This window comes from Amycolatopsis sp. NPDC005961 (genome assembly GCF_040629235.1).
Lineage (GTDB): Bacteria > Actinomycetota > Actinomycetes > Mycobacteriales > Pseudonocardiaceae > Amycolatopsis > Amycolatopsis camponoti.
Genome location: NZ_JBEXVF010000024.1, coordinates 1 through 48,767, shown reverse-complemented (window position 1 = coordinate 48,767; position 48,767 = coordinate 1). Strand labels below are relative to the sequence as shown.

At 71.1% G+C, this 48,767-nt stretch carries 44 protein-coding genes; 33 read left to right on the top strand and 11 right to left on the bottom strand.

Annotated features, from left to right (window positions below; all coding sequences use genetic code 11):
* Nucleotides 1–1,006: 1,006 nt before the first annotated feature.
* A complete protein-coding gene (locus ABZ342_RS22500; protein ID WP_155547796.1) occupies nt 1,007–1,462 on the bottom strand; it encodes a GreA/GreB family elongation factor in 456 nt (151 codons plus the stop codon).
* Nucleotides 1,463–1,585: 123 nt separating this feature from the next.
* Between ABZ342_RS22500 and ABZ342_RS22495 the strand changes: the two genes are divergently transcribed.
* The 6 genes from ABZ342_RS22495 (at nt 1,586) to ABZ342_RS22470 (ending at nt 7,726) form a co-directional block, all read left to right on the top strand.
* The gene (locus tag ABZ342_RS22495; protein ID WP_155547795.1) at nt 1,586–2,173 is read left to right on the top strand and encodes a TetR family transcriptional regulator; all 588 of its coding nucleotides are present in this window, start codon (nt 1,586–1,588) and stop codon (nt 2,171–2,173) included.
* A 106-nt stretch (nt 2,174–2,279) separates the two neighbouring features.
* Complete coding sequence (locus tag ABZ342_RS22490; protein WP_360476307.1) at nt 2,280–3,485, top strand: M14 family metallopeptidase; 1,206 nt, start codon at nt 2,280–2,282, stop codon at nt 3,483–3,485.
* Nucleotides 3,486–3,513: 28 nt separating this feature from the next.
* Nucleotides 3,514–4,032, top strand: coding sequence for a gamma carbonic anhydrase family protein (locus tag ABZ342_RS22485; protein ID WP_360476131.1), 519 nt, complete (start codon nt 3,514–3,516; stop codon nt 4,030–4,032).
* 33 nt (nt 4,033–4,065) lie between these two features.
* A complete protein-coding gene (gene rplK, locus ABZ342_RS22480) occupies nt 4,066–4,488 on the top strand; it encodes a 50S ribosomal protein L11 (protein WP_360476128.1) in 423 nt (140 codons plus the stop codon).
* A 132-nt stretch (nt 4,489–4,620) separates the two neighbouring features.
* Nucleotides 4,621–5,889, top strand: a complete 1,269-nt coding sequence (gene glyA, locus ABZ342_RS22475) for a serine hydroxymethyltransferase (protein ID WP_360476125.1) — start codon at nt 4,621–4,623, stop codon at nt 5,887–5,889.
* 181 nt (nt 5,890–6,070) lie between these two features.
* Nucleotides 6,071–7,726 (top strand): MDR family MFS transporter, encoded by a 1,656-nt coding sequence (locus tag ABZ342_RS22470; RefSeq protein ID WP_360476122.1) that lies wholly within the window; start codon nt 6,071–6,073, stop codon nt 7,724–7,726.
* A 53-nt stretch (nt 7,727–7,779) separates the two neighbouring features.
* Here the strand turns inward: ABZ342_RS22470 and ABZ342_RS22465 are convergent, their stop codons facing one another.
* Nucleotides 7,780–8,298 (bottom strand): inorganic diphosphatase, encoded by a 519-nt coding sequence (locus ABZ342_RS22465; protein ID WP_360476119.1) that lies wholly within the window; start codon nt 8,296–8,298, stop codon nt 7,780–7,782.
* A 176-nt stretch (nt 8,299–8,474) separates the two neighbouring features.
* On the opposite strand from ABZ342_RS22465, the gene dacB reads away from it, so the two are divergent.
* The 13 genes from dacB (at nt 8,475) to folK (ending at nt 22,201) form a co-directional block, all read left to right on the top strand.
* The gene (dacB, locus tag ABZ342_RS22460) at nt 8,475–10,844 is read left to right on the top strand and encodes a D-alanyl-D-alanine carboxypeptidase/D-alanyl-D-alanine-endopeptidase (RefSeq protein ID WP_360476116.1); all 2,370 of its coding nucleotides are present in this window, start codon (nt 8,475–8,477) and stop codon (nt 10,842–10,844) included.
* A gap of 129 nt (nt 10,845–10,973) precedes the next feature.
* The gene (locus ABZ342_RS22455) at nt 10,974–11,984 is read left to right on the top strand and encodes a zinc-dependent metalloprotease (RefSeq protein ID WP_360476304.1); all 1,011 of its coding nucleotides are present in this window, start codon (nt 10,974–10,976) and stop codon (nt 11,982–11,984) included.
* Entirely contained in the window at nt 11,981–12,940 is a 960-nt protein-coding gene (gene tilS, locus ABZ342_RS22450; RefSeq protein WP_360476113.1) for a tRNA lysidine(34) synthetase TilS, read from the top strand. The genes ABZ342_RS22455 and tilS overlap by 4 nt, the downstream gene beginning before the upstream one ends.
* 3 nt (nt 12,941–12,943) lie before the next feature.
* Entirely contained in the window at nt 12,944–13,495 is a 552-nt protein-coding gene (gene hpt, locus ABZ342_RS22445; protein ID WP_155547788.1) for a hypoxanthine phosphoribosyltransferase, read from the top strand.
* A gap of 209 nt (nt 13,496–13,704) precedes the next feature.
* The gene (locus ABZ342_RS22440) at nt 13,705–14,070 is read left to right on the top strand and encodes a hypothetical protein (protein ID WP_155547787.1); all 366 of its coding nucleotides are present in this window, start codon (nt 13,705–13,707) and stop codon (nt 14,068–14,070) included.
* 22 nt (nt 14,071–14,092) lie between these two features.
* Nucleotides 14,093–15,523, top strand: coding sequence for a hypothetical protein (locus ABZ342_RS22435; protein ID WP_360476109.1), 1,431 nt, complete (start codon nt 14,093–14,095; stop codon nt 15,521–15,523).
* A 61-nt stretch (nt 15,524–15,584) separates the two neighbouring features.
* Nucleotides 15,585–16,376, top strand: coding sequence for an ESX secretion-associated protein EspG (locus tag ABZ342_RS22430; protein ID WP_360476106.1), 792 nt, complete (start codon nt 15,585–15,587; stop codon nt 16,374–16,376).
* A 131-nt stretch (nt 16,377–16,507) separates the two neighbouring features.
* On the top strand, nt 16,508–17,323 hold the full coding sequence (locus ABZ342_RS22425) for an ESX secretion-associated protein EspG (RefSeq protein WP_360476103.1): 816 nt from the start codon (nt 16,508–16,510) through the stop codon (nt 17,321–17,323).
* A 204-nt stretch (nt 17,324–17,527) separates the two neighbouring features.
* The gene (gene ftsH, locus ABZ342_RS22420) at nt 17,528–19,936 is read left to right on the top strand and encodes an ATP-dependent zinc metalloprotease FtsH (protein ID WP_155547783.1); all 2,409 of its coding nucleotides are present in this window, start codon (nt 17,528–17,530) and stop codon (nt 19,934–19,936) included.
* Nucleotides 19,914–20,519: a GTP cyclohydrolase I FolE gene (folE, locus tag ABZ342_RS22415; protein WP_360476100.1), complete on the top strand. Its 606-nt coding sequence runs from the start codon at nt 19,914–19,916 to the stop codon at nt 20,517–20,519. Before ftsH ends, folE begins: the two co-directional genes overlap by 23 nt.
* Before the next feature lie 35 nt (nt 20,520–20,554).
* Nucleotides 20,555–21,361 (top strand): dihydropteroate synthase, encoded by an 807-nt coding sequence (gene folP, locus ABZ342_RS22410; RefSeq protein WP_360476301.1) that lies wholly within the window; start codon nt 20,555–20,557, stop codon nt 21,359–21,361.
* Nucleotides 21,354–21,713 carry a dihydroneopterin aldolase gene (gene folB / locus ABZ342_RS22405; RefSeq protein ID WP_360476097.1) on the top strand — a complete coding sequence of 120 codons (360 nt, stop codon included), beginning with the start codon at nt 21,354–21,356 and terminating at the stop codon, nt 21,711–21,713. The genes folP and folB overlap by 8 nt, the downstream gene beginning before the upstream one ends.
* Entirely contained in the window at nt 21,710–22,201 is a 492-nt protein-coding gene (gene folK / locus ABZ342_RS22400) for a 2-amino-4-hydroxy-6-hydroxymethyldihydropteridine diphosphokinase (protein ID WP_360476095.1), read from the top strand. Before folB ends, folK begins: the two co-directional genes overlap by 4 nt.
* A 77-nt stretch (nt 22,202–22,278) precedes the next feature.
* On the opposite strand, the gene ABZ342_RS22395 is transcribed toward folK, so the two are convergent.
* The gene (locus ABZ342_RS22395; protein ID WP_360476093.1) at nt 22,279–23,214 is read right to left on the bottom strand and encodes a MerR family transcriptional regulator; all 936 of its coding nucleotides are present in this window, start codon (nt 23,212–23,214) and stop codon (nt 22,279–22,281) included.
* 83 nt (nt 23,215–23,297) lie between these two features.
* Here ABZ342_RS22395 and ABZ342_RS22390 point away from each other — a divergent pair, with 83 nt between their 5' ends.
* The 7 genes from ABZ342_RS22390 (at nt 23,298) to ABZ342_RS22360 (ending at nt 30,667) form a co-directional block, all read left to right on the top strand.
* Nucleotides 23,298–23,759: a DUF3180 domain-containing protein gene (locus tag ABZ342_RS22390; RefSeq protein ID WP_360476090.1), complete on the top strand. Its 462-nt coding sequence runs from the start codon at nt 23,298–23,300 to the stop codon at nt 23,757–23,759.
* A gap of 69 nt (nt 23,760–23,828) precedes the next feature.
* A complete protein-coding gene (locus ABZ342_RS22385; protein WP_360476087.1) occupies nt 23,829–26,174 on the top strand; it encodes a DUF6779 domain-containing protein in 2,346 nt (781 codons plus the stop codon).
* A gap of 142 nt (nt 26,175–26,316) precedes the next feature.
* Nucleotides 26,317–27,420, top strand: coding sequence for a PrsW family intramembrane metalloprotease (locus ABZ342_RS22380; protein ID WP_155549319.1), 1,104 nt, complete (start codon nt 26,317–26,319; stop codon nt 27,418–27,420).
* A 144-nt stretch (nt 27,421–27,564) separates the two neighbouring features.
* Entirely contained in the window at nt 27,565–28,470 is a 906-nt protein-coding gene (locus tag ABZ342_RS22375; protein WP_360476084.1) for a DUF2520 domain-containing protein, read from the top strand.
* Nucleotides 28,467–29,378, top strand: a complete 912-nt coding sequence (gene panC / locus ABZ342_RS22370) for a pantoate--beta-alanine ligase (protein WP_360476081.1) — start codon at nt 28,467–28,469, stop codon at nt 29,376–29,378. Before ABZ342_RS22375 ends, panC begins: the two co-directional genes overlap by 4 nt.
* A gap of 9 nt (nt 29,379–29,387) precedes the next feature.
* A complete protein-coding gene (gene panD, locus ABZ342_RS22365) occupies nt 29,388–29,885 on the top strand; it encodes an aspartate 1-decarboxylase (RefSeq protein WP_155547774.1) in 498 nt (165 codons plus the stop codon).
* A gap of 5 nt (nt 29,886–29,890) precedes the next feature.
* Nucleotides 29,891–30,667, top strand: a complete 777-nt coding sequence (locus tag ABZ342_RS22360) for a type III pantothenate kinase (protein ID WP_360476078.1) — start codon at nt 29,891–29,893, stop codon at nt 30,665–30,667.
* A gap of 3 nt (nt 30,668–30,670) precedes the next feature.
* Here the strand turns inward: ABZ342_RS22360 and ABZ342_RS22355 are convergent, their stop codons facing one another.
* Nucleotides 30,671–31,072 (bottom strand): DUF6640 family protein, encoded by a 402-nt coding sequence (locus ABZ342_RS22355; RefSeq protein WP_360476075.1) that lies wholly within the window; start codon nt 31,070–31,072, stop codon nt 30,671–30,673.
* Nucleotides 31,073–31,130: 58 nt separating this feature from the next.
* Nucleotides 31,131–31,883: a class I SAM-dependent methyltransferase gene (locus tag ABZ342_RS22350; RefSeq protein WP_360476072.1), complete on the bottom strand. Its 753-nt coding sequence runs from the start codon at nt 31,881–31,883 to the stop codon at nt 31,131–31,133.
* Between the two features lie 176 nt (nt 31,884–32,059).
* On the opposite strand from ABZ342_RS22350, the gene lysS reads away from it, so the two are divergent.
* Together lysS and ABZ342_RS22340 are read left to right on the top strand one after the other, a co-directional pair.
* Nucleotides 32,060–33,571, top strand: coding sequence for a lysine--tRNA ligase (lysS, locus tag ABZ342_RS22345; RefSeq protein ID WP_360476069.1), 1,512 nt, complete (start codon nt 32,060–32,062; stop codon nt 33,569–33,571).
* A gap of 135 nt (nt 33,572–33,706) precedes the next feature.
* The gene (locus ABZ342_RS22340; protein ID WP_155547769.1) at nt 33,707–34,057 is read left to right on the top strand and encodes an Lsr2 family protein; all 351 of its coding nucleotides are present in this window, start codon (nt 33,707–33,709) and stop codon (nt 34,055–34,057) included.
* A 109-nt stretch (nt 34,058–34,166) separates the two neighbouring features.
* On the opposite strand, the gene ABZ342_RS22335 is transcribed toward ABZ342_RS22340, so the two are convergent.
* Nucleotides 34,167–35,000: a helix-turn-helix domain-containing protein gene (locus ABZ342_RS22335; RefSeq protein ID WP_360476066.1), complete on the bottom strand. Its 834-nt coding sequence runs from the start codon at nt 34,998–35,000 to the stop codon at nt 34,167–34,169.
* 65 nt (nt 35,001–35,065) lie between these two features.
* On the opposite strand from ABZ342_RS22335, the gene ABZ342_RS22330 reads away from it, so the two are divergent.
* Entirely contained in the window at nt 35,066–35,629 is a 564-nt protein-coding gene (locus ABZ342_RS22330) for a TIGR03086 family metal-binding protein (RefSeq protein ID WP_360476063.1), read from the top strand.
* Between the two features lie 458 nt (nt 35,630–36,087).
* Here ABZ342_RS22330 and ABZ342_RS22325 read toward each other — a convergent pair whose 3' ends face one another.
* On the bottom strand, nt 36,088–36,855 hold the full coding sequence (locus ABZ342_RS22325) for a (2Fe-2S)-binding protein (RefSeq protein WP_360476060.1): 768 nt from the start codon (nt 36,853–36,855) through the stop codon (nt 36,088–36,090).
* Nucleotides 36,856–37,199: 344 nt separating this feature from the next.
* Between ABZ342_RS22325 and ABZ342_RS22320 the strand changes: the two genes are divergently transcribed.
* Together ABZ342_RS22320 and ABZ342_RS22315 are read left to right on the top strand one after the other, a co-directional pair.
* On the top strand, nt 37,200–39,758 hold the full coding sequence (locus ABZ342_RS22320) for an ATP-dependent Clp protease ATP-binding subunit (protein WP_360476057.1): 2,559 nt from the start codon (nt 37,200–37,202) through the stop codon (nt 39,756–39,758).
* Between the two features lie 131 nt (nt 39,759–39,889).
* On the top strand, nt 39,890–41,602 hold the full coding sequence (locus ABZ342_RS22315; RefSeq protein ID WP_360476054.1) for an Hsp70 family protein: 1,713 nt from the start codon (nt 39,890–39,892) through the stop codon (nt 41,600–41,602).
* A gap of 4 nt (nt 41,603–41,606) precedes the next feature.
* On the opposite strand, the gene ABZ342_RS22310 is transcribed toward ABZ342_RS22315, so the two are convergent.
* The gene (locus tag ABZ342_RS22310; RefSeq protein ID WP_360476051.1) at nt 41,607–42,065 is read right to left on the bottom strand and encodes a YbaB/EbfC family nucleoid-associated protein; all 459 of its coding nucleotides are present in this window, start codon (nt 42,063–42,065) and stop codon (nt 41,607–41,609) included.
* A 134-nt stretch (nt 42,066–42,199) separates the two neighbouring features.
* Here ABZ342_RS22310 and ABZ342_RS22305 point away from each other — a divergent pair, with 134 nt between their 5' ends.
* Nucleotides 42,200–42,862, top strand: a complete 663-nt coding sequence (locus tag ABZ342_RS22305) for a hypothetical protein (RefSeq protein ID WP_360476048.1) — start codon at nt 42,200–42,202, stop codon at nt 42,860–42,862.
* Here ABZ342_RS22305 and ABZ342_RS22300 read toward each other — a convergent pair.
* From ABZ342_RS22300 to ABZ342_RS22290, 3 genes are all read right to left on the bottom strand, one after another.
* Nucleotides 42,859–43,272, bottom strand: a complete 414-nt coding sequence (locus tag ABZ342_RS22300) for a hypothetical protein (protein ID WP_360476045.1) — start codon at nt 43,270–43,272, stop codon at nt 42,859–42,861. The genes ABZ342_RS22305 and ABZ342_RS22300 overlap by 4 nt on opposite strands.
* Entirely contained in the window at nt 43,269–43,907 is a 639-nt protein-coding gene (gene pcp, locus ABZ342_RS22295; RefSeq protein WP_360476042.1) for a pyroglutamyl-peptidase I, read from the bottom strand. Before pcp ends, ABZ342_RS22300 begins: the two co-directional genes overlap by 4 nt.
* A gap of 65 nt (nt 43,908–43,972) precedes the next feature.
* Nucleotides 43,973–45,403 (bottom strand): M1 family metallopeptidase, encoded by a 1,431-nt coding sequence (locus ABZ342_RS22290; RefSeq protein WP_360476039.1) that lies wholly within the window; start codon nt 45,401–45,403, stop codon nt 43,973–43,975.
* Nucleotides 45,404–45,564: 161 nt separating this feature from the next.
* On the opposite strand from ABZ342_RS22290, the gene ABZ342_RS22285 reads away from it, so the two are divergent.
* Entirely contained in the window at nt 45,565–48,741 is a 3,177-nt protein-coding gene (locus ABZ342_RS22285) for a BTAD domain-containing putative transcriptional regulator (protein WP_360476036.1), read from the top strand.
* Nucleotides 48,742–48,767 lie beyond the last annotated feature (26 nt).

Genomic DNA, 48,767 nt, shown 5'->3' with positions numbered 1-48,767 from the left:
TGGTTGGCGAGGGCAACATGTGCCGGTGTTGTGACGTTGTCCATGGCACATGTGGTGGTTTTGGAGGGTTTTTGGGGTGGGCGGGCGAACTCCCAACTCTGCCCTGTGCTCCGCCTGGTGTGCATTGACGACTACGCGAGTGACCGCCGGGCACTCGCCTTCATTGAGATGTGCGCACTCTCGATTGGCCCGCCGACTACGGGTCCGGCGCTGCTGGGCTGTTCCAGTTCGAGCTTGCCGCGGGGCGGGCGGCTATCACGCCGCCCAGCTCGCGGCGTGCCTGTAAGGCGACTGGAAGCGGCCTGAGGCGGGCGACTTGCTGCTTGGCTTAAGGGCCGGTCTGAACGATGGTTGCCACCGTCGACGGCCCACAACGCCGGGCGTCGAAGGCGAGTGACGCTCGTGGGGTGTCGACACTGTCACACCTGTCATTCTGTCACTCCGGAGGCTCTGACCTGGGGCTTTAGGTGTGACAGGTGGGTGACTCCGTTGGTAGGCGGTGGTTTTCCACTCTACTACTATGTCTCTCTAGTAGCTGAGCAGCGAAAAGAGGCTGAAACATCGGTTGGTAGAGAGCGTCTCCGCCAACCGATGTTCCAGCCTCTTTGGGCCGCGGTGGGTGTCTAACTGGGTGACAATCCGGGTGACTAACCTCGGACGTTCGTGGACGACCAGGGACCGAGGACATGCAGGTCGGAGCCTTGCGACCAAGGTCATCAAGTGACGAATTCCGCTCGTAATGAATAGGTCAGGGGTTCGATTCCCCTAGGCGGCTCGACAAGGTACTAGGCCCCTGCCCCCAAAGGGCGGGGGCCTTTTTCCTTGCCTCGCGTGTCTTGTGGGGCTTCGCCCCACACCCCGTCCGGGGCTCCGCCCCGGCCCCCGTCGTGGTTGCCTTCTCGTGTCGGCCGGCGGAACTTTATTCTTGGGAACCACCCTTACGGGTCAAATCCGCACAGCGAAGGCCGCCTCCCAGGGAGACGGCCTTCGCTGCGGGGCTGGGGTCCTACTTCGGCGGGGTTACCTTCAGCACCGTCGCCTTGGCGTCGCCGCGGGGGGTTCGGTAGGTGATCTCGTCGCCCGCCTTGCGGCCTACCAGGGCCAGGCCCAGGGGGCTGTCGGATGTGATCGCGTCCGCGTCTTCGCCTGGGACCGTCACCACCTGGAACGTCTCTTCGTCGCCGTCCGAGAAGCGGAGGGTCACCGTTGTGCCGTCGGGGAGCTGGGCGTTGCCGTAGCCGCCGTGCTCCATCTTGGCGGCCAGGTCCGCGATCTGGCGGTCCAGCCGCGCTGCCGACTCCGCGCGGTCGATCACGTCCGCCTGGTCCGCCGCGTCCCCCGTGCGCTCCTGCTCGCCGGGTTGCGGCGCGAGCGCGGCCCGCTGCGCGCGCAAGTTCGCGATTTCCTTCTCCAGCTGGCTGCGCGCGGCCGAGCTGAGCCCCTTGTCCCCTGAGATCACCATGCCGGGCATTGTCCGCCGCGCGGACCGGGGTGGCCAATCCGGTTTTTCACCCGAAGGTCATCCGCGGGACGTCTGCCCTAGGATTCGGGGCTGCCGTCCAGGAAGAAGGTAACGAGAATCACCGTGAGCGCAGTCCCCGGTCGCAGCGAGCGGCTCTCTCCCAACCAGCTGGCCAAGCAGGAACAGATCGTCGAAGCCGCGCGGATCGTCCTCGCCCGCGACGGCCTCGCCGGGTGCACCGTGCGGGCCATCGCCGACGCCGGACCGCTCACCAAGAGCGCGATCCACTACTACTTCGCCGACATCGACGTCCTCATCGACCGCGCCATGGCCGCGCACATCACCGCCTTCGCCGCGGGGCTGCGCGAGGTCGCCGCGAAGCACGACGAGCCCCGCGAGCGCCTCTTCGCCGTCCTCGAGGAGTACCTGAGCGTCTTCGCCGCCAACCCCAACGCGGCGTTCCTCTGGTTCGAGTACTGGATCGCGGCCGGCCGCGCGCAGCACCCGCAGGCCATCGACGCCATGCTCACCTCGCTGACCGAGCTGCTGGCCGAGCTGCTCGCCCCGCTGGACGTCGACGACCCGCGGGCGCGGGCCCGCGCGCTGCTGTCGTACCTGCTGGGCACCGTCGTCCAGCAGCGGGTGCGCCCGCGGCCGTTCGCCACCCTGCGTGCCGACATCGAGGCGCTCTGCTTCGCCAACTACGGCTAGAAACGCCCTTTAGATCCGTAGACGTACGGATTGCGCACTACGTCCGGCTCCGGCCACGCTCGGGGAACCCCCGAGAGCAGGAGACGTGATGCGCCCACGAACGTGCCTGGCGGCGGCCGCGGCCGCCCTCTTGATGCTCACCACCGGCGGCGTGGCCGTCGCCCAGCCCGACGCCGGCCCGCAGGTGTACGAGGTGACCGGCACCGGCACGGCCCAGCTGCGCACCGAGGTCGCCCGGACCGGTGCCGACATCCTCGACAGCACGAACGGCACGACGACGGTCATCGCCAACCCGGGCGAAGCCGCCCAGCTGCGCGCGCTCGGCTTCGGCGTCCGGGCGCTCGGTGCGGTCGACCGGCCGCGGGGCACCGCGACCGTCGAGGACTTCCCGGCCGGCTACACCGGCTACCACACCTACGCCGAAACGCAGACCGAGCTGCAGAAGGCCGTCGCGAACTACCCGTCGCTGACGAAGCTCGGCAGCGCCGGCACCTCGTACGAAGGCCGCGCGCTTTCGCTGATCAAGATCTCCGACAACGCCGCGACCGACGAGAACGAGCCCGAAGTGCTGTTCACCTGCAACCAGCACGCGCGCGAGCACCTCACCACCGAGATGTGCCTGCGCATCGTGCAGCGGCTGACCAGCGGGTACGCCACCGATCCGGCGATCAAGCGGCTCGTCGACAGCACGGAGATCTGGGTGGTTACGAGCGTCAACCCGGACGGCTCCGAGTACGACATCTCCGGCGGCACGTTCCACAGCTGGCGCAAGAACCGCCAGGGTCCCGGCACCGACACCAACCGCAACTGGGGCTACAAGTGGGGCTGCTGCGGCGGCTCGTCGGGCTCGACGTCCAGCGAGACCTACCGCGGCACGGCGGCGTTCTCCGCGCCCGAGACCCGGGCCGTCTCGAACTGGGTGAACTCGCGCGTGGTCGGCGGCGTCCAGCAGATCAAGACGCACATCGACTTCCACACCTACTCCGAGCTGGTGCTCTGGCCGTTCGGCTACACCTACGACCGGACCGCGCCCGGGCTCACCGCCGCCGAGGCGACGAAGTTCGAGACGCTCGGCCAGCAGATGGCGGCGACCAACGGCTACACGCCGCAGCAGTCCAGCGACCTCTACATCACCGACGGCAGCGTCAACGACTGGATGTGGGCGACGCACAAGATCTGGAGCTTCACCTTCGAGATGTACCCGAAGGGCAGCAGCCCGGGCTTCTACCCGCGGGACACCCAGATCGTGCCGCAGACCACGCGCAACGACAAAGCTGTCGACATCCTGATCAACGCGGCGATCACGGGCTGAGTCCCCGGGGGCGGTTTAGGGTGCGGGCATGCCTCTGTTCTCGTTCGAAGGGCTCAGCCCGCAGGTCCACCCGGACGCCTGGATCGCCCCCACCGCCACCCTCATCGGCGACGTCGTCGTCGAAAAGGACGCCTCGATCTGGTTCGGCGCGGTGATCCGGGCCGACTTCGGCCGGATCATCATCCGAGAGGGCGCCAACATCCAGGACAACTCGGTGATCCACGTCAACGACGGCGTCTGCGAAGTCGGCAAGAACGTCACCGTGGGCCACCAGTGCCTGGTGCACGACTGCACGATCGAGGAGCAGGCGCTGATCGGCAACGGCTCGACGGTGCTCGACAAGGCGAAGATCGGCGCGCGGGCGCTGGTCGCGGCCGGCGCGACGGTCACCCCGGCGACGGAGGTCCCGCCGGAGGTCATCGCGATGGGCAGCCCGGCGAAGAAGTTCGTCCCGCTGACCGACTCGGCGCGCATGTGGGTCGAGCACAACGCGGCGATCTACCAGGAGCTGGCGCGCCGGCACCGGGCGGGCACAAAGCCGGTTTGACCCTCCAGTAGCTGGAGACTCTAGCTTCGGGGCATGGCTCCGAAGAAACTCACCCACCAGGTCACCCTCGAGCTCACCGCGGGCAACGCCCCGGTCGTCGACCTCGGCAAGATGCTGGGGCAGACCGGGGTCAACCTCGTCGAGATCAAGAAGGCCTACGACGCGTCGACGGCCGCCCAGCGCGGCGACATCGTGCCGGTGGTCGTCTCGGTGTTCGAAGACCGCTCGTTCACGCTGCGGCTCAAGACGCCGCCGACGTCGTTCCTCATCAAGAAGGCCTTGGGGGACAAGGGTTCCTCCCGCCCTGGGCACGAGGTCGCGGGCAAGATCACGACGCAGCAGCTGCGCGAGATCGCCGAGCGGAAGCTGCCGGACCTGAACACATCCGACGTCGAGAGGGCGATGCGCACGATCGCGGGCACCGCCCGGTCCATGGGCGTCGCGGTAGTGGACTGAGGTGCGTGGGCACGGACTAGGCTCTTACGCGCAGCAGCGACTGGCGCCATCGAGGTGGAGCACCACCGGGAAGCGACGACGAGGCCGGCACCGCGCGCCTGGGTGAAGGCCACTCCAGAGCCGGAGTACGCCATGACACACCAGCCGAAACTGAACGCACTCGCCGCCGCCGACCCCGCCATCGCCGGGCTCGTGGAGGACGAGGCGAAGCGCCAGCACGACAAGATCCGCCTGATCGCCTCGGAGAACTACGTCTCGCAGGCCGTGCTCGAAGCGACCGGCACCGTGCTCACCAACAAGTACTCCGAGGGGTACGCGGGCAAGCGCTACTACGAGGGCCAGCAGTTCATCGACCAGATCGAGCAACTGGCCATCGAGCGGGCGAAGGCCGTGTTCGGCGCCGACCACGCGAACGTCCAGCCGTATTCCGGTTCTCCGGCGAACCTGGCCGTGTACTTGGCTTTCGCGCAGCCGGGCGACACCGTGCTCGGCATGGCGCTGCCGGACGGCGGCCACCTCACGCACGGCTGGAGCGTCTCCGCGACCGGCAAGTGGTTCACCCCGGTCCGCTACGGCGTCGCCAAGGAGACCGGCCGCGTCGACCTCGACCAGGTGCGCGACCTCGCGCGCCGGCACCGGCCGAAGCTGATCTTCGCCGGCGGCACGGCGATCCCGCGCACGATCGACTTCCCGGCGTTCGCCGAGATCGCCGCCGAGGTGGACGCGGTGCTCGTCGCCGACATCGCGCACATCGCCGGGCTCGTCGCGGGCGGCGCGCACCCGTCGCCGGTCGGGCACGCGCAGGTCATCACGACGACGACGCACAAGACCCTCCGCGGCCCGCGCGGCGCGATGATCCTGTCCGACGCCGACCACGCGAAGGCCGTGGACAAGGCGGTGTTCCCGGGTCTGCAGGGCGGTCCGCACAACCACACGACGGCCGCGATCGCCGTCGCGCTCGGGGAAGCGCAGCGCCCGGACTTCAGCGAGTACGCGCACACGATCGTCGCGAACGCCCGCGCGCTGGCCGACGCGCTGCTCGCCTGCGGTTACGACCTGGTGTCCGGCGGCACGGACAACCACCTGCTGCTGATCGACCTGACGAACAAGGGGGTGGCGGGCAAGCCGGCCGCGCAGGCCCTGGACCGCGCCGGGATCGAGCTGAACTACAACACGGTGCCGTTCGACCCGCGCAAGCCGTTCGACCCGTCCGGCATCCGGCTCGGCACGTCCGCGATCACGACCCGCGGTCTGCGCCCGCAGCACCAGGTGCAGGTGGCGGAGTGGATCGACCGGACGATCACCGCGGCGGCCGCTTCCGACGAGTCCTCGCTGGACACGATCGCGGCCGAGATCCGCGAGTTCCTGGCGCCGTTCCCGATCCCGGGCTACTCCGCCTGACGCTCGTTCGCCCGAAGGCCACCTCCGAGCCGCGGAGGTGGCCTTCGGCGCGTCCGTGGGCTGGAGACGCGGCTCACAGAAAACTTGGTTGCATCATGCAAGCTTCAGCGGAATACTTGACCGAGGCAAGTAGTTGAGAGGTACAAGCAACTACGGCGAAGGCTTACCTAGGGAGACCACCATGAGCGACACCACCACGGCGGAAGGAGCGGCCGCTACGAACGGCAAACTGTCCCACCGCCAGATCCTGACCGTCCTGTCCGGGCTGATGCTCGGCATGTTCCTCGCCGCGCTCGACCAGACGATCGTCTCGTCGTCGATGCGCACCATCGCCGACGAACTGCACGGCCTGTCCCTGCAGGCGTGGGCGACCACCGCCTACCTGATCACCGCGACGCTCTCGACGCCGCTGTACGGCAAGTTGTCCGACCTCTACGGCCGCAAGCCCATGTACCTGACGGCGATCTCGCTGTTCCTGGTCGGCTCGCTGGCGAGCGGCATGGCCACGTCGATGTACGAGCTCGCCGCGTTCCGCGCCTTCCAGGGCCTCGGCGCCGGTGGCCTGATGTCGCTGGCTCTCGCGATCATCACCGACATCACCGCGCCCCGTGAGCGCAGCAAGTACCAGGGCTACTTCATGGCCGTCTTCGGTGTGTCGAGCGTCCTGGGCCCGGTCGTCGGCGGCTTCTTCGCCGGGGTCGACTCCTTCGCGGGCATCACCGGCTGGCGCTGGGTCTTCCTGGTCAACGTCCCGATCGCGCTGGCCGCGCTGGTCGTCGTCACCAAGGTGCTGAACCTCCCGCACACCCGCGTGGACCAGAAGGTCGACTACTGGGGTGCCGTCGCGCTGGCCACCGGCCTGGTGCCGCTGCTGATCGTCGCCGAGCAGGGCCGCGAGTGGGGCTGGGGATCCGCCGCCTCGATCGCCATGTACGTCGTCGGCGGGCTGGGCGTGGCCGCGTTCGTCTGGATCGAACGCCGCATGGGCGACGCCGCCCTGCTGCCGCTGCGCCTGTTCAAGCGCCCGGTGTTCCGGATGGCCACGCTGGTCACCGTCGTGCAGGGCGCCGGGATGTTCGGCGCGATGATGTCGCTGCCGCTGTACCTGCAGATCGTCAAGGGTGCGACGCCCACCCAGGCCGGCCTGCAGATGCTCCCGCTGACGCTGGGCATCATGGTCGCCAGCCTGACCAGCGGCCGCCTGATCTCCAGGACCGGGCGCTACAAGATGTTCGCGGTGGCCGGGATCGGCCTGATGGCGGCGGCGCTGTTCGCGCTGTCCACGATCACCGTCGACAGCTCGCTGGCCCTGGTCATGGTGATCGCCTTCGTGATCGGCCTCGGCCTCGGCGCCTCGATGCAGACGCTGGTGCTGGCCGCGACCAACGACGTCCGCCCGCAGGACATCGGCGTCGCCACCTCGGCGGCGACGTTCTTCCGGCAGATCGGCGGCACGGCGGGCACCGCGGTGTTCCTGTCGATCCTGTTCGGCACGGTCGGCGACCGGATCGCGAACGCCATCCGCTCGGCGATGACCACGCCGGCCTACGTGTCGGCGCTGGCGCAGCACCCGGAGTTCGCGAAGCAGATGCAGAGCGGCCTGGACGTCAACGACACGTCGTTCCTGTCCACGCTCGACCCGACGCTGGCCCGGCCGATCCTGCAGGGCTTCGCCGAGTCGATGAGCACGGTGTTCCTGGTCGGCGGGATCGTGCTGACCGTCGGGTTCGCCCTGGTGTGGTTCCTCAAGGAGAAGCCGCTCTCGGACAAGTCGGCGATGGAGCAGCGCGCGGACGCCGAGGCGGAGGCGGCTCCGGCCCTCGCCCTCGCGCACTGACCGCGTGAAAACGGCCCCTCGGGAGATCCCGGGGGGCCTTTTTCACGTGCGGGCTAGTGGGCCGCGCCGCCGTTGGCCGCTTCCTTGGCCAGGCGGTCGGTCTCACGCTCGTACGAGCGGCCGATCTCGGCCTCGGCCTCGGTGCGGCCGACCCAGGACGAGCCTTCGACGCTCTTGCCCGGCTCGAGGTCCTTGTAGACCTCGAAGAAGTGCTGGATCTCCAGCCGGTGGAACTCGTTCATGTGGTGGATGTCGCGCAGGTGCTCGAGGCGCGGGTCGTTCGACGGGACGGCGATGACCTTGTCGTCCGGGCCCTTTTCGTCGGTCATCCGGAACATGCCGATCGCGCGGCAGCGGATCAGGCAGCCCGGGAACGTGGGCTCCTGGACGAGCACCATCACGTCCAGGGGGTCGCCGTCCTGGCCGAGGGTGTCGTCGATGAAGCCGTAGTCGGCCGGGTACTGCGTGGCCGTGAACAGGGTCCGGTCCAGCTTGATGCGGCCGGTCTTGTGGTCGACCTCGTACTTGTTGCGCTCCCCTTTGGGGATTTCGATCGTGACGTCGAACTCCACGGCGTCCTCGCTGCTTCTTTATAGATCTCGGCGTGCCCGCACGTCGCGGGCGGCAACCTTAATGACTGTCTTGGCGTCTCCTAGTGTGGACTACGCCGCGGCGCGGGGTCGCATCGATGTCGGCCACGCGGCATGTGAGCTTGGCCCCTTCCGGGGCAGGTGAGAAGGAGTGGTGGGTGCCGGAAAACGACCAGCCGATGTGGCCTTCGTCGGACGAAGACCGCTCGTCGTCGGGCGCGCGGAAGACCACTCCGATGTCCCTGCCCGATCCGCCGGAGAGCGCTTCGGAAGAGCGGGGCGTGCCCAACGTCACAGGCAGTGAGGCGCCGAAGGGATCGTGGTTCGCGCCGAACGTCGAGCCCGAGCCGATCCCGGGGCTGAACGCGCCCGCCGAGGAGCCGCCGCCGCCCCCGCCGCCCCCGGTCAAGCAGGACCTGGCCGACCGGCTCGGCTCGCGCGAGCCGAAGCAGAAGCCGGCCGAGCCCGCGCCCGTACCTGAGCCCGACCCGGCGCCGGAGCCGGCGCAGGTCGCGGAGAGCACGCAGTACATCGAGGTGAAGAAGTCCGAGCCGGTCGCCGAAAGCACCCAGTACATCGCGGCGAAACCGGACACCCAGAGCACGCAGCAGATGGAGCCGCAGAAGGCGCCGTGGGTGCCCGTCGAGCGCAACGTCTGGCCCGGTGAGCAGCAGGATCGTCACGACGAGCCCGAGGCAGGCAAGTCCGAAGCGCAGCCGTGGCGGGAGGAGCTGCAGCTGTGGCGCGAGGAGCAGCAGCGCCGCGAAGAGCAGCTGAAGCGCTCGGAGCCCCAGCGCCGTGAGGAGCCCCCGCAGCAGCGCGCCGACGGGCCCTGGGCGCAGCGCCTCGACGTGCCGGACGACCGCGTCGCCGAACCGGACGTCCGCCGTCCGGGGCTGCCGCCGGAGCCGCCGCGCGGGGTCGTCCCGCCGGCGTCCGCCGGGTCGCTGGCCCGGCCGATGCGGATCGAGCCGGACGGGCAGCGGTTCGACGCCGAGGCGACCGTCGGGATCGAGCGGCCCACCCAGTTCCCCGGGGCCTTCCAGCAGCAGCCGCAACCGCGCGTCGAGCCGCCCGCGGCGCCGCCGCCCCCGGCCGAGCCTGCTGCCTCGTCCGCGGAGGAGCCGCCGAAGAAGAAGCGGCGCAAGGGCAAGATCATCGCGCTCGTCGCCGTCGTCCTTCTGCTGCTGGCCGGCGGTGGGGTCGCCGCCGCGATGCCGAAGGTGTCGAACCGTCTCAGCCTGCCGTGGGCGCCGAACGCGCCGAAGGGTGACAGCCCGGATCCCGCCGCCGCCACGCGCCAGCTGCAGGGGCCGGCCACGTCCGGGCAGGCGCCGACCGCGAACGGCGTCAAGTCCGTGCTGACCGGGCCGGCCGGCAACAGCGCGCTCGGCCAGCTCAACGGCAGCGTCGTCGACCCGGTGAGCGGCACCACGCTGTGGGACCACAGCGCGGCGTCGGCGGTGACCCCCGCGTCGACGACGAAGGTGCTGACCACCGCGGCCGCGCTGCTCGCACTGGACCCGACCACGCGGCTGTCGACGAAGATCGTCCAGGGCGCCGACCCGGGCACCGTGATCCTGGTCGGCGGCGGCGACGTCACGCTCACCTCGCTGCCGCTGGGCACCGAGTCGCCGTTGTACCCGGGCGCCGCGCACGTCGACGACCTCGTCGCGCAGGTGAAGAAGGCCAACCCGAACGTCAAGAAGGTGCAGGTCGACCTGAGCCTCTTCAAGGGCGCGACGACCGCGCCGGGCTGGGCCGCGGGTGACGCGCCCTCGACGTTCGCCACGCAGATCGGGTCCGTGATGGCCGACGCCGGCCGGCTGGACCCGAAGAACAACACCTCCATGCGCGTGGCCAACGCGGGCAGCGCGCTGGCGTCGACGATCGCATCGAAGCTCAGCGCGTCGGGCGGCGGCCAGGCGGCCGCGCCGAAGGACGCGAAGGTGCTCGCCGAGGTCAAGTCGGCGCCGCTGACCGAGCTGGTCTCCGACACGATGGAGCTGTCCGACGACGTCCTCGCCGAGGCCCTCGCCCGCCAGGTGGCGCTGGCGACCGGCCAGGAGGCGACCTTCGCCGGCGGCGCCGCGGCGACGATCAAGGTGCTCAAGGACCACGGCTTCGACACGACCGGCGTCAAGCTCTCCGACGGCAGCGGCATCTCGACGGAGAACAAGATCCCGGCGAAGCTGCTGACCCAGCTCATGGCGGCCGCGGCGGCGCCGGAGGGCAAGAACCCGAACACCGCGAAGCTGCGCGCGATGCTGGCCGGCCTCCCGGTGGCCGGCGGGTCCGGCACCCTCGCGGACAAGCGGTTCGAGACGCCGGCGTCGCAGGCCGGCCGCGGCTGGGTGCGGGCGAAGACGGGCACGCTGACGGGGGTGAACACGCTGGCCGGGCTGGTCCTCGACCAGGACGGCCGGGTGCTGGTGTTCGCGTTCATGTCCAACGGCTCGGACCAGCAGCCGGGCCGGGATGCCATCGACGCGTTGGCCACGAGCCTGCGCAAGTGCGGCTGCTCGTAGCCGGCGGTCGGCGGAGGCCACCGGCGGTGCTCGTGGCCGCGGACGCCGAACCGTACGAAGATCGTGGCCGGAAACCCACGTCGGCCAGGTAGCGTCGGAAGGGTGAGTCAGGAAACCGAGACCCGGCCCATGGTCGACTGGGCGCTCGCCGCGCAGACCGGTGCGTTGCTCGTGCGCGGTGGCCCGCAGGTTCCGAGAGAAGAGGCCGAGGCGGCCGTCGCCGACCTGCGTGAGCTGACCATGGCGGCCGAAGGGCACGTCCGGGAGCTGACGAACCTGGGTCTCGACCTGCCGCTGCTGCCCGGTGAAGTCGTCGACCGCCCCGGCTGGGTGCGGTCGGCCGCGGCCGGGCTGGACGCGCTCACCGGGCGTGCGCTGCCTCAGCAAGGCGGCCCCTTCGGGCCGATCCTGGCCGGGGGCGCCGGCGTGCAGACCGGGCTGGTGCTCGCCTTCCTGGCCAGCCGCGTGCTCGGCCAGTACGACCCCTTCGGCGGCCCCGACCGGGAAGGACGGCTGCTGCTGGTCGCGCCCAACGTCGTCGCCGCCGAGCGGGCGATGGACGTGCCCGCCCACGACTTCCGGCTCTGGGTCTGCCTGCACGAATGCACCCACCGCCTGCAGTTCACCGCCGTCACCTGGCTGCGCGACTACTTCGCCGACGAGGTCGAGCGGCTCGTCTCCGGGCTCGCCGGCGGCGGCAGCGACAGCCTGGCCGACCTGGTCGGCCGGCTGCCCGAGGCGATCAAGCAGGGCCCGAAGCTGAACCTCGCCGAGCTGCTCCAGTCGCCGAAGGAGCGTGCGGTCTTCGACCGGCTGCTGGCGCTCTCGACGCTGCTGGAGGGCCACGCCGACTTCGTCATGGACGCCGTCGGCCCGCGGGTCGTGCCGAGCGTCGACACGATCCGCGCGCGGTTCAGCGCCCGGCGCAAGGGCGGCGGCGTCTTCGACCGGCTGCTGCGCGCGCTGCTCGGCGTCGACGCGAAGATCCGTCAGTACGAAGAAGGCGCGAAGTTCACGAAGCACGTCGTGGACGCGGTCGGCATGGAAGGGTTCAACGCCGTCTGGCGCTCGCCGAACACCCTGCCTTCGCGCGCCGAGATCGCCGACCCGGCCGCGTGGGTCCGGCGCCTGCACGGATGACCGGCAAGGCGGTCGCGGCCGTCCGGCGGGCCGTCCGCGAATTCCTCGAGACGGTCGAAGCGCCGGCCGAGCTGTGCGTCGCCGTCTCCGGCGGCGCCGACTCCCTCGCGCTCGCCGAGGCCACGGCGTACGTCGGGCACCACCGCGGCCACCGCGTCCGCGCGATGGTCGTCGACCACGGCCTGCAGGAGGGCTCGGCGAAGATCGCGCGTGACGCCGCCGAGGCCGCGAAGTCCCTCGGCGCCGACGAAGCCGAGGTGCGCCGCACCGAAGTCACCGGCCCCGGTGGCCCGGAAGCCGCCGCGCGCAAGGCCCGCTACCGGGCGCTGGCCGGCCACGACCTCGTCCTGCTCGGGCACACCCTCGACGACCAGGCCGAGACGGTCCTGCTCGGCCTGGGCCGCGGCTCCGGCGCCCGCAGCGTCGCCGGGATGCGGCCGCACGACCCGCCGTGGGGCCGTCCACTGCTGGCGGTGCCGCGCGCGACGACCCGGGCCGCCTGCGCCGAACTCGGCGTCGAACCCTGGGACGACCCGCACAACGCCGAGCCGCGCTTCACCCGGGTCCGGCTGCGCACCGAGGTCCTGCCGTTGCTGGAAGACGTCCTGAACGGCGGCGTCGCCGGCGCTTTGGCCCGCACGGCCGCGCAGCTGCGTGAGGACAGCGAGGCGTTGGACACATCGGCGGACCGGATCTTCACCCGTGCGGGCGGTCCCGAAGGACTGGATGTCGCAGTGCTGGCGGCCGAGCCCGCGGCCCTGCGCCGGCGGGTTCTCCGCAGGTGGCTGCTGGCCTCGGGCGTGCGCGAACTCACCGACGCGCACCTCCGGGCGGTCGATGCGCTGGTCGCCCGGTGGCGTGGTCAGGGCGGCGTCTGGTTACCGGGCAACTTGGAAGCGCGCCGGGCGCATGGCAGGCTCTGCGTCATCTCCCAACCCACCACCCGAGGGGACTGACCCGTGTACGAGGGCGAAATCGCCTCCGTGCTCGTCACCGAGCAGCAGATCCAGGACAAGATCGCGGAGCTGTCGGCGCAGATCGCCGCCGACTATCCGGCCAACGGGCAGGGTGAACTCCTGCTGGTGGGTGTCCTGAAGGGCGCGGTCATGTTCATGACCGACTTCGCCCGTGCGCTGCCGCTGCCGACGCAGCTGGAATTCATGGCCGTCTCCTCCTACGGCTCCGCGACGTCGTCGTCCGGCGTCGTGCGGATCCTCAAGGACCTCGACCGCGACATCGCGGGCCGGGACGTGCTCATCGTCGAGGACATCGTCGACTCCGGCCTGACGCTGTCGTGGCTGCTGAAGAACCTCGCCAGCCGCAACCCGGCGTCGCTCGAGGTCGTTTCGCTGCTGCGCAAGCCGGAGGCGGTCAAGGTGGACGTCCCGGTGAAGTACATCGGCTTCGACATCCCCAACGAGTTCGTCGTGGGCTACGGCCTGGACTACGCCGAGCGGTACCGGGACCTGCCCTACATCGGGACGCTGGACCCGAAGGTCTACACGGCGTAGTTCACCGCGAGCTTTACGGGGGCTCCGGGTGGCGGAGCCCCCGGCCCGGGGCGAAGCCCCGGTTTGTCACCGACCGTTCACCGCAACTACCGGATTCGCGGAACCCCGGTGGCGAAGTTTGCGTCATAGGCTCTGATCACGTGCGTTAACCTATGCGAAGACCATTCGTGCCCGCGGTGACCGGGTCGGGGGAACGGGAGAGAGCTCAGATGGGGAACAGCAGCGCTGCCGACGCGAACGCCTTCAAGGCAGCGGCCGCGGCGGGCCAGGTCGGGATCGACCCCGACGCCGCGCAGACCGTGCTGAACAAGATCCGTACCGGCAAGGACGCGGTGGAAGCCCTGCTCAGCGGAGCGGGCACCCTCGCCCAGCCGCCGAAGCTCGGCGACAATCCGGTCGGCAACGCCATGGCCGCCAAGTTCGTCCAGCGCGCCGACGGCGGGAACGACTCGTACGCCTCCGCGCTGCAGAACCTGCTCGACCAGTACACCGCCGCCGAGGAGGGCATCGTCACGGCGATGTCCCGGTACCACGAGATCGACCAGGCCGCGGCCGACCCGTTCCGCAACGCCTGAGCCCGAGGGGGATTTCGCAATCATGGCTCCGAACCACAGCGACCAGCCGGCGACGACCACTTCGGGTGCTGCCGACCCGGGCTCGCTCGTCCCGCTCGGCGACAACGCGTCGTCGCAGAACATCGTCGACAACGCCCGCGGCACCGCCGGCGGTTTCGACATGGGCAGCGACCGCGCGATCGCCAACCCGCCGAACTGGAACGCGCAGGAAAGCCAGCAGCTCTACGCCGGTGCGGTCAACAACAACGACCCCGGCACGGCCGAGGCGACCGGGCAGGCCTGGTCGCACCACGGCACCGAGCTGAAGCAGGCGTCCGACCACCTCTACAACGCGATCTCCGAGCTGGGCAACGCGTGGGTCGGCCGGGGTGCCGCGGGCGCGCAGGGCGCGCTGGTGGCCATCGCCAACTCGGGCTCGCAGGCGTCCGAGGCCGCGCACACGATGTCCGACCGGCTCGCCCGGCAGGCCTCGGCGGCCGCCGAGGTCAAGAAGATGCCGGCCCCCAAGGACTACGACCCCAAGCAGTCCATGGCGGCCGCGCTGGCCGGCGGCCCGGCGGCGCTGATCGCCGACCAGAAGGCGCAGGCCGACGCGGCCAACGACGTCAAGGCGCAGCAGGTCGCGTTCTTCAACGCCTACACCAAGTCGATGAGCGAGGTCGACAGCTCGACCCCGAGCTTCGGCCCCGAGTCGCTCGGCATGAAGCCGACCGGTTCGCACAACTCGGTGTCGTTCGGCGGCATCAGCTCGGTCGGCAGCACCGGCCCGGTCCAGGGCCTGTCCGGCGCGGGCGGCGCGGTGTTCGCGTCCAGCGGCTCGGGCTTCGGCGGCCCCGGCGGCGCGTTCGACGCGCAGCACGCGGGAGTCGGCCCGAACGGCGTCCACGGCGCCGGTGCGGCGGGCTTCGGCCACGACGCGGCGGCCCTCGGCGGCGACGGCTCGGTCCCGGGTGCGGGCACCGGCGCGAACCCGGGCACGGGGACGGGTACGAGCACGGGCGCGGGCCACGTCGGCTCGGGTGCCGGGCAGCCGGGTGGCAGCAACCCGCTGAGCAAGATCGGCATGGGCCTCGGCCTCGGCGGTGCCGCCGGCGGCCTCGGCGCGCTGGCTTCCCGCGCGCTGGGCAAGGGCAACCGCTCCGGCGCGAAGGCCGAGAACGAGACGTCGCTCGCTTCGGCCGACGGCCAGGGGCAGAGCGCCGCGTCGGCTCAGGCGCCGCAGCAGGGCCTCGTCTCGTCGGCGGGCACCATCGGCGGGCAGCAGGCCCCGCCGCCGATGAACCCGGGCGGCATGGGCGGCATGGCCCCGCACGGCGCTCAGGGCGAGCAGGACGAGGAGCACACGCACGCGTCGTTCCTCATCGAGGCGGACCCGGACGCTGCCTTCGGCGCGAACCAGGCGACCCCGCCGCCGGTCATCGGCGCGTGGTCCGAGGACGACGAAGACCGCTGATCCTTTTCGGGCCGGGCACGCCGACCGCGTGCCCGGCCCGGTTTCTCCTGGGGGTGGCTCGATGCCGAACGCTGAGCTGCTCACCCCGATCGAGGTGGACTTCCTGTGGGAGTCCGCCGGGCTGGGCGAGCTGCCGTACCCGCTGCGCATCCGTTCGCACGGCGAGACCGTGGACGAGCGGTCCCTCCTGCGCCGGCGCACGTTGGAAGGGCTGACCGCGCGCGGCCTGGCCGACGGACGCGGCCGGCCGGAACCGCACGTCGAGGACTACTTCGGCGTGCTGGCGCAGTCCGAGCTGAGCCTGGACGCGGTCCAGCTGATCGCCCCGGACGCCGAACCGCTGCTGGCGATCGCCGGCGTGCTGGGCGGTCAGGGCCTGCTGGCGGTGCAGGACACGCGGGGGCTGCACCTGCAGCCGTGCCCGGTGGACGGGCTGGCGAGCGCGATCGTCTCGCTGCTGCCCGGTGCCCCGCGCGGTTCGGAGAAGTCCGTCACGGTCCCGCTGGAGCAGCTGGTCGGGGCCCACGGCGTGGATTTTCTCTCCCGCCGCGGCAACGGCAATGGTGACGAGCGCTCGTCGGCCGACGAGGACCGCAAGGCGCTGGCGAAGCTGCACGCCCAGCCGAGGCTGCGCGGCGGCCAGATCGCGGCGAACGCGCGATCCCGCATGGGCGGTCGTACGCGGACGCCGGTGCTGAGCTGGTTCGACACCGAGACGGGCCGCTACTTCACGCAGGCGAGCCGCGGCCGCGACGGCCGCGACTGGATCACCATCGCCCCGGCCGACGCGGCGACGCTGCGCCACCGGCTCGGCGAGATGCTCGCGGGAGCGACGACGACCAGCTCGGTCTGACGCCTCTCCGTTCCCGCGCCGGGCGGCCTCTGCCAAGATCGGGCTCCGGTTTCTCCGTGCGTGCCCGGCCGACGACCCTTTTTTGTCGGTGGTGCGGGCTACGCTGAGCAAGAGTCCGATCCGGGAGAGTAGTGATGCAAGAGTTCTTCTCGCCGCTCGCGTTCGACTTCCTCTGGGAGTCGGCGCAGGTCGGGGAGCTGCCGTACCCGCTGCTGGTCAAGTCGCACGGCGCGACCGAAGACGAGCGCGTCTCGCTGCGCCACCGCGTCGACGCCGAGCTGAAGGCCCGCGGCATCCGTGAAGCACGCGGCAGGCTCGCGCCGCCGATCGAGGACGCGCTGCACCTGCTCGCCTTCGCGCCGCTGACCATCGACGCCCTGCACATCCCGCAGTTCGAGGCGCCCACCGTCGGCGTCCTCGCGGCGGCCGACGACACCCAGGGTGTCCTCGCGGTCCAGGACGCCGACGGCATCTGGCTGCGGGACGTCCCGCCGGACGGCCTGGTCTCCGCCGTCGTCGGGGTGCTCCCGGCCGGGCCGCGCGGGAGCGAGGCGTCGGTCACACTTCCGCTGGACGACGCCCTGCGGACGCCGCCGATCCGGGTGCCCGTGTCCTTGCCGTCGAACCCGGCCGAGGAGCGGGGGAAGGCGCGCCGGACACCGCTGAGCGAACGCGTCACGGCCGATCCGCGGGAGGCCTACGGCCGCATCTCCGGGCAGCCGCGGCAGCGCGGCGGTCAGCTGGCAGCGAACAGCCGTTCGCAGGTCGGGGCCAAGCAACGGTCCCGGGTGCTGGCCTGGTTCGACACCGCGACCGGGCGCTACCTCAGCCTCTCCCGCGCAGGTACGGACGGCCGCGAGTGGGTCACGGTCGCCCCGGCCGACCCGGCCACGCTGCGGACCCGGCTGGGCGAGATGGTGAACAGTGTGTCGGACGGCACGCGATAGCGTGACCGGTGTGGACGCCGGGCGGGAACCCGGGCGCGCTATCGCCCGTTGACCTGCGAGAGGCTCACAGGGGATGAACGCGGCAGCGGACGGTACCCTGATGGGACGGGTGTCCAAGGCACCACGGGTTTGTCAAGATCGTGATGGCGGGTATCACAGGAGCCGCCCAACCAGGGAGGGTCGAGGCCACCAGGGCCGAGTCGTATGAACCGGAAGAGCGTGCTCAGGAACCCACTGCTGTGGATCGTCGCGGGGTTGCTGGCGTTGTTCGCGTACAACACGATCTTCGACAGTGATCGTGGGTACACCCAGGCACCCATCTCGGTGGCGAACTCCCAGATCTCCTCGAACAACGTCAAGGAAGCCAGCCTCGAGGACAAGGAACAGCAGCTCAAACTGCTGCTGAACAAGCCTGTCGACGTGGACGGCCAGCAGGTCACCCAGATCATTTCGCAGTACCCCTCGGACGCCACCCGCCCGATCTACGACTCGTTGATCGCGGCGAAGAACGGCGGCCAGCCGATCAAGTTCACCACCAAGGTGACCCAGCAGGGCGTGCTGACGCAGATCCTCATCTTCGCCATCCCGCTGGCCCTCGTGCTGGGCCTGCTGATGTGGATGATGAACAACGCCCAGGGTGGCGGCAACCGCGTCCTCAACTTCGGCAAGTCCAAGGCCAAGCAGCTGAACAAGGACATGCCCAAGACGACCTTCGGGGACGTCGCGGGCGCCGACGAGGCCGTCGAAGAGCTGTACGAGATCAAGGACTTCCTGCAGAACCCGGCGCGATATCAGGCGCTGGGCGCGAAGATCCCGAAGGGCGTGCTGCTCTACGGGCCGCCCGGTACCGGCAAGACGCTGCTCGCGCGAGCCGTCGCCGGCGAGGCGGGCGTGCCGTTCTACACGATCTCCGGCTCGGACTTCGTCGAGATGTTCGTCGGTGTCGGCGCCTCGCGCGTCCGTGACCTGTTCGAACAGGCCAAGCAGAACGCGCCCTGCATCATCTTCGTCGACGAGATCGACGCGGTCGGCCGCCAGCGCGGCGCCGGCCTCGGCGGCGGGCACGACGAGCGCGAGCAGACGTTGAACCAGCTGCTCGTCGAGATGGACGGCTTCGACGCCCGCGGCGGCATCATCCTGATCGCGGCGACCAACCGGCCCGACATCCTCGACCCCGCGCTGCTGCGCCCGGGCCGCTTCGACCGGCAGATCCCGGTCTCCGCGCCCGACCTGCGCGGCCGCAAGGCGATCCTCGAGGTGCACTCCAAGGGCAAGCCGATCGCCCAGGGCACCGACCTGACCAGCCTGGCCAAGCGGACCGTCGGCATGTCCGGCGCCGACCTGGCGAACGTGCTGAACGAGGCCGCCCTGCTCACCGCCCGCAAGAACGGGCACGTGATCGGCGACGTCGAGCTCGAGGAATCCGTCGACCGCGTCGTCGGCGGCCCCGCTCGCAAGAGCCGGATCATCTCCGAGAAGGAGAAGAAGATCACGGCCTACCACGAGGGCGGGCACGCGCTCGCCGCGTGGGCGATGCCGGACATCGAGCCGGTCTACAAGCTGACGATCCTGCCGCGCGGCCGTACGGGCGGGCACGCGCTGCTCGTCCCGGAGGACGACAAGGACCTGATGACCCGCTCCGAGATGATCGGGCGGCTGGTCTTCGCGATGGGTGGCCGCACGGCGGAGGAGCTCGTCTTCCACGAGCCCACCACCGGCGCGTCGTCCGACATCGAGCAGGCGACGAAGATCGCCCGCGCGATGGTCACCGAGTACGGCATGAGCGCCCGGCTCGGCGCGGTCAAGTACGGCCAGGAGCAGGGCGACCCGTTCCTCGGCCGCTCGGCCGGCCGCCAGGCGGACTACTCGCTCGAGGTGGCGCACGAGATCGACGAGGAGGTGCGCAAGCTCATCGAGACGGCGCACACCGAGGCGTGGCACGTGCTCAACACCTACCGCGACGTGCTCGACGAGCTGGTCATCGAGCTCCTGGAGAAGGAGACGCTGACCCGCAAGGACCTGGAGCGGATCTTCGCGACGGTCGAGAAGCGCCCGCACATCACCGTGTTCAACGAGTTCGGTGAGCGGACGCCGTCGGACAAGCCGCCGATCAAGACCCCGGGCGAGCTGGCGATGGAACGCGGCGAGCCGTGGCCCCCGCCGGAGAAGGAGAAGCCGGTCCTGAAGCCGGAGCCGACCCCGGTCGGCACCGCCCAGGGCGCGGGCGACCTGCCGGGCGGTCCGCCGTACCCGGCGCCGGTCGATCCCAACGCCAACCCGTACGCCCCGCCGCCACCGGGCTCCTACCCGAACGGTGGCCGTCCCTACAGCGGCCCGAACGGCGGCGCCAACGGCACGGCGCACTGGCCCCAGGCCGGCGGCCCGCAGGCGGGCGGCTACCAGGGTGGTCCGGCGGGCCAGAGCGGTCCCCCGAACTACGGTGCCCCTCCGGGCTGGACGCCCGCGACCTCGCCGGGCGGTCAGCCGGGCCAGTCGTGGCGGCCCGGTGGTGACGAACGCCCTCGCGAGCACGGCTGGTTCGCCGATCAAGCGGGCAACCAGCAGAGCGAGGGGGAGCGCCGTGACCCTGATGGACCCGAAAAGTCCCAGTGACGCCGACCGCCCGGTCTTCGACCACGACCGGGCGGAGAAGGCGATCCGCGAGCTCCTCTTGGCATGCGGCGAAGACCCGGAGCGGGACGGTCTGAAAGACACTCCCGCCCGGGTCGCCCGGGCCTACCAGGAAATGTTCGCCGGGCTGTACATCGAGCCGGACTCGGTTCTGGACAAGACGTTCGACGAGTCGCACGAGGAACTCGTGCTGGTCACGGACATCCCGATGTACAGCCAGTGTGAACACCACCTCGTGCCCTTCCACGGCGTCGCGCACGTCGGGTACATCCCGAACGCCGCCGGGAAGGTCACCGGGCTCTCCAAGCTCGCCCGGCTCGTCGACCTCTACGCCAAGCGCCCGCAGGTTCAGGAGCGCCTGACATCCCAGGTCGCCGACGCCCTCGTGCGGAAGCTCGAACCGCGCGGTGTCATCGTCGTGATCGAGGCCGAGCACCTCTGCATGGCCATGCGCGGCATCCGGAAGCCGGGGGCGCGCACGACCACCTCCGCCGTGCGGGGGCAGCTGAAGAACTCCCCCTCCTCCCGGGCGGAGGCGCTCGACCTGATCAAGGCGCGCCGGTGAGCGTGGGGCTTCCCGCTCCCGGCCGGTGCGTCGTGATGGGCGTGCTGAACGTGACGCCGGATTCCTTTTCGGACGGTGGCCGGTACCTCGGGCTCGACCAGGCGCTGGAGCACGCCCGCGCGATGTGGGCGCGCGGTGCCGATCTGATCGACGTCGGCGGTGAGTCGACCCGGCCGGGGGCGGCGCGGGTCGACGCCGAGACCGAGCTGGCACGCATCATCCCGGTGATCCGCGCCCTCGCCGGCGAAGGCATCCACCTGTCGGTCGACACCACGCGCGCTTCCGTCGCCGCCGCGGCGCTCGGCGCCGGGGCGAAGGTGGTCAACGACGTCTCGGGCGGGCTGGCCGATCCGGACATGGCGCGCGTCGCCGCGGAGTCCGGGGCGCCGTGGGTGCTCATGCACTGGCGCGGGCACAGCCGGGACATGCAGGCGCTCGCCGAATACGACGACGTCGTGGCCGACGTCCGCGCCGAGCTGCTGTCCAGAGTGGACGAAGCGCTCGCGGCGGGGGTCGCCGAGAGCGCGATCGTGCTGGATCCCGGGCTGGGCTTCGCGAAGAACGCGGAGCACGACTGGGCGTTGCTGCGCGGCCTGGATTCGCTGCTGTCCCTGGGTTTCCCGGTGCTCGTCGGTGCTTCGCGCAAACGTTTTCTCGGCCGCTTGCTGTCCGAAAAGGACGGTACGCCGCGACCGCCGGACGGCCGTGAGGACGCCACCGCCGCCATTTCCGCGCTCGCCGCGGCCGCGGGGGCGTGGGGTGTGCGGGTGCACGAGGTCGGGGCTTCGCTGGACGCGGTCGCGGTGGCGGCCGCGTGGTGGAAGGGTTCGCCGGATGTCTGACCGGATCACGCTGACCGGCCTGCGGGTGTTCGGCCGCCACGGCGTGTTCGAGCACGAGAAGCGGGACGGGCAGGAGTTCGTCGTCGACATCACGGTGTGGCTGGACCTCGGGCCCGCCGCCGCGTCGGACGACCTGACCAAGACCCTGCACTACGGCGAGCTGGCCCAGCTGGCGGCCGGGATCGTCGCGGGCGAGCCGTACGACCTCATCGAGAGCGTCGCGGGCAAGATCGCCGACGAGGTCATGCGCGACGAGCGGCTGCGCGCGGTCGAGGTGACGGTGCACAAGCCGTCCGCGCCGATCCCGCTGTCCTTCGACGACGTGGCCGTCACGGTCCGGCGCGACCGATGAGCCGGGCCGTCCTTTCGCTGGGCTCGAACCTCGGCGACCGGCTCGGCTTCCTGCAACTGGCGCTGGACGCCGTGCGGCCCGCGCTGGTCGTGGTGTCGAGCGTGTACGAGACCAAGGCGTGGGGCGTCGAGGACCAGCCGGACTTCCTGAACGCGGTCTGCGTCGTCGACGACCCGGCGCGCGACCACTGGGCGTGGCTGCGCGCGGGCCAGGCGGCCGAGCGGGCCGCGGGCCGGGTGCGCGAGCTGCGCTGGGGACCGCGGACGCTGGACGTCGACGTGGTCACCGTCGACGGCGTGACGTCCGGCGACCCGGAGCTGCTGCTGCCCCATCCGGGGACGCCGGACCGCGCGAGCGTGCTGGTGCCGTGGGTGGAGATCGAGCCGGCCGCGGTGCTGCCGGGGCACGGCCCGATCGCGGCGCTGCTGGCCGCGCGCCCCGACGACGACCTGGCGTCGGTCCGCCGCACGGACTTCGAGCTGCGCTGAACATGACCTATCGATGAACCGGGGGTGTCCGTTACCCATCACCCCCGGCCGGTCGCCGAGCTGTTGTTCTTGTGCGGTCAGCCGCGCAGCGCCTCGATCATGAACCGCACCGCGGGCTGGGCCGTCGGGACCGGCGGCCAGCCGTTGATGATCGCCAGCAGCTGCCAATAGCGTTCGGCCCGCGGGTCGCCGCTCGTCGCGAACCGGTCCGCCATCTCCGCGCGGAACTCCGCCGACGCCGGGTCCTGATCCGGCCCGGCCGTCGCCGTCGCGATCTCGGCCGCAAGCGTTTGCCCCGCCTCCGACGTCGGTGCTTTCCCGGCTGTCAGGGCCGCTTCCGCACGAGAGACCCAGCCCGGCCAGTTCTGCTGCCAGGCGTCCGCCGGCTGCTCGAACTCGCCGTCGCGGATCTGCTGGGCCTGGGTTTCGCTCATGCTGCGGATCAGGGCCCGGAAGTCCGGGTCCTGGACCAGCTCGGCGAACTCGATCCAGGCCTCGAGCTGCTCGGGCGACGGATCGTCGGGCAGCTCCGGCTTCCCCGCGCGCACGCGCCGGTAGAACTCCTCGTCGATCTCCAGCCCGGAGACCATCTCGTCCCAGAACTCGTCGACCAGCCGCTTGCGCTCTTCGTCGGACATCGACGCGAGACGGTTCATCAGGTTCACTTCCTCCAGCTCGGAATCACGCTTGGCCACCGCGCGCAGCACCGCCCGGCGCAGCCGCAGCCGCCGGATCTGCTCGTCCAGCGCCTCGACGTGCCGGGTCGCCAGCTCGCCGACGGTCGCCGACCGCGTCAAGGCCGCGGAGACGTCGACCAGCCCGAGGCCCAGCTCCCGCAGCGTGCGGACCAGCTCGAGCCGGGCCATCGCCGCGGCGTCGTAGAGCCGGTAGCCGGCGTCCGTCCGGTCGGTCGGGGGCAGCAGGCCCTCGTCCGAGTAGAAGCGGATGGTCTTGACGGGCAGGCCGGTCCGCCGGGCCAGCTCGCCGATGGTGAAGGTCGCGGTGGTGCCCACAAGACGCATGGTGAACTCTCCAGTCGGGGGAGAGTCAAGGGTAGTGCGCAGCTTCGGGTGGCCGAGCTGGGTACGGTTGAACCATGCACTTCACCCGGCCCCGCGACCTGGTGGTGGCCTTCGTGCTCGGCCTGGTCCTCGGCTACCTGCTCTTCCTGGTGGCGTACGGCTCGCTGCCCCAGCTGCCGACGTTCGCCGGCGTCACCTTCGCCGTGCTGGCCGTGGTCGAGGGCGGGCTTGCGCTGTCCATCCGCTCCCGGATCAAGAACGGCCGCGTCGTCGCCGCGATCGGGATCGCCCGATCGGTGGCCCTCGCGAAGGCTTCGTCGCTCGCCGGGGCGTTCATGGGTGGCGCCTGGCTGGCCGCGCTCGCCTACCTCATCCCGCGACGTGACGAACTCGTCGCGGCGGTGCTCGACACCCGCGCCGGCGTGGTCGGCGTGGTGTCCTCCGCGGCCCTGGTAGCAGCGGGTTTGTGGCTCGAGCACTGCTGCCGGACCCCGCGCGACCAGGACCGTGAGCGCACGCGCGGAATGACCGGTTAGCGCTGGATTCCCACCGCTCGCGGGACCGAGTAGGTCTCGTTCGGATTACGAGCAGGTACGGTGTCAGGCATGACCGGCGTGGGTGACGACTCGCGCGGCCGCCTACTGGGCAGGCCGTGGCTCGTCGTCGGATTCGTCCTCGCCATCGGAGCCACCCTCGCACTGGTGCTCAGCGATGATCTCCGCTATCTCCGGCTCGGGATCGTCGCCGCCCTCTGGGCTGCCCTGATCGGCGCTTTTCTCGCCGTGAAGTACCGCAAGCACGCGGCACAGAGCGAGGACGCGGTTTCCGAGGCGCAGGCTGTGTACGAGCTGGAGCTGGAACGCGAGATCGCGGCCCGGCGTGAATTCGAGCTGGAGGTGGAGGCGGAGAACCGCAGCGAGTCCGACTCCCGCGGCCGCGAGGAACTGGAGGCGCTGCGCCTCGAGGTGTCCGCGCTGCGCGACAGCCTCCAGTCGCTGTTCGGCGGCGAGGTGCTGCTCGAACGCGTCGCGCTGACCGCGCAGGCGACCCGGATGCGCAAGCTGTCCGACGACAACCGGATGATCCCCGACCCGGCGCCGAAGAAGAAGCCGGCGCAGCTGATGTCCGGGAAGAAGCCGGCCGAGCAGGGTGAGCGGCCGACCGAGCTGATCGACCGCGTGCTCGACGAGCGCCGCCGGAAGGCGTCGAACGGGAAGCCCGCGAACGGCAAGGGCCTCGGCAAGGGCAAGGGCTTCGGCGGCAAGCCGGCCCCGAAGACCCCGGCGAACGTCAACGTGCAGAGCACCCAGCAGATGGCCCGGCCGAAGCCGTTGAGCGACCGCCGTCCGCCGGTGCCGTCCGTCGACCCGGCGCTGAACGCCGCGCAGCGCGAGCTGAAGGCCGCCGAGCTGCGCGCCGAAGCGGCCCGCCGCCAGGCCGAGTCGCAGCCCATGCGGCTGCCGAACCCGGACGAGGTCGCGAAGCAGCCCGAGCGCCGTCCCGAGGCCGCCGCCGAGCCGACGCGCCAGGTGCCGCGGCCCGAGCCCAAGACCGAGATCCGCCGCGCCCCGGAGCCGAAGACGGAGATCCGCCGTCCCGAGCCGCCGCCCGCGCGCCGCGCGGAGCTGTCGCGGCCGGCGATGCGGCCCGCCGAGGTGTCGCGTTCGGACCTGCCGCGGGTCGACCCGGCCCGCCCGGCCGTGCGGCCGGGCGAGGTGTCGCGGTCGGACATCCCGCGCGTCGAGCGGTCGATGCCGGAGATCCCCCGGGTGGAGATGTCGCGCCCCGACATCCCGCGCGTCGAGATGTCGCGCCCGGACATTCCGCGCGTGGAACGGTCGATGACCAACATTCCGCGGGTGGAGCGGTCGATGACCGACATCCCGCGGGTCGAGCGGTCGATCCCCGCCATTCCGCGGGTGGAGATGTCGCGTCCGGACATTCCGCGCGTCGAGATGTCGCGGTCGGACCTCCCCCGCGTCGGCGGCCAGCCGAACGGTGCGCGCCCCGAGCCGCGCAAGGCGCCCGAGCCGCCGCGGCCCGCGCCGCCCCGCCCGGCGCCGCCGGTGAAGCCGTCGGAGATGTCCCGGTCGGACCTCCGGCCGGTGACCGACCTGAGCGCGGCCTTCCAGAACCGCGACGACTTCGCCGAGCGGCAGCGGCCGAACCGGCCGAAGCCGCCCGAGCCGAAGGTCCCGCCGATGCCGAGGGACGCCTCCGCGTCGCGTCGCGACCTTCCCCCGGTCGTCCCGCCGACGACGCCGGTGCCGAACACCGGCCCGGCGCAGCGGCAGCCGTCGCGCACGAACCTGCCCCCGGTGGTGCCGCCGACCACGCCGGTCCCGGCCGCCGACGGCCGCCGTCCGTCGCGGCTGGAGCAGTTCTCGCGGGCGGACATGTCGCCGATCCTCGACGAGCCGGCCTCCCGGCACGGGGGCTCGCACCGCGCGCCCGCCGACGCCGCGAAGGCCGACGCGCCGATGGTGAACCCGACGCTCCCGGAGTCGGTCCGCGACTACCAGGGCCGCTCGGGTGGCCGTCGCCGCAAGCCGGACGAGTCGCAGCAGATGCCGGCGGTGCCCGCCCCCGAGCCCACGGGCGGCGGCCGTCGCCGTCGTCCGGACGGCGAGCCCCCGGCGTGGGAAGGCATGGTCGCCGAGCGGGCGTCGATGTCGCGCCGCAACATGACCCCGGTCGACCCGGCGGACGTGGGGCAGCACAACGGCAACGGCCACAACGGCAGCGCCCACAACGGCAACGCCCACAACGGCAACGGCCACAACGGCAACGGCGCGAGCAACGGGCACGCCCGCAACGGCCACCGGTCGCCCGAGGCACCGCCGCCACCGGGCAGCGGTTCGCACACGGCGGGCCGGTCGGTCAGCGAGCTGCTGGCGGCGAACGGCGGCACGGGCTCGACGCCCCGCCGCCGCCGTCGCGCGGAAGACTGAGCCCGGCCGGGCCGCGGGACGCGCCGTGTGTGCCAGGTGGCGTTTCTCTTCCTGTCCGGTCTGCGTAGGGTGACCGGCTGTGAGCGGAACCCTCTCGCCCGCGACGGGACTTGATCGCGGACGGCGGCCTCGCCGGATCACCGTGCTGCTGCCGGTGCTCGGGCTGCTGGTCGTCGCCTTGTGCGGCCTGGTCCTGTTCGCCGTGGCCACGGCGCGGGTCGGACCCCTCGCCGTCACCATCGGCGTCCTCGCCGCCCTCGTACCGGTCGCGGGTGTGGTCGCCGGGTTCCTCTGGGTCGACCGCTGGGAGCCCGAACCGGCCAAGTTCCTGCTGCTCGCCTTCGCCTGGGGCGCCTGCATCGCGACGATCACCGCGCTGCTCATCAACACGACCGCCGAAGCCGTCGGGGACGAGCTGCTCGGCAAGGGCAGCGGCAACACCGTCGCCGCCCTGGTCTCCGCGCCCATCGTCGAGGAGGCCGCGAAGGCGCTCTTCGTCGTCCTCATCCTCTGGCGCCGGTCCAGCGAGTTCGACGGCGTCGTGGACGGGGTCGTCTACGCCGGCTTCAGCGCCGCAGGCTTCGCGTTCACCGAGAACATCTACTACTTCGGCCGGGCCTTCAACGACTACGGCTTCGGCGACGGGCACAGCCAGGGCGTCATCACGGCGTTCTTCCTCCGCGGTGTCCTCGCGCCGTTCACGCACCCGCTGTTCGCCGTGCTGACCGGCATCGGCATCGGTATCGCCGCGCGGACCACCACGAAGTACCTGAAGGTCCTCGCGCCGCTCGCCGGCTACCTGGCCGCCGTCTGCCTGCACGCGCTGTGGAACAGCGCCGCGCTGCTCGGCGGGTCGAAGTTCCTCACCGTCTACTTCCTGATCATGCTGCCGCTGTTCCTCGGCGTGGTCTACCTGGTCGTCCTCCAGAGACGGCGTGAGCAGCGGATCATCGCGACCGCCCTGCCGCACATGGCCGCGGCGCGCTGGATCGCGCCGTCGGAGGTCGACCTGCTGGCCAGCCTGCCCGGCCGCCGGGCCTGGCGGCGGCAGGCGAAGCGCCAGTCCGGCAAACAGGCCGCCAAAGCCGTCGCCGTCTACCAGGCGAGCGTGACCGAGCTCGCCTTCCTGGACCGGCGGGAGCTCACCACCGACGTCGACCGGCAACGCCAGCAGGAGCTGCTGCACACGTTGAAGGCCGCTCGGGCGGAGGCGACGCGCCTCGCCCAGGAAGCTCCGCAAGGGTGACCCGGTCCGGGTGAAGCTGGTCACCCGGGTTCAACGCCACGCGCTCAATCGAGTTAGTCTCGCGCCGTTCGTCCGGTACCCGGAACGGGACTGGAACGAGAGCAGAGGGAGTCTGCCCACCATGAGCGTCCACAGGCGCACGCCATGAATAGGCCCGCTCGTCTCGCGGTCGGTGTCGTTTCCGCCGGTCGCGTGGGCAGTGTGCTCGGCGCCGCGCTGGCCCGGGCGGGGCACACCGTGGTCGCCGCGTCGGGGCTGTCCGCCGCGTCGCTGGCCCGTGCCGAACGCCTCCTCCCCGACGTGCCGCTGCTGCCGCCCGACGAAACCGTCCGCGCGGCGGACCTGGTGATCCTCGCCCTCCCCGACGACGCGCTGGCCGGTATGGTCCGCGGGCTCGTCGCGACCGGGTCGCTGCGGCCCGGGCAGATCGTCGTGCACACCTCCGGCGCGCAGGGCATCGACGTGCTGGCGCCCGCCGCCGAGGCCGGCGCGCTGCCGCTGGCGCTGCACCCGGTGATGACGTTCACCGGCCGCGAGGAGGACCTCGAGCGGCTGGCGGCGTGCAGCATCGGCGTCACGGCGGCGGCCGGCGACGACGCCGCGTGGAGCGTCGGCGAGGCTCTCGCGGTCGAGATGGGGGCCGAGCCGGTGCGCATCCCCGACTCCGTGCGAGCGCTGTACCACGCAGCGTTGACCCACGGCGCGAACCACCTGATGACGCTGGTCGCCGACTGCGCGGAAATGTTGCGGGACGCGGGAATCGGGCATTCCGAACGCCTGGTGGCGCCCCTGCTTTCGGCGGCGTTGGATAATGTTCTCCGACACGGCGACCGCGCGCTCACGGGCCCGGTCGCGCGTGGCGACACCGGTACCGTCCGCAAGCACCTCGCGGTGCTGGCGGACCGGGCGCCGGACGTGGCGCCGGCCTACCGCGCACTGGCCAAGCGCACGGTGGCGCGTTCCTCGGCTGCCGGGCTGCTGGACACCGCGGCCGCCAAGGACCTCACCGAACTCCTCGACGATCCCGCCGAAGGGCACCAAGACCAGTGACCACACCGAAATTCAGCCGCGGCACGCTGAACACGTTCGCGTCGCCCGAGCAGATGAGCCAGGTCAGCAAGGCCCTGCACGGCGTCGGCCGCAAGCTGGCGCTCGTGCCGACCATGGGCGCGCTGCACGCAGGGCACCGCGAGCTGATCCGCCGCGCGAAGCGGCTGCCGAACAACGTCGTGGCGACCTCGATCTTCGTCAACCCGCTGCAGTTCGGCGAGGGCGAGGACTTCGAGGCGTACCCGCGGCCGCTCGACGCCGATCTGGCCGTGCTGACCGAGGACGGCGTCGAAATCGCGTTCACGCCCAGCGCCGACGCCCTTTACGGCGAAGGCGCCGTCGTGACCGTGCACCCGGGCCCGCTCGGCGACGAGCTGGAGGGCCTTGTCCGGCCCGGCCACTTCGCCGGCGTGCTCACCGTCGTGGCGAAGCTGTTCAACCTGCTTCGCCCGGACTACGCGCTCTTCGGTGAGAAGGACTACCAGCAGCTGGTCCTGATCAAGCGGATGGTGCGCGACCTGAACATCGACACGCACGTCATGGGCGTGCCGACGGTGCGGGAGCGCGACGGGCTGGCGCTGTCGTCGCGCAACGTCTACCTGACGCCCGAACAGCGTGAAGACGCCGTCGTCCTGTCGGCCGCCCTCACCGCGGGGGCGTTCGTCGGGCGCGACGGTGCCGACGCGGTCCTCGAGACCGCGTGGAAGACCCTGGCCGCGCGGCCCGCGGTCGAGGTGGATTACCTGGAGTTGAGGGGAACCGACCTCGGGCCCGCGCCCGTCGACGGTGAGGCACGACTGTTGATCGCGGCCCGGGTGGGGAGTACCCGGCTGATCGACAACGTTCCGGTGCTGCTCGGTGCTTCGGTAGATCACCCAGCGCAGCCGGAGCGGGACGCAGGGGAATAGGAGTCCACGATGTACCGCACCATGCTCAAGTCGAAGATCCACCGCGTCACCGTGACCCAGGCCGACCTGCACTACGTCGGCTCGGTGACGGTCGACGAGGACCTGATGGAGGCCGCGGACCTGCTGCCGGGGGAACAGGTGTCCATTGTGGACGTCACCAACGGCGCGCGGCTGGAGACCTACGTCATCAAGGGTGAGCGCGGCACCGGCGTGCTCGGCATCAACGGCGCCGCGGCGCACCTGGTGCACCCGGGCGACCTGGTGATCCTCATTTCGTACGGCCAGATGGACGACGCCGAAGCCGCGACGTACGAGCCACGCGTGGTGTTCGTCGACGCGGACAACCGGATCGTCCACCGGCACGCCGACCCGGGCTACGCGCCCGAGGGCTCGGGGCTGCTGTCCGGCACGGTGACGCTGCCGCCGGAAGAGGAGACGGCGGTGTTCCCGGTCGCGGAGACGGCGGACGCCCGCCGCCTCGACGCGCTGCTGCACGCGGAAAGCTGACCCGCTTGCTGCTCACCGTCGACGTCGGCAACACGAACATCGTGCTGGGGCTGTACTCCGGCACCGAACTCGTCGGGGACTGGCGCATGCGCACGGACGCGCGCATGACGGCCGACGAGCTGGCGTTGACGGTGCGCGGCCTGCTGGGCCCGCACGCGGACGCGGTGACGGGCATCAGCGCGCTGTCGACGGTGCCGGCGGTGCTGCGCGAGCTGCGGGTGATGCTTTCGCGCTACTACGACCGCGTCCCGAAGATCGTGGTGGAGCCGGGCGTCCGCACGGGCGTGGCCCTGCTGGTGGACAACCCGAAGGAGGTGGGCGCGGACCGGCTGATGAACACGCTGGCCGCGCACCACCTCCACGATTCGGCGTGCGTGGTGGTCGACTTCGGGACGTCGACCAACGTGGACGCCATTTCCGCCCGGGGCGAGTTCCTGGGCGGGGCGTTCGCGCCGGGCATCGAGATTTCGGTGGACGCGCTGGCGTTGCGCGCGGCGGCGTTGCGGAAGGTCGAGCTGGTGCCGCCGCGGTCGGTGATCGGGAAGAACACGGTGGAGTGCCTGCAGTCGGGGATCCTGTACGGCTTCGCCGGCCAGGTCGACGGGCTGGTCCGGCGGATCGTCCGGGAGCTGTCGCCGAACGGCACGGAACCGGTGGCGGTCCTGGCGACCGGCGGCTTGGCGCCCCTGGTGATCAGCGAGTCGGAGACGATCACCGAGCACGTGCCGGATTTGACGCTGCTGGGCTTGCGGCTGGTGTTCGAGCGGAACACCCGGTCCTGACGGCTAGTCGCGAGCCAGCCGGCGTCGCTCCAGCAGGTAGCCCAGCGCGGTGATGCCCAACGCCGGGAAAGCCACCACGGCCTGGGGGAACTTGGCCGTCCCCGGCGGGTCCACCGCCTTCGAACCCGGGTAGGCCAGCGCCGAGATCTGCGTCAGCCAGTACAGGGACGCCAGGACCGCCCCCGCGTCGAGGCTCTCCCGGGTCGGGCGGCGCCACAGCTGCCAGAGGCTGGTGATCCCGAGCGCGAGCCCGAGGCTCATCGTCTGGCCGTTGTGGAACTTCGCGTGCGGTGGCCAAGCGGGGTTCTTGACGTGCGTTTCGTTCCAGTCGGCGCGGTACGGGCCCACGGCCGTCACCACCGACACCAGCGAGATCAGGGTCCGCCCCAGTGATTTCCTGCTCATCACACCAGTGTCGAACCTCGAGCTTGATCGAGGTCAATGCGTGGTGACGAAAAATGTCTCACCGGCGTCGCGCGCGGAGAGCCCAGGTGATCAGGGGCAGGTCGAACTCGCCGTCCGCCGTCGCCGGATTCGCCGACAGGAACTCGCGCATCCGCGTCAGCATCGCCGACGACTCGCCCGGTGCCGAGACGATCACCATCGAATACGTCCCGATCGTTTCCAGCAGGCTCTCCGCCGTCCGCCGTTGCACATGGCGAAACCGATCGCTTTCGAACGCGGCGAACTCCGGGTGCGCCATCTCTCGCAAACCGTCCGTCCGGGCCGGCTTCCGGGCCCCATCGCGGCCGAGTGAGGTGAACTGCTCGACCCACGGCACCGAATCGTCTTCGTAGTTCCACATCGGCACCAGCACGCCGCCCGGGCGTAGCACGCGCGCGATCTCCGTCATCGCCGCCGGCACGTCGAACCAATGGAACGCCTGGCCGACGAAAACCGCGTCGACTCCGGCGTCGGGCAACGGGATCCGTTCCGCCCGGCCCTTCAGAGACGTCGCCCCGGGCACGGTCCGCCCCAGTTCGGCGCGCATTTCCGGGTCCGGTTCGACCGCCGTGACGTCGAGTCCGAGCTCGGCCAGGCCGAGGGTGAGCTTGCCCGTTCCGGCACCCAGGTCGAGCACCCGGCGCGGCGTTCCGGTCGCGCCCGAAAGGCCCCATTCGATCGCTTCCCGCGGGTAGCCGGGCCGGTGCTCGGCGTACGCGGCCGCTCGGCTGCCGAAGGAAGAAGCACGCTGGGCGTGCGTGGGGTCACTCACCGGGCCAGGTTACCGATCCGGCCGGAAGCGGGCCGACCTCCGAGCGGCGAGCAACCGTTGCCGCGAAAGCCATCGGCCGTGACTGTCGCCGGATCGCTAACGAACGACTCGGTATGGACGGAAAGGAAAGGTAATCCGGTTGGCGTAGCGCTCAGCCGGGTTCGTACCCTAGGGCCATGACCGAAAAGCCCCCTCCCACCAGCGAGCCCGCCGAAGACGAACTGCCCGAGCAGATGCGGGTGCGCCGGGAGAAGCGCGACCGGATCCTCGCGGAGGGTATCGATCCCTACCCGGTCGAGGTACCCCGCACGCACTCGCTGGCCGAGGTGCGCGCCGCGCATGAAGGGCTGCCCGTCGACACCGCCACCGGCGAGACCGTCGGCGTCACCGGCCGGGTGATGTTCCTGCGCAACACGGGCAAGCTGTGCTTCGCCAGCCTCCGCGAGGGTGACGGCACCGAGCTGCAGGCCATGATCAGCCTGGCGAAGGTCGGCGAGGACGCGCTGGCCGCGTGGAAGTCCGACGTCGACCTCGGCGACCACGTGTTCGTGCAGGGTGAGGTCATCACGTCCAAGCGCGGCGAGCTGTCCGTGATGGCCGATTCCTGGCGCATCACGTCGAAGGCGCTGCGCCCGCTGCCCAACGCCTTCAAGGACCTGGCCGAGGAGACGCGGATCCGCCAGCGCTACGTCGACCTCATCATGCGCCCGCGCGCGCGGGACGTCGTGCGCACGCGCGCCGGCGTGGTCCGGTCGCTGCGGGAGTCGTTCCACCGCCGCGGGTTCACCGAGGTCGAGACGCCGATGCTGCAGACGCTGCACGGCGGCGCCGCGGCCCGCCCGTTCGTCACGCACTCGAACGCGTTCGACATGGAGCTCTTCCTGCGGATCGCGCCGGAGCTCTACCTCAAGCGCTGCGTCGTCGGCGGCATCGAGAAGGTCTTCGAGATCAACCGCAACTTCCGGAACGAGGGCAGCGACTCCTCGCACTCGCCGGAGTTCGCGATGCTCGAGTACTACGAGGCCTACGCCACTTACGACACGAATGCGGTGATGACGCGGGAGCTGATCCAGGAGGCCGCGCAAGCGGTGCTGGACACCCAGGTCATCACCCTGCCCGACGGTTCGGAGTACGACCTGTCCGGCGAATGGACCACACTCGGAATGTACGAGTCGTTGTCCGATTCCCTCGGCGAAGAGGTGACGCCGGAGACGCCCGCCGCCAAACTGCACGGATTCGCGCAGGCCAGGGGCCTGGAAGTGGATCCGAAGCTGGGTCACGGGAAGCTGGTCGAGGAACTGTGGGAGCACCTCGTCGGAGATCACCTGCACGCTCCCACGTTTGTCCGTGATTTTCCGCTGGAGACGTCCCCATTGACGAGGCAGCACCGCTCGCGGGCCGGGGTGGCCGAGAAGTGGGACCTCTACGTGCGCGGATTCGAACTCGCCACCGGATACTCCGAGCTGGTCGATCCGGTCGTCGAACGGGAACGGCTCACCGAACAGTCGCTGCTGGCCGCGCAGGGCGATAGCGAAGCCATGCGCCTCGACGAGGATTTCCTGAGGGCCCTGGAGTACGGAATGCCGCCGAGCGGTGGCGTCGGAATGGGGATCGACCGGCTCCTCATGGCGCTGACCGGTCTCGGTATCCGGGAGACGATCCTCTTCCCGCTCGTGCGTCCCGAATAACCCGGCGGTGTCGTTTACCGCAATGAGATTTGCACTGTCCTCCAGAAGCGGGTACTAATGTTCTAGACAAAGACTTCTGTCCCGGGGCTCGCCCCGTAACCAGATCATTGAGCAAGTCCCCGCAGGAGGAATCGGATGGCACAGAAGGTGCTCGTCTCGCTGGTCGACGACCTCGACGGCAGTGAGGCGGAAGAGACCGTCGAGTTCGGTTTGGACGGCGTCAGCTACCAGATCGACCTCTCTTCGGATAACGCCGAGGAGCTGCGGGACGCCCTCGCCCAGTATGTCGAGCACGCGCGTCGCGCGGGTGGCCGCAAGCGCGCTTCGGTTCGCCCGGTCGCGGGCAAGGGCTCGGCCCGGCCGGCCGCTGTCGACCGTGAGCAGAACCAGGCCATTCGGTCGTGGGCGCGCAAGAACGGTTACGCCGTTTCGGACCGGGGCCGGATCCCGTCCGAGGTCGTCGAGGCGTACCACAAGAAGAACTGAGGATCCTTCGCCTCTCACCCGGTGTCCGCAGGTCACCGGGCGGGGCGGGGAACTCCTCCACGCGGGGTTTCAGTCGAAGCCGCCGGGCGAATTCGCCCGGCGGCTTTCTTCATGTCCGATCGTTGTCCGGTGCGTGTTCGCGGTCCGCCCGGGTCGTGCGGGCGTACTCGGCCGGCGGTTGACCCGTCACGGTGTGAAAATCGCGGATGAAGTGCGACTGGTCGCTATAGCCCAGTCGAACCGCCAGACCGGCGTAATCCGGCTCCCCTTCCGCGGCGATCCGCTGTGCCGCGTCGTTGAGGCGGTATATCCGGATCGCCCACTTGGGTGTGCAGCCGACGTGTTCGGCGAACAACCGCTGCACGGACCGGGTGGTTAGTCCAGTACCCGCGCACAGTTGCGCCACCCGGATAATTCCGGGATCGCGTGCGATTGATTCCACGGCCTCGGCGGCGCGTCGCGCGGACGTCGACAGGCCGGTGGGTTTTGCGATCAGCAAGTTGTCGATCGCGCGGACCATTTGCGCGTCATCGGCGGCGGTCCGCACCGATTCCGCGGCTTCGATCGCCGTCGGACCGAAAACGTCGGCGAGCGGGACAGCGCGGTCGGTGATGTCACTCACCGGGCCACCGAGGAACGCGCGGAAGCACCCGGGCCGGAAACGCACACCCAAGCCCTGGACGCGGCCTTCGAGGCGGTGGGAAAAGATGTCGTGGGCCGGGCCGTACACGCCGGACGCACCGGGGAAGAACGCCGCGTGCACCGCGAGGTTCGGCAGGACGCGCTGTTCGTGGGGTGGTTTGCCGCGCAGGTCCCAGCGCAGCACCCAGTGGTATTCGACGAGGTCCGCCAGCTCGGGCGCGGGCGGGTGCCTGGTCAGCGTGAACATCGTGCGCGCGGTGGCCTCGGCCACGATGCCGCGCGGGATCCGGTGCTCGCCCACGGCGTCCACGGTAGCTGTCGCGTTCTTTCAAGACGGCCGCGCCGGCGGGCGGATTGGATCGCGGGATGACTGCCGAGCTGATGCGGCCCGCCGCGGCCGAGTTCCTGCGGGTCGCCCACGCCGTGGCCGACCTGTCCGCCCCGACACCGTGCGCCGGCTACGACGTCCGCGGGCTGCTGAACCACCTTTTGTATTGGGGCCCGTGGCTGGTCGCCGCGGGACGCCGTGAGGAGCCACCACCGCCGTCGGCGGCCGAAGTCGTCACCGAGGATTGGCGGGCGGCGCTGGAGAAGCAGACGGAGACGCTCGTGGACGTGTTCGGGACGCCATCGGCGTGGACGGGAATGACGGCGCTGGGGACGACCCGCCTCCCGGCGCCGGTGGTCGGCGACATGGTGCTGGGCGAGTTCGTCCTGCACGGCTGGGACCTGGCCCGGGCGAGCGGCCAGGAGCTCCGCTGCGCCCCCGAGGCGGCGACGGCGGTGTACGAGTCCGCGGTGGCCATGGGCGAGCAGGCGCGCTCGATGGGGGTCTACGGGCCGGCGGTGGCGGTGCCCGCGGACGCCCCGGTGCTGGAGCGGGCGCTGGGGGCCTCGGGGCGGGACCCGCGGTGGACCCGCTCTCGCTGAGGGTTGTCCACAGGCCGGCTGGGATGTGGACAGCTTCGGGGCTCGGATGGCGATCCGGGGGGTTTGTCGCAGGTCGCCGATAGAATGGAGTCGGGGTCGCCCCCCTTGGGATGGGCGGGGGCTGTCTGGTGGGGCGGGGCCGGAGGGGCGGTGTTGGCGGAGCTGCGAGTGAGCGAGCCACTGCGACTTTGCCGGGCCCCGCTTGGGACGGGCGGGGGTTTGTCCTGGTCTGTAGGCCGGTCGCAGGACGGGCACGGCCCTCGTTCGGCTTGGCCAGGCGGGTAGCCGCGCCGACGCACCACCGCCCGACATGCTCGCTACCTGCGTCAACGTGGCGCGAACCACGCTTTCAGGGAGATCGCACCCTTCCCTGGCACGAGATTCCCGCCCGCATCACCAGCGGCAGCGGGCACGGCCGCACCATCCAGCTCGCACCCGGGACGGGCGGGGGCGGCCGACTACCGGGCACAGGTGCGCGGGCAGCCGTCGCACTCCGGCTCGGCCGGGAGCAAGTACGAGAAGCAGCAGCTCTCCCTCCGCCGCGTCCACCCCCGGTCCACCCAGCGCAACGTCGACGCCGACGTCAGCGGCGGGTACCGCGAGTCGAGCACCAGGGCCGCGTCCGCGACGCCCGCCCCCTCCGCCTCCGGGGTGCCGCCCGCTCGGCCGGCTCCCCACAGGGCGTTCTCCAGCGCGTCGGTCGCCGCGGCCCAGAGGGTACGGCGGCCGAAGCGGCTTTGGGGTCCGTAGGCCTGGACGAACCGGGCCGCGTGGGCCGTGTATCGGGCCCGGAGGACCGCCGCCAGGGCTCGCTCGTCGCGGACCACCGTCGCTCCGGGCGCCGCCGAGGCCGGGTCGGTCGGCAGGCAGCAGAACCCGTCGGCGAGCACCGCCAGGGCGTCCGGGTACGGCTGACCCGCTCCGACGCGGAACGCCAGGTCCTCGGGGCGGAGTGAAGGCACCCGCCGCTCGTGGTGCAGCAGCAGCGCGCCCACCTGGGCCGGGATGTGCAGGTACCACGCGACCAGGTACGCGTCGACGGTCCTGGGTGGCGCCTCGCCGTACTCGCGCGCCAGCCAACCGGCCAGCCGCGTGCGCCACTCGTCGAAGGGCCCGGCCAGGGCCGTCGAGCAGCGGATCCAGCCTTCCGGGACGTCCCGCCGCAGGTCGAGCCGCCGCAGGGAGGGCGCGAGGCCGTCCGTCTCGCGGGTACTCGGCTGGGTCAACGGCGTCCTCCTTAGGTCTGCCTAACCTAACAGGACTCCGCCGATCGGGTGGCTGTCGCCCCGGTCACTCCCAGGTTGCGGACCTGTTCGCGGTGAGCGGACACCGCGCGGATGGCGGAATCCGAGTGGCCACTCGCACGTTGGGCTTGACGTAAAGGTGCAGGGCAACCTGATGATGGAAGCACCCGGAAGACCCCACGTCCGGGTGCGGGAAAGACCCAGAACAGCCGTAGTGGTACGCCAGCGCGACCGCTTGGCTACTAGAGTGGTCTCACGGTGCTGAATCCATCGCGGTGAAAGCACGATGGAAACGGGCCGCCGGCGCAGCAGTCGAGGGAGTGCACATGTTTGAGAGGTTCACCGACCGCGCGAGGCGGGTGGTCGTCCTGGCTCAAGAAGAGGCCAGGATGCTCAACCACAACTACATCGGCACCGAGCACATCCTCCTGGGTCTGATCCACGAGGGTGAGGGTGTCGCCGCCAAGGCGCTGGAGTCGCTGGGCATCGCCCTGGAGGGCGTGCGCCAGCAGGTCGAAGAGATCATCGGCCAGGGCCAGCAGGCGCCGAGCGGGCACATCCCGTTCACGCCGCGGGCGAAGAAGGTGCTGGAGCTGTCGCTGCGCGAAGCGCTGCAGCTCGGCCACAACTACATCGGTACCGAGCACATCCTGCTGGGCCTGATCCGCGAGGGCGAAGGCGTCGCCGCGCAGGTGCTGGTCAAGCTGGGTGCGGACCTGAACCGCGTCCGCCAGCAGGTGCTGCAGCTGCTCTCGGGCTACCAGGGCAAGGAGTCCACCGAAACCGGTTCCGGCGGCCGTGGTGAAGGCACCCCGTCGTCGTCGCTGGTGCTGGACCAGTTCGGCCGCAACATGACCGTGCTCGCCCGCGAGGGCAAGCTCGACCCGGTCATCGGGCGCGGCAAGGAGATCGAGCGGGTCATGCAGGTCCTGTCCCGCCGGACCAAGAACAACCCGGTGCTCATCGGCGAGCCCGGCGTCGGCAAGACCGCCGTCGTCGAGGGCCTCGCGCAGAGCATCGTCAAGGGCGAGGTGCCCGAGACGCTCAAGGACAAGCAGCTCTACACGCTGGACCTGGGCTCCCTGGTCGCCGGCTCCCGCTACCGCGGTGACTTCGAAGAGCGCCTGAAGAAGGTGCTCAAGGAGATCAAGACCCGCGGCGACATCATCCTGTTCATCGACGAGCTGCACACGCTGGTCGGGGCGGGTGCCGCCGAGGGTGCGATCGACGCGGCTTCGATCCTGAAGCCGATGCTCGCCCGCGGTGAGCTGCAGACGATCGGCGCGACCACGCTCGAGGAGTACCGCAAGTACATCGAGAAGGACGCCGCCCTCGAGCGCCGGTTCCAGCCGATCCAGGTCGGCGAGCCGTCGCTGGAGCACACGATCGAGATCCTCAAGGGCCTGCGCGACCGGTACGAGGCGCACCACCGCGTCTCGATCACCGACTCGGCGCTGGTCGCCGCCGCGACCCTGGCGGACCGGTACATCAACGACCGGTTCCTCCCGGACAAGGCGATCGACCTGATCGACGAGGCCGGCGCCCGGATGCGCATCCGCCGGATGACCGCGCCGCCGGACCTGCGCGAGTTCGACGAGAAGATCGCGAACGTCCGCCGCGACAAGGAGTCCGCGATCGACGCGCAGGACTTCGAGCGGGCCGCCCGCCTGCGTGACGAGGAGAAGACCCTCCTCGGCCAGAAGGGCGAGCGGGAGAAGCAGTGGAAGGACGGCGACCTCGACGTCGTCGCCGAGGTCGACGACGAGCAGATCGCGGAGGTGCTGGCCAACTGGACCGGCATCCCGGTGTTCAAGCTGACCGAGGAGGAGACCACCCGGCTGCTGCGCATGGAGGACGAGCTCCACAAGCGCATCATCGGCCAGGAGGACGCGGTCAAGGCCGTCTCGCAGGCGATCCGCCGTACGCGTGCCGGTCTGAAGGACCCGAAGCGCCCGTCGGGCTCGTTCATCTTCGCCGGCCCGTCCGGTGTCGGTAAGACCGAGCTGTCGAAGGCGCTGGCGGCGTTCCTGTTCGGCGAGGACGACGCGCTCATCCAGATCGACATGGGCGAGTTCCACGACCGCTACACCGCGTCGCGGCTCTTCGGTGCCCCTCCGGGCTACGTGGGCTACGAAGAGGGTGGCCAGCTGACGGAGAAGGTGCGTCGCAAGCCGTTCTCGGTGGTCCTGTTCGACGAGATCGAGAAGGCGCACCAGGAGATCTACAACACGCTGCTGCAGGTGCTGGAAGACGGCCGCCTGACCGACGGTCAGGGTCGCACGGTCGACTTCAAGAACACGGTCCTCATCTTCACGTCCAACCTGGGCACGTCGGACATCTCGAAGTCCGTCTCGCTCGGGTTCGCCGGGTCCAACGACACCGGCACCCGGTACGAGAAGATGAAGCAGAAGGTCAACGAGGAAATGAAGAAGCATTTCCGCCCGGAGTTCCTGAACCGGATCGATGACATCATCGTGTTCCACCAGCTGACGCAGGACCAGATCATCATGATGGTCGACCTGATGATCGGCCGCGTGGAGAAGCAGCTCAAGGCCAAGGACATGGAGCTGGAGCTGACGGCGAAGGCCAAGGCCCTGCTGGCCAAGCGCGGCTTCGACCCGGTGCTGGGCGCGCGGCCGCTGCGTCGCACGATCCAGCGCGAGATCGAGGACCAGCTGTCGGAGAAGATCCTCTTCGGCGAGGTCGAGCCCGGCCAGATCATCCTGGTCGACGTCGAGGGCTGGAGCGGCAACCCCGAGGACAAGGACGACCAGGCCCGGTTCACCTTCCGCGGTGAGCGCAAGCCGTCGTCGGTCCCGGACGCCCCGCCGGTCAGCATCGGCGCGGGCCACGAGGAGCAGGGCGGCGAAGCCGAAAGCGAGTGATCGGCTGAGCAGCACGGCAGAAAGGGCGGTTCCCCGGAAGGGGAGCCGCCCTTTCTGCTTGTGTCCGACGCACCGAGAGCCGTGTTGGGGTCCGTGAGACGATGCCGGGCGGAGCTTGGGAGGGTATCCGCGTGGACGTGCTGTCGATCGACTTCGGGACCTCCAGCACCGTCGCTGTCCTCTCTGCCTTCGGGCGCGGGCCGCGGGCCGTCGAGGTCGATGGGTCCGTCACCATGTCCTCCGCCGTCTTCGTCAACGATGACGGCCTGCTCGTCGTCGGGCAGGACGCCGAACGGCGGGCGCGGCTCGATCCCAGCCGGTTCGAGCCCAACCCCAAGCGGCGCATCGACGAAGGCACCCTGCGGCTCGGCGATTCCACAGTGGAGGTCACCGACGCCTTCGCCGCCGTCCTGCGCAGGGTCGGGGAGGAAGCCGAACGGCAGCTCGGCCGGCCGCCCGGGCAGACGCGGATCTCGCACCCCGCCGGCTGGGGCGCCACCCGGCAGGACGCGATCCGCACCGCCGCCGCCAAAGCCGGGTTCGGTGATGTCCGGCTGATCCCCGAGCCGGTTGCCGCAGCCGCGCACTACGCGAGCATCGGCCATCGCAACACCGGCCCCATCGGCGTCTACGACCTCGGCGCCGGCACCTTCGACTGCGCCGTCGTCGGCGTTTCCCGGCAGGGCTTCGCCGTGCTCGCCGAAGGGGGCCTGCCCGACCTCGGCAGCCTCGACATCGACCAGGCGCTGCTCGTGCACATCGGCCGCTCGGTCTCGCACGCCGATCCCGCGCAGTGGCAACGGCTTCTGCGTCCGCAGTCCACCGCCGACCGCCGCACCCGGCGCGCGTTGCTGCAGGATGTCCGTGACGCCAAGGAAAGCCTCTCCCGGCACACCCAGACCCACGTGCCGATGCCCGAGCCGTTCGGTGACGTCCTGGTCAGCCGCGACGAGCTCGAAGCGCTCGTGCGGCCCAGCCTGCTGCGCAGCGCCGAACTGCTCGCCGCGACGATCCACCGCGCGGGCCTGACCCCCGCGCAGCTCGCCGGCGTCTACCTCGTCGGCGGGCCGAGCCGGATGCCGTTGCTGGCCACGCTGCTCGGGCGCCAGCTCGGCGTCACGCCGACCACGCAGGACCGGCCCGAAACCGCCGTCGCGTTCGGCCTCCACCACGTTCCCCTCAGCACCACCGCCGACCTCACCGTGCCCACCTTCGCGCCGGTCCGGCCGCCCGTGACGCCGCCGCGGCCGCAGCCCTGGCAGCAACAACCGCCTCTTCGATACGCGCCGCCGTCGCCGGAGCCGAAGAAGACCACGAAGCCGTGGCTCATCGCGCTCGCCGTGCTCGTGGTCGTCGCCGTCGTGGTGACGGTCGTCGTGCTGGTCACCACGAGCGACTCCGCCGCCGAGTCCACTGTGGACTGTACGACGACGACCCAGCGCGACCAGGCCGGGTTCACCCCGTGCCTGCGCTCGCTGGCCGGCACCGTCCCGGACCGCGCCACCTGCCGGACCGCCGACTCCGTGGCCCGGTTGGTGCACGCCCAGACGGCCGTCACCTGCGGGTTCGGCCAGGGCGCCGCCGTGAGCTACTACCAGGGCGTGACCGTCGACGAGATCGAGGCGGGCGCGAAGCTGCAGATGGGCGACGGCACCGTCGAGCGCGGCACCTGGGACGGCGGCGGGCTGCACGGCCGGTACGTCGCCGGGGTCGGCAGCGCCACGGGGATCGTGCTCTTCGGCGCCGACGACCGCCGGGCGGCCGGGCTCTACGTCTCGATCGACCGCGGGCGCCGGACCCCGGACCTCGTCGCCTACTTCACCGGAGAGCTCAAACCGGCCTGACGGCTCACCAGGCCTGGTCCATCCGCGGGCCCTGGCGGTAGAAGTCCTCGTCCGCCACCGGGCCCGGCGGCGGTGCGACGGCCGGCGCCTCGGCCGAACGGTTCTTCAGCACCGCGCCGGTCCGCTCTTCGTGCCGGGGGACGGCAGGCGGCGGCGCCGGTTCGAACCGCATCCGCCAGCGCAGCCGGTCCATCAGGTAGCCACCGCTGCCCAAGGGCGCCAGCAGCTGCCCGGTCCGCTTCGCCGAGTCGCGCTGCGCCTCGACGTAGGTGCGCAGGACGGCGTCGGCGATCTCGTCCGGCGACATCCGCGAAACGGCGTCGGTGAGCCGAAGCTGGGTCAGCACGCCGTCGGTGTTGACCGAGAGCGAGACGGCGCCGTCGGCGGACGTCGCCGTCGACGACAGCGCGGACAGCTCGCCCAGGAGCGCATCGCGGTCCGGTTTCGCCGGGTGGTCGGCCATTCGATCATGTAAACACCGTTCAGCTGTCCGGCGGAGGGATTCGCGAGCGGTGTGCCGCAGATCACCGGCACGTCCCCGTACCGCCGAACGGGCGAACCTCGTACCTGCCCGGGGCGGCCGGCGCTCTTACCTGCATGAGCACCGTCACGAAGCCTCGCGCGCCGACCGTGCGGCGGCAGCTGCGCGAAGCGAAACGCTTCTCCTGGACCGGGTTCGGCGTCACGGTCGCGGCGTCGCTGCTCGGCGCGCTCGTCCCGGCGGCGATCGGCGCCGGCCCGGACGCGACACTGGTTTCGACGCTGGTCGTCACCGTGCTGGCGGCCGGCGGGTTCACCGCCAAGGACGGCAGCGCGGCCCGCGGGATCAAGGCGATCGCGATCGTGCTGCTGGCCGTGGGCGCTTTGGTCCTGACGGTCACCGGGGTGACGGTGCTCGACGTCGTGCGCGGCCGCCCGGCGACGTTCCCGGTGGTGCCGGCCGGGGACCCGGCGGCGCTGCTGGTCCCGCAGTCGGTCGCCTGCGGCACGACACCGGTGCACACGACGACGACCTGCACGGTGGCGGTCCGCAGCGTCGGCGCGGCCCCGCTGCGGGTGAGCGGGACCGACCTGGACAGCGAGGAGTTCGCGGTGGACGCGAGCGCGTGCGTCGCCGCCGAGGTGGCGCCGGGCAGGCGCTGCACCCTGGTCGTGAGCTTCACCCCGGCGTGGAGCGGCGATCGGGTGGCGGATCTGACGGTCCACCACAACGTCCCGGGCCCGTCGGCGTTCGTGGAGCTCACCGGCCGCGGCGGTTAGCGGCGGACGAACCGGATCCGCGCGGGCCAGGCCACCACCAGCTGCAGCAGCACGGAAACCGCCGCCAGCAGCGGGATCCGGTAGCCGCCGAGTGCTTCGGTCACGTTGAAGACGACCAGGAAGGCCAGCGGCGCCAGCATCGCCGTCAGCACCACCGGCAGCTGGGGCCGGATCCGCGTCACGCTCACCAGGAGCAGCGCGATCAACGCCGAGCCGGCCATGGTCGCCCAGAAGACGAGCAAGCCGAGGAACCACTGCCCGAACATGCAGAAGCCCTCGATGGCGTCCGCGCACATCTGCTCGTAGCTGCCGGACACCGCGACCCAGAACCAGCCGGTGGCGGTGCCGCCGAGCGCGCTCGTCACGCTCGCCGCGACGAGCGCCCGCGGATCGGCCTGCAGCGTTGTCAATGCTCCGCGCCCGCGCTGACCGCGAGGTCCGTCGTCGTCCGCGAAGCCGTGTCCACCAGTGCTTCCAGCGCGTCGGCGATGCGGTCGACCCCCAGCGACGGCGCCGCCTTGCCGGACGCCGCCACCTGTTCGGGGCTGAACGGGACGTGCACGAACCCGCCGCGCACGTCCGGCCGGGCCGAGAGCAGGTGCATCAGCCCGTAGAAGACCTGGTTGCACACGTACGTCCCGGCGGTGTGGGACACCGAAGCCGGCACGCCCGCCGCGCGGATCGCCGCCACGCACGCCTTCACCGGCAACGTCGTGAAGTACGCCGCCGGTCCGTCCGGGACCACCGGGACGTCCACCGGCCGCGCGCCCGCGTTGTCGGGGATGCGGGCGTCGATCAGGTTGACCGCGACGCGCTCCGGCGTCACGTCGGGGCGGCCGCCTGCCTGGCCCACGCACACCACCAGCGACGGCCGGTGCTCCTCCACCGCGCGTCGCAAGGTGGGCAGCGACGCGGCGAACTCGCACGGCAGCTCTACCGCGGCGATGTCGTCCCGGCGCGCGCCGAGCAGCGAAACCGCCTGCCACGACGGGTTCACCGGCTCGCCGCCGAACGGCGCGAACCCCGTCATCAGCACCCTGGCCATGCACCCTCCCGAAACGCCGTGAAGGCCACCCTACGACGCGGGGTGGCCTTCACGAAGGGATCAACTCAGGCGGCGGGCTTCAGGCCACCCGGGAAGAGGTACTGGTCGGCGGGCTTGCCGGCCCCGTACACCCAGGCGTCGAAGAACCCCTGGAGGTTCTTGTGCGCGACCTTCTCGGTGTACTGCTGGAACTCCTGCATGCTCGCGTTCCCGTCCCGGTGCAGCGACGGCCAGGTCCTGAGGACCCGGTCGAACGCGGTCTGCCCGACGTAGTTGCGCAGCGCGTGCAGCATCATCGGGCCCTTCGAGTACACGTACGTGAACTCGTTGCCGGCGCCCATGTCGTACAGCTTGCCGTTCCAGAAGTTCGCGGAAGCCTTCTTGACGTCGTCCGCGTACTGCTTGTTCAGGTCGACGCCCTCCTTGGCCTCGTCCCAGAGCCACGTCGCGTACGACGCGAAGCACTCGTTGAGGCAGACGTCGCGCCAGTGCGAAACGGCCACCGAGTCGCCGTACCACTGGTGGGCGTTCTCGTGGACGATCGTCGGGACCGTGCCGGCCCAGCCCGCGGAGTAGATCGGCCGGCTCATCGTCTCCAGCGAGAAGCCGATCTGCTCGTTGAGGAAGATGCCGCCCGCCGCGTCGATCGGGTACTTGCCGAACTTCGACTCGAGGAAGTCGAGGATCTCCGGCAGCCGCGCCTCGGCCTGCTTCGTCGAGTCGGGGACGCCCGGGGCGAACGCGCTGACGACCGGGGTGCCGTCCTTGCGCTTCTGCCGGTCGAAGGTCCACTTGTCGATCGCGACCGTCGTCATGTACGGCACGATCGGCGTTTCCTCGGCCCAGACGTGCGTGGTGCCGCCCGGTGCCTTGAACGACGGCTTCTCGCGGCCGTTGGCGATCACGCCCCACTCGTCGGGCACGGTGATCGCGAGGTGGAACGTGGCCTTGTCGAGCGGGGTGTCGTTGACCGGGTACCAGGTCGTGGCCGACTTCGGCTCGCCGGCGACGAACGCGCCGCCCGCCTGGGCGTACTGCCAGCCGTTGTTGCCGAGCGACGGGTCGTTGATCGGCGCGGGCACCCCGTGGTAGTCGATCTTGATCTCGAAGTGCTCGCCGCGCCGCAGCGGCCGCGACGGCGTGACGACCAGCTCGTGGTCGCCGGTCCGGCTGAACTTCGCGCCGCGGCCGTCGACCTTCACGGAGTCGACGGTCAGGCCGCGGAAGTCGAGGTTGAACGAGCTGAGCGACTGCGTGGCCCGGGCGGAGATGTCCTGCGCGCCCTTGAGCTGGTGCGACGCGGGGTCGTAGCTCACCTTCAGGTTGTAGTCGGCGACGTCGTAGCCGCCGTTGCCGTCCTGCGGGTAGTAGCTGTCGCCGGCGCCGTCGCTGCCCGGCTTCGCGCCCCAGTCGTTCCCGGCGGCGGCGACCCCGCTGCTCAAGCAGATGCCGGTGAGCAGCGCGGCGGCGAGCACGACCGGTTTCTGTCCCCTCATGAACGCTCCTGTCTGGGGGTGGACGTGGAATCGCAACGTATCGCCACGAACGTGCCACCGGACGGTCTGACGTCGTATTTGTCCGGAAAGTCAACACTTCCGTCGGTGCCGGTCCGGCCATCCGCCCCCGGCGCCCGGGTGCGGTCTGGAAAGCTGGACGCATGCGCGTCGCGCTGCTGGGCCCGTTGCGGGCGACCGACGACGAAGGCACGCCGATCGACATCGGCGGGGCCCGCCTTCGCATGCTCCTGGCCAGGCTCGCGCTGGACGCCGGGCGCGCGGTCCCGGCCGACGCGCTCGTCGACGGTCTCTGGGGTGCCGAACCGCCGGCCGACGCCGCCAACGCGCTGCAGTCGCTGGTCTCGCGGCTGCGCAAGGCGCTGCCGGTGGCCGTCGAGTCGGGCCCGGGCGGCTACCGGCTCGCCGTGGCCCGTGAAGACGTCGACGCCGAACGCTTCGAACGGCTCGCCGCCGGCGGCCGCCGGGAGCTCGCCGCGGGCCGGGACGCGCACGCGGCCGAGCTGCTGACTGAAGCGCTCGGGCTCTGGCAGGGCGGTGCGCTCGCCGACGTCCTCGACGCGCCGTTCGCGCCCGCGCCCGCCCGCCGCCTCGCCGACCTGCGGGCCGAGGCGATCGAAGACCGGTTCGAAGCGCTGATCCGGCTGGGCGAGCACGCCGGGGTCCTCGCCGACCTGGTCGCCGCGGCCGACGCCGACCCGCTGCGCGAGCGGCTGGCCGGGCTGCGGATCCGCGCGCTGTGCGCGGCCGGGCGGCAGTCGGAGGCGCTGGGCGTCTACACCGGGATCCGCCGCACCCTGGCCGACCAGCTCGGCGTCGACCCCTCGGCCGAGCTGCAGGAGATCCACCTCGCCGCGCTGCGCGGCGAGTTCGCGCCGCCGGCCCCGGTGACCGACCGGCTGCCGACGCGGCTGACCACGTTCATCGGCCGCGACGACGAGCTCAAGCTGCTGGCCGAGCTGCTCGGTGGCGCCCGGCTGGTCACCTTGATCGGCCCGGGCGGGGCGGGCAAGACCCGGCTGGCCACCGAGTCCGCGTCCCGGCACCCGGCGCACGCCCGCGGGCGCGTGTGGTTCGTACCGCTGGCCGGCGTCCGCGACCCCGGCGACGTCGTCGGCGCGGTGGCCGGCGCGCTGGAGGTGCGGGACATCCGCAGCGCCGACACCGAGGTGCGGCGGCGGCCGGACCTGCTCGGCCACGCCGTCGAGGTGCTGGCCGGCGGGGAAGCGCTGCTGGTGCTGGACAACTGCGAGCACGTCATCGACGCGGCCGCGACGCTGGCCGACGAGCTGCTGAGCCGGGCGCCCGGGCTGCGGATCCTCGCGACCAGCCGGGAGCCGCTGGCCATCACCGGCGAGGCGCTGTGCCCGCTCGGGCCGCTGCCCGTGCCGGCCGAACGCGCGGCGCCCGCCGAAGCCGCCGAGCTGGACTCGACGCGGCTGTTCCTCGACCGCGCGAGCGCGGTCCGCCCGGACTTCGTGCTCGATGAGTCCACTGTGGACGATGTCGGGCAGATCTGCCGCCGGCTGGACGGGATGCCGCTCGCGCTGGAGCTGGCCGCCGCGCGGCTGCGGTCGATGACGCCGGCCCAGATCGCCGCCAGGCTCGACGACCGGTTCCGGCTGCTGACCTCGGGCAGCCGCACCGCGCTGCCGCGGCAGCGGACGCTGCGCGCCGTCGTCGAGTGGAGCTGGGACCTGCTCACCGAACCGGAGCTGGTGCTCGCGCGGCGGCTCGCGGTGTTCCCCAGCGGTGCGCCGATGGACGCCGTCGAGCGGGTCTGCGCGGACGAGCTGCTGCCCGCCGCCGAAGTCCCGTACGTGCTCGGCACGCTCGTCGAGAAGTCCATCGTGGACACCGTGAACCGCGGCGGCGAGCCGCGGTACCGGATGCTGGAGACCCTGCGGGCCTACGCCGGCGAGCGGCTCGCCGAGTCCGGCGAGCAGGTCGTGTTCCAGCGCGCGATGGCCCGCTACTACGTCGGCCTGGCCGAATGGGCGGAACCGTTGCTGCGCACCGGCGAGCAGCTGTCCGCGATCGACGTCTACGAGGCGGAGTCGGCCAACCTGACCGGCGCCCTGCGCACGGCCATCGAAATGTCCGATGTGGACACTTCGGTGCGGTTGCTCAACGGGATGTTCTGGTATTTCACCATTCTCGGGCAGGGCGAGCGGGCCGAGGAGTTCATCGACGCGGTGCTCGCCTTCGGAGACCGGCTGCCGCCGGACGTCAACGCGGCCTACCGCGCGATCGCGCGGCTGTTCCACCAGGTGCCGTCCCGGCTCCCGCTCGAAGGCGTCCACGAGCTGGTCGACGAGTGCGTCCGCACCGGTGCGGTGGGGAAGTACCCGGGCCTGGCCGTGGCGCTGCCGATGCTGGCCTTCCTCGGCGGCGACCGCGAGCTGGCGATGCGGGAGGTGCACCGCGCGCAGGCCGACGACGACACCTGGATCCGCTCGGGCGGCCACTGGGTGGAGAGCTTCCTGCTCGACGACACCGGGGACGTCGAGGGCGCGGACCGGGCCCGTGACCGCGCGTACGCGGGATTCCGCGAGGTCGGCGACCGCTGGGGCACGGCGATGACGTTGAGCTTCAAGGCGAACGCGCTGTCCCAGGCCGGCTCGGGCGAGAGCGCGATCGAGGTGTACCAGCAAGGGCTGGCGCTGTCGATGGAGCTGCGGTCGCACGAGGACGTCGTGCAGCACTGGTGGCGCCTGGCCGTCGAGCGTGCCCGCCTCGGGGACCTCGAGGGCGCGTGGCGTGACCAGGAGGCCGCCGAGCGCTACGGGCAGGGGAACGAGAACCCCCAGCAGCGGGCGTTCCTGATGTTCGGCCGGATCGAGTTGTGCCTGCGCGGCGGGCAGCTGGCCGAAGCGCGCGCGGCGCTCACCCAGCTCCGGGCGCTGACGTGGGAAGTCGCCTTCCCCGAGGGCATGGGCGAGGAGTGGGTCGGCGCGTTCGAAGGGCGGCTCGCGCTGGCCGAGCACCGGCCGGACGCGGCCGAGGCGCACTTGACCAAGGCCATCTCCGCGACCGGCGACCGCGGTGACATGCCGGACCTCGCCGGCGCGGTGGAGCTGCTGGCTCTCGTGCGCCACCAGCAGGGCCGGCCGGTCGAGGCGGCCCGCATGCTGGGCGCGTCGGCGCTGATCCGCGGCCGTTTCGACCTGGGCAGCCCGGAGGTGCGCGAGCTGATCGCCCAGCTGCGCGCGGAGCTTTCCGACGCGCGGTACGAGGAGCTGATCGCCGAGGCGCGCGCCATGTCCAAAGAGGACGCCATCGCCGGGCTGAAGTCCCCTACCGCAAATGGTCGTGAGTGAGAAACAGTGTTGGAACACTGTTTCTC

What these genes read in the sequence shown, in the direction of transcription:
- panD (WP_155547774.1), top strand. Translation starts at nt 29,388, where the DNA reads ATGTACCGCACCATGCTCAAGTCGAAGATCCACCGCGTCACCGTGACC.
- lysS (WP_360476069.1), top strand. Translation starts at nt 32,060, where the DNA reads ATGACCGAAAAGCCCCCTCCCACCAGCGAGCCCGCCGAAGACGAACTG.
- ABZ342_RS22430 (WP_360476106.1), top strand. Translation starts at nt 15,585, where the DNA reads ATGCCGAACGCTGAGCTGCTCACCCCGATCGAGGTGGACTTCCTGTGG.
- ABZ342_RS22375 (WP_360476084.1), top strand. Translation starts at nt 27,565, where the DNA reads ATGAATAGGCCCGCTCGTCTCGCGGTCGGTGTCGTTTCCGCCGGTCGC.
- ABZ342_RS22355 (WP_360476075.1), bottom strand. Translation starts at nt 31,072, where the DNA reads ATGAGCAGGAAATCACTGGGGCGGACCCTGATCTCGCTGGTGTCGGTG.
- folE (WP_360476100.1), top strand. Translation starts at nt 19,914, where the DNA reads ATGGACCCGAAAAGTCCCAGTGACGCCGACCGCCCGGTCTTCGACCAC.
- ABZ342_RS22390 (WP_360476090.1), top strand. Translation starts at nt 23,298, where the DNA reads ATGCACTTCACCCGGCCCCGCGACCTGGTGGTGGCCTTCGTGCTCGGC.
- ABZ342_RS22485 (WP_360476131.1), top strand. Translation starts at nt 3,514, where the DNA reads ATGCCTCTGTTCTCGTTCGAAGGGCTCAGCCCGCAGGTCCACCCGGAC.
- ABZ342_RS22290 (WP_360476039.1), bottom strand. Translation starts at nt 45,403, where the DNA reads ATGAGGGGACAGAAACCGGTCGTGCTCGCCGCCGCGCTGCTCACCGGC.
- ABZ342_RS22330 (WP_360476063.1), top strand. Translation starts at nt 35,066, where the DNA reads ATGACTGCCGAGCTGATGCGGCCCGCCGCGGCCGAGTTCCTGCGGGTC.
- folP (WP_360476301.1), top strand. Translation starts at nt 20,555, where the DNA reads ATGGGCGTGCTGAACGTGACGCCGGATTCCTTTTCGGACGGTGGCCGG.
- glyA (WP_360476125.1), top strand. Translation starts at nt 4,621, where the DNA reads ATGACACACCAGCCGAAACTGAACGCACTCGCCGCCGCCGACCCCGCC.
- ftsH (WP_155547783.1), top strand. Translation starts at nt 17,528, where the DNA reads ATGAACCGGAAGAGCGTGCTCAGGAACCCACTGCTGTGGATCGTCGCG.
- ABZ342_RS22470 (WP_360476122.1), top strand. Translation starts at nt 6,071, where the DNA reads ATGAGCGACACCACCACGGCGGAAGGAGCGGCCGCTACGAACGGCAAA.
- ABZ342_RS22305 (WP_360476048.1), top strand. Translation starts at nt 42,200, where the DNA reads ATGAGCACCGTCACGAAGCCTCGCGCGCCGACCGTGCGGCGGCAGCTG.
- ABZ342_RS22500 (WP_155547796.1), bottom strand. Translation starts at nt 1,462, where the DNA reads ATGGTGATCTCAGGGGACAAGGGGCTCAGCTCGGCCGCGCGCAGCCAG.
- pcp (WP_360476042.1), bottom strand. Translation starts at nt 43,907, where the DNA reads ATGGCCAGGGTGCTGATGACGGGGTTCGCGCCGTTCGGCGGCGAGCCG.
- ABZ342_RS22385 (WP_360476087.1), top strand. Translation starts at nt 23,829, where the DNA reads ATGACCGGCGTGGGTGACGACTCGCGCGGCCGCCTACTGGGCAGGCCG.
- ABZ342_RS22310 (WP_360476051.1), bottom strand. Translation starts at nt 42,065, where the DNA reads ATGGCCGACCACCCGGCGAAACCGGACCGCGATGCGCTCCTGGGCGAG.
- rplK (WP_360476128.1), top strand. Translation starts at nt 4,066, where the DNA reads ATGGCTCCGAAGAAACTCACCCACCAGGTCACCCTCGAGCTCACCGCG.
- ABZ342_RS22455 (WP_360476304.1), top strand. Translation starts at nt 10,974, where the DNA reads ATGGTCGACTGGGCGCTCGCCGCGCAGACCGGTGCGTTGCTCGTGCGC.
- folB (WP_360476097.1), top strand. Translation starts at nt 21,354, where the DNA reads ATGTCTGACCGGATCACGCTGACCGGCCTGCGGGTGTTCGGCCGCCAC.
- tilS (WP_360476113.1), top strand. Translation starts at nt 11,981, where the DNA reads ATGACCGGCAAGGCGGTCGCGGCCGTCCGGCGGGCCGTCCGCGAATTC.
- ABZ342_RS22435 (WP_360476109.1), top strand. Translation starts at nt 14,093, where the DNA reads ATGGCTCCGAACCACAGCGACCAGCCGGCGACGACCACTTCGGGTGCT.
- folK (WP_360476095.1), top strand. Translation starts at nt 21,710, where the DNA reads ATGAGCCGGGCCGTCCTTTCGCTGGGCTCGAACCTCGGCGACCGGCTC.
- ABZ342_RS22340 (WP_155547769.1), top strand. Translation starts at nt 33,707, where the DNA reads ATGGCACAGAAGGTGCTCGTCTCGCTGGTCGACGACCTCGACGGCAGT.
- ABZ342_RS22320 (WP_360476057.1), top strand. Translation starts at nt 37,200, where the DNA reads ATGTTTGAGAGGTTCACCGACCGCGCGAGGCGGGTGGTCGTCCTGGCT.
- ABZ342_RS22440 (WP_155547787.1), top strand. Translation starts at nt 13,705, where the DNA reads ATGGGGAACAGCAGCGCTGCCGACGCGAACGCCTTCAAGGCAGCGGCC.
- ABZ342_RS22285 (WP_360476036.1), top strand. Translation starts at nt 45,565, where the DNA reads ATGCGCGTCGCGCTGCTGGGCCCGTTGCGGGCGACCGACGACGAAGGC.